The organism is Ancylobacter novellus DSM 506, from assembly GCF_000092925.1.
GTDB lineage: Bacteria > Pseudomonadota > Alphaproteobacteria > Rhizobiales > Xanthobacteraceae > Ancylobacter > Ancylobacter novellus.
In genome coordinates this window covers 2,861,890-2,915,233 of the sequence record NC_014217.1, presented here as the reverse complement: position 1 = coordinate 2,915,233, position 53,344 = coordinate 2,861,890, and the positions used below count along the sequence as shown (strand labels likewise).

Genomic DNA, 53,344 nt, shown 5'->3' with positions numbered 1-53,344 from the left:
TCAGCGCATCCGCCAGCCGCGCCTTGGCCGAGCCGGGGCGCAGCGGCTTCTGCTGGCTCTCATGCGGCGCCCAGCCGGAAATCCAGGCGATCTCGAAGGTGGCGCGCAGGCGTCCGTCCGGGTCGGAGAAGCGCTCGGCATAGACCTCGAACAGCCGCGCCAGCGTCTTGCGCAGCAGCGGCGTCCGGCGGCGGTCGGCGAGCGGGTTGGCGGCGCCCATGCGGCGCAGGTCGGCGAGCAGCGACAGCGGGTCGCCATAGCGCACGACGACGCGGTCGACATCGGTGACCGGCAGGGCGAAGCCGGCGCGCTGGAGCAGCCCGCCGAGGTCGCGCAGATCGGCGAAGGGGGCGACGCGCGGGGAGATGCCCCCTAGCGTGTCGCTCTCGGCGATGGCGAAGGCCTCGCGCAGCTCGTTCAGCGTGCCGGCGCCGAGGAATCCGGCGATGAGCAGCCCGTCCGGGCGCAGCGCGCGGCGGATCTGCGAGAGGACGCCGGGCAGGTCGTTGACCGTCTGCAAGGCCAGCGCCGAGACCACGAGGTCGAGCGTTTCCGGCGCGAAGGGCAGGGCCTCGGGATCGGTGACGATCTCGACATCCGCCCGCTCGGCCGGGCCGAAGGCATGGAGCCGTCCGACCATGTCGGAGCCGGCGAGCGCGGTGCGCACGGCATCGGTCGGCGTGCCGAGGTCGGCGGCCACCTCGAAGCGCCGCTTCACCGCGCCGAGCCTGTCGGCGAGGTCTTCGGCGACGCGGTCGAGCAGGAAAGTCTCCGGTCCCAGCGCCAGCGCGCGGCGGCGGCGGGCGGCGAGCGCGCGCGGGTCGAAGACGTTCATCGGGCCGGACATGGGATGCTCCTCGGGTCTCACTCGTAACTCTACTCCCTCATCCCCGGGCTTGACCCGGGGACCCGGCCTTTGCGCCGCAAGGCCGCACGGCTGGACCCTGGGTGGCCGGGTCAAGCCCGGCCATGAGGGCAGAAGATGTTGGAACACATCCGGACCAAGAATGGGACCTGAGCCATAGGACGGCCGTGGCAGCGGGTCAAAGCAGGGAAATCGGGTCGGCGCCGGTTCCGCGCGCATGCTAGGCTCGCCGGTATGGACAAGCCTCTGGAAGCGGAAAGCGCCCTTCCATTCGCTGCCCGCCTTGGCGGCGCGGCGCGGATGGCCGCGCGGGGGCTGGGCCGTCGTGTCATCGACTTCGCGCTGCCGCCGATCTGCATGACCCGCCGGGCGGCGGTGGACCAGCCGGGCTGCCTGTGCGCCACCTGCTGGCGGGGGATGGAGTTCATCGAGCGGCCCTATTGCGACAGGCTCGGCACGCCGCTGCCCTATGACGCCGATCCGCTGGACGGGCCGGCCGTCTCCTCCGCCGCGCTCGCCGATCCGCCGGCCTATGCGAGGGCGCGGGCGGTCGCGGCCTTCGGCGAGGTGGCGCGCGACCTCGTCCATGCGCTGAAATATGCCGACCGGCTCGACGTCGCCCCGCCCATGGCGCGGATGATGGCGCGGGCGGGGGCGGACATCCTCGATGACGCCGACGCGCTCATCCCGGTGCCGCTGCACGGGCTCAGGCTGTGGCGGCGGCGCTTCAACCAGTCGGCGGCCCTCGCCAAGGCCGTGGGGCGCGAGGCGAAGGTTCCGGTGCGCACCTCCTGGCTCACGCGCGCACGAGCGACGATGCCGCAGGTCGGTCTGGACCGGGTGGCCCGCGCGCAGAACGTCGCCGGCGCCTTCGCCGTCCCGGCGGCGGCGCGCGCCGAGCTGCGCGGCCGGCGCGTGGTGCTGGTCGACGACGTGCTCACCACGGGGGCGACCATCGACGCCTGCGCCAAGGCGCTGACGCGGGCCGGGGCCGGCCGGGTCGACGTGCTGGTGTTTGCGCGGGTTGTTGACGGGCGGGGCGGCGCCATATCATAGGAAAGACCCAGCGCCGAGGCCCCGGTGGCGGGGCTCAACTGGTTGGAACGATGTCGCAGATCGAGATCTACACCACCTATAGCTGCCCCTATTGCCACGCCGCCAAGGACCTCCTGAAGCGCAAGGGCGTCGATTTCTCGGAGATCAACGTGGCCGGCGATCCGGTGATGCGCTCGACCATGTCGCAGCGCGCCAACGGGCGCACCAGCGTGCCGCAGATCTTCATCGGCGGCCGCCATGTCGGCGGCTGTGACGACCTCTATGCGCTGGAGGAGGCCGGCGAGCTCGACGCTCTGCTGGCGAGCTGAACGGATTTTATTTGCATGAAGAACGCCTCGACCGATTCGACCGCTCCCCGCCCGCTGCATCTCGGCGCGCCGTTCCGTGCCGCGTTGGTGCAGCTGCGCACCGCCAAGAGCGTCGGGGCGAATGTCGAGACCGCCTCCGCCTTGATCCGCGAGGCGGCGGCGGGCGGCGCCAGCTACATTCAGACGCCGGAGATGACCGGCACGATGGAGGAGAACCGGCAGGCGCTGTTCGCCGTGCTGCATGACGAGGAGAGCGATCCGGCGCTCAAGGCGTTCCGCGCGCTGGCGGCGGAGCTGAAGGTGCATCTGCATATCGGCTCGCTGGCGGTGAAGGCGAGCGAGCACCGCGCCGCCAACCGCTCCTTCCTCATCGGTCCCGACGGGGCGATCCTCGCCCGCTACGACAAGATCCACATGTTCGACGTCGACCTGCCGAATGGCGACGTCTACCGCGAATCCGAGGCTTACCGGCCCGGCGAACTGGCGGTCGCCGCCGACCTGCCGGGGATCCGGCTCGGTTTCACCATCTGCTACGATTTGCGCTTCCCGGCGCTGTTCCGCGCGCTGGCCGAGGCCGGGGCAGGGATGATCGCGGTGCCCGCCGCCTTCACCCAGTCCACCGGCGAGGCGCACTGGCACATATTGCTGCGCGCCCGCGCCATCGAGACCGGCTGCTTCGTGCTGGCGGCGGCGCAGGGCGGCACGCATGAGAACGGCCGCAAGACCTTCGGCCACAGCCTGATCATCGATCCCTGGGGCGAGGTCCTCGCCGAGGCCGGCACCGAGCCGGGCGTGATCAGCGCCGAGATCGATCCCGCGCGGGTGGCGGCGGTGCGCGGGCGAATCCCCTCGCTGGCCAATGGCCGGCGCTTCGAGGTGGTGGCGCCGGGCGATTTCGGCCGGCTGCACCTCGCTTCCCCGGGTGACGCGGCATGATCCTCTACAGCCTGCGTTGCGCAAAGGACCACGAGTTCGAGAGCTGGTTCCGCGATTCAGCCGCCTATGACGCGCAGAAGGCGCAGGGCCTCGTGACCTGCCCGGTCTGCGATTCGCCGGATGTCTCCAAGGCGATCATGGCGCCGGCGCTGGGCCGCGGCACGCGCAAGTTCGAGGCGGAAGGCCCGAGCGAGGCTTCGGCGCCGGCGGCTGCTCCTGCTCCCGCTCCCACCCAGCCGGTGGCGATGATGTCGGAGAAGGAGCAGCAGCTCCGCTCCATGCTGCGGGCGGTACGGGCGCATGTGGAGGCCAATACCGACGATGTCGGCGACGACTTCGCTCGCCTCGCCCGGCGCATGCATGAGGGCGAGGAGGAGAAGCGCGCCATCCGCGGCGAGGCGACCTCCGAGGAGGTGCGGGCGCTGATCGAGGACGAGATCGAGGTGCTGCCGCTGCCGGTGCTGCCGGACGAGCGGAACTAGCTTGCCGGCGGCGCCTTCGCCTTCTCGATCTCCGGCAGCAGGCGTTCCTTCAGGCCCTGCGCGTCGATCGGGCCGATGAACTTGTAGGCGATGCGCCCGTCCCTGCCGATGACGAAGGTCTCCGGCACGCCATAGACGCCCCAGTCGATGGCGGCGCGCCCGCCGGCATCGACGCCGACCGCCGCATAGGGATTGCCGAAGCGGCCGAGGAAGCGGCGGGCGTTCTCCGCCTCGTCCTTGTAGTTGAGGCCGACGAGGCGGAAGCCCTGCATCTTCGACAGCTCGACAAGGAAGGGGTGCTCGTCGCGGCAGGGCACGCACCAGGAGGCGAAGACGTTGAGCACCGTCACCTCGCCCTTGAGCCCGGCCGAGGTGAGGCCCGGCACCGGCTGGCCGTCGCGGGTCAGCCCTTGGAGCGGCGGCAGGTCGAGCGCCGGGGCGGGGCGGCCGATCAGCGCCGAGGGAATGCGCGAGGGATCGCCCGAGAACAGCCTTCCATAGAACAGCGCGGCCAGCGCGACGAAGGCGATCAGCGGCAGCAGGACGAGCAGGCGCCGGCGGCCGGTGCCTGAGGGTGTGGACGTGTCGCTCATGGCGCGTCGCTCATTCGCGCCCCGCCGAGCGGCGCTTGACCCCGCGCGAGTCGAGCTCCTCCAGACGGCGGCGCACGCTGCGCCCGTCCAGCACGGTCCACAGCGCGAGGCCGCCGAGCGCGAGCGCGCTCACGCCGTAGGAGGCGAGGATGAACAGGGAGTGCTCGCCGAACATTGCGGGCTTCCTCAGGCGAAGGCGGCTTCGGCCGCGGCGCGCGCTTCCATGACGCGCAGGCGGCGGCGATAGATCTCGGTGCGCATCGCCGCCATGTGCAGCGCCAGCATCACCAGGGTGAAGCCGATGGCGCAGATCAGCAGCGGCCAGAGCATGCTGGCATCGATGGTCGGCCCGCCCATGCGGAAGACCGAGGCCGGCTGGTGCAGCGTGTTCCACCAGTCGACCGAGAACTTGACGATCGGCACGTTGACGAAGCCGACGAGCGAGAGCACCGCGGCGGCGCGCCCCGCCTGGTTGGGGTCCTCGATGGCCGAGCGCAGGGCCAGCAGCCCGAGATAGAGCAGCAGCAGCACCAGCATGGAGGTGAGACGCGCGTCCCACACCCAGTAGGTGCCCCACATCGGCCGGCCCCAGAGCGAGCCGGTGACGAGGCAGAGGAAGGCGAACACCGCCCCGATGGGGGCCATGGCCTTGTGCGCGACGTCGGCCAGCGGGTGGCGCCAGACCAGGATGCCGAGCGCGGAGAGCGCCAGCAGCGAATAGCCGAACATGGCCAGCCAGGCGAAGGGCACGTGGATGTACATGATCTTCACCGTCTCGCCCTGCTGGTAGTCGGCCGGGGCGCGGAAGGCGAGGAAGAAGCCGAGGGCGAGGGTTGCCAGCGCGAGGCCGGTCAGCCATGGCAGGACGCGCCCGGAAAGGGCGAGGAAGCGGGTCGGGTTGGCAAGGTCCATCAGCGCCATGGGGCGGTTCTAATCCGCCCCGCGTGCCCCGGCAACACGAGCGGCCTGCGTCACAACGCGGATGTGAAGCCACAGGATGGACATAAGTCGAATATTGAACTGAATTGCGATGAGAGGGGATTCGCCTGTCCATGCCGCGCTCGACCATTCTCAGCCTCGCCGTCCTTGCCTGCGGCGGCGTCCTGCTGCTCGCCGATCTCACCCCGGCGCAGGCTCGCTCGCCCGACGAGCAGATGCTGCTGCTCGACCCCTCCGAGCGCATCGAGCAGCGCTGCAACGCCCGCGCCATGGGCGAGGTGCAGCGCAATGTGAAGGGCATGAAGCCGGACGAGCTGGTCGCCTATGCCTATCGCGACCCGGTGATAAAGGGCGCGCGCATCAGGGCGCCGGGCGCGGCGATCCGTTCCGGCGGCACCTGGTACCACATCGCCTATGACTGCGAGACGCAGAACGAGGGGCTGGAGGTGAAGAGCTTCGAGTACAAGCTCGGCGCGGCGATCCCGAACTCGGAATGGGGCGCGCATTATCTGGTGGCGCCGTAGGGACTGCTTGATCCCCTAATGGGCGTCATCCCGGATGGCCGAAGGCCGATCCGGGATCGTTGTCAGAACGGAGAGCGATCCCGGCTCACCGCTGCTTGGGGTGATGCGGGCGACCGGCCTCCGGCGCTCTTGCTCAGGCTTGAGCGTTCGCGATGTGTTGGGTCATCGTGGTGATGAAGGCCCGCAGGCGCTGAAGTCGCCTGATGTCGCGGTGATAGCCCATCCAGATGTCCCGTCCGGGTGGCTCCGCCGGCAGGTTGAGCCGGCGTAGTGCCGGCATCTGATTGCCGACGACCTGCGGCAGCACGCAGATGCCGACGCCCTGGCTGCACATGCGACCCTGCACATTGCGGTTGTTCGAACGCAGGATCGGCCTCGCATTCGGGAAGCTCTCCGTGAGCCAGGCGATATCGGGGAACTGGCCAGTCGACGTGTCGTGGGTGATGAGCCGAAAGCCGGCTCCGTCGCCATAGACCGGCTCGGGAGAGCCTGCCGCGACATAGGCCCCGTAGGCCAGCCGGATCAGCCGTCGCTGCACGACATCGGGACTGTCGAACGGGACGATCCGGAAGGCGATGTCGGCCTCACGCTGGGCGAGGCTGAACAGGCGGGTGCCCGTCAGAACCTCGATGTCGACGTGGGGATAGGTCTTCGCATAGTCGGCGATGATCGGCGGCAGGACGTAGGCGCCGAACCAGTCGGCGGAAGATATGCGCAACGTGCCCTGAAGATTCTGCTCCTGCCCGGCGAGCCGCCGTTCCATGGCCAGGGCGCCTTCTTCCATCTGTTCCGCCAGAGGGAGGACGGCGTTGCCCTCTTCCGTCAGGACGAAACCGTCGGCCGTTCTCTGAAACAGCGTATGGCCGGTCGCTTGTTCGAGCGCCCGCAGCCGGCGTCCGACCGTCGGATGGCTCAGATGAAGCGTGCGGGCGGCCGCGCCCAGCGTGCCGGAACGGGCTATGGCCAAGAAGATCCTGACGTCGCTCCACTCCATCGGCGTCCCGCACAAAAATGAACAGCGGGCGTACGATACTGTCAGTTACGGAACAAATCCAAGCACCTACCTTCTCTTCATCCGATTGGGGACGGCGAGCCGGTCCGGGCCAATGGCGCCGGATGGGCGGCGCTTGCCCCGACCGATTTCGACACCCATCGCGGAGCAGGTCTCCCATGACCACCATGTACGTAACCTATGCCGGCAATGCCGATACCCCGTTCGACCGCGAGCACTGGATCGACGTCCATTTTCCTCTCGTGCGCGAATGCTGGGGTCCCTACGGGCTCGAACGCCTCGCCGGCTTTTTCCCACAGGGAGACGGTGGCGGCCTGATCGCCATCGCGACCTGTGTCTTCCGGGATAAGGCGGCCATGGAAGCGGCGCTGGCCTCGCCGGAAACGGCGCGGGTGATGGCCGACGTCGATCTCGTCACCGCCGTCAAGCCGCAGCGCAGCCTGGCGGCCCCGCTCTGAGCGGATCGCAGCGCGACAGGCCTGAATTCCGGCTTCATCCGTCCGGGCCCGATGGGCTCGGCCACGGCAAGTTCACCATCGAGAACCGAAAGCAGCACCCGTGAGCACGACATTATCGCAAGCAGAAACCTCACCGGCTGTCCGGTTCCGGGATGGTGTCGCCCCGCGCGAACCGCGCCGCTGGCTCATGTTCGCGATCCTGCTGGTCGGCGCGTTCCTGCCACCGCTCGATTTCTTCATCGTCAATGTCGCGCTTCCCTCGATCCGGGCGGAATTGGCCGCGTCGTCCTCCGCCGAGCAGCTCGTCATTTCCGCTTACGCCGCGCTCTACGCCGTGACGCTGATCACCGGCGGGCGCCTCGGCGACCTGTATGGCCGCGGCCGCATGTTCTTCCTCGGCCTGGTCGGCTTTGCCGCCGCCTCGACGCTGTGCGGCTTCGCCTGGTCGCCCTGGGCGCTGATCGCCGGGCGCGCATTGCAGGGCGTGACGGCGGCGGTGATGGCCCCGCAGGCGCTCGCCTCGGTGCAGGCGATTTTCCCTGAATCGGAGAAACCGCTCGCCCTCAGCCTTTATGGCGCGGTGTTCGGCCTGGCCGCGGTGGTCGGGCAGGCGCTGGGCGGCATCCTGATTTCGCTCGATCTCCTGGGGCTGGGGTGGAGGGCGATCTTCATCGTCAACCTGCCGGTGGCGGTCCTGGTCGTGCTGTTCGGACTTCCCCTGCTGAAGGAGACGCGGGCACCGGAGCCGCGCAAGCTGGATCTTGGCGGCACGGTCCTGTCGATCATGACGTTGGCGGCGCTGATCGTGCCGCTGATCGAGGGGCGTGAGGCGGGCTGGCCCCTCTGGTCCTGGCTGTCGCTCATTGCGGCGCCGGCGCTTGGGTGGCTCTTCTGGCGTTATGAGACCCGACTGGCTCACAAGGGCGGCACACCCCTGATCGATCCGGCTTCGATCCAGGCGCCGGGGCTGGGCCGCGCGCTGCTGATCGCACTGCTGTTCTACGGGATCACGCCCTTCTTCCTGCTGTTCTCGGTCTATCTGCAGAACGCGCTGCATGTGACCGCCCTGAGTGCCGGCCTGGTCTTCCTGCCCTTCGGTGCGGGATTCCTGCTGGGGCCGCTGGCGACCCCCATCTGCCGGCGGATCCTCGGCGCCTATGTCAATGCGATCGGCATGGGGCTGGAGAGCGTCGGGTTCGCCGGCCTGATCTGGGCCATCCTGGCGACGCCGACCGGCGCGGTGCCTGCGCCCGTGCCGCTGGCCGTCATCCTGTTCGTCATCGGTCTCGGACAAGGGCTCGCCCTGCCGACATTGATGCGGATGGTGACGGGCCGCGTCGCGCCGGCGTTTTCCGGCATGATCGCCGGCATCGCCAGTTCGACCCTGCAGATCAGCGCCGCGCTCAGCGTCGCCGTGAACGGTGGGATTTTCTACGCCGTCCTCGGCACGCGCTCCGATCCGGCGGCCATCACCCAGGCCTTCGTCGTCGCCATCCTCTGCATCGCCGCCTGCCTCGCCGCCGGCGCGGCTCTGAGCGTCAGTCTCGCCTGGCGGTTTGCCGCGCCTGCAGAAGAAGGGCGTCTGGAACGGCCACATGGTCGACGTCGTGCCGATGGCGGGCAGGCCGATTGTCTCGGCTCGTCTTGACCGCGACCGGCGCGAGCGGATTGTCGTCGTCTGAAGATCCGCCGTCCTGTCCTTCACGCCCGTGCCGAGGCCGGGCGCGCCGGTGATGTCGAGGGTGCCGTCGAGGGGGCGCTCAGTCGGATTCAGTCCTGAAGGGTCTTCGACCGACGCGGTCAATCATCCGCGTCGGTCGGAGCCTGGCTCGGTTTTTCGACCCGCTCATAGGCCTCGATCAGGTGCCGGCGCATGAGTTCGGCCGCGCCTTCGGCATCGCCGCGGATCATGGCTTCCAGTATCCGCCCGTGCTCCTGCCAGACGCTGATCGACATTCCCGGATAGCGCAGCACCTGCCCCATGGCCCGGCGCAGGTGGCGCCAGTGCAGGCGCATCGTCTCGCCGACGATGGGATTGCCGGACAGGTCGTAGATGAAGGAATGGAAGTCCATGTCGGCCTGCAGGCCGGCGCGGGCATCGCCGGCCACGACCATGTTGCGGCCATGCTCGATCAATGAGCGGCCGCGCAGGATCGCCTGCTTGGTCAGACGCGGCGTCGCCAGCCGCACGGCGAGCGGCTCCACGGCCGAGCGGAACTGATAGATCGCCTCGAAGAAGGCGGCGTCGACCGGCGTCACGATCAGGCCGCGCCGGCCCGACTGGGCGAGGAAGCCCTGCGCCTTCAGCACGACCAGCGCATGCGTGACCGGCTGCCGGGAGACCTTGAGGCGCGCCGCGATGTCCTCCTGCGTCAGCCGCTCGCCGGGCTTGAAGGTCCCGTCGCAGAGGGCGTCGAGGATCACCTCATAGGCTTGGTCGACAAGGCTTTTCGGCGCTTCCAGGGACTCCAAGCCCGCATCCTCCGCAAGAATCGTGGTGCCACGCAGGAATATGGCTGCCGCTTGACAGAGCTACAAGGTGCTTGCACTCTGCGTTCGGAGTTCTGAATTCAGAGTTCAATAAGAAACTCGACGAGGGAGGCCTGAAGTGACGCAGCCCATCCGTGTGCTTCTCGCGAAGGTTGGCCTCGACGGCCATGATCGCGGCGTGAAGGTGGTGGCCCGAACCCTGCGCGACGCCGGCATGGACGTCATCTATTCCGGCCTGCACCGCACGCCCGAGGAGGTCGTGACCGCCGCGATCCAGGAGGACGTGGACGTGCTCGGCGTCAGCCTGCTCTCCGGCGTGCAGCTCACCGTCTTCCCGAAGATCTTCCAGCTTCTGGCCAGCAAGGGCGCCGAGGACATGATCGTCGTCGCCGGCGGGGTGATGCCGGACGAGGATGTCGTCGAGATCAAGAGGATGGGGGTGCGGGAGGTCCTGCTTCAGGACACGCCGCCGGACGAGATCGTCGAGACGCTGACGCGCCTCGTCACTGAACGCGGCGAGCGGTGAGGGGGAGGGCGCGCCATGGAATCCTGGTCCTTCCCGCCCTCCTACGACGCCTCATATCTTCCCCCGGCCGACAGCCGCTACTGGTTCCGGCAGCGCGAGACCATGCCGGCCGGCGATCGCGAGAAGGCGATACTGGAGCGGCTGCGCGTCGTCTGCCGTTATGCCTATGACCACTCGCCCTTCTACCGCCGCCGCTGGAACGAGGCCGGCTTCCATCCCGACCAGCTGCGCTCGCTGGAGGATTTCGAGGACCGGGTCCCGGTCGTCACCAAGAAGGAGCTGAGGGAATCGCAGGCGCTGTCGCCGCCCTTCGGCGACTATCTGTGCATCCCCGACGCCGAGGTGTTCCATATCCACGGGACCAGCGGCACGACGGGGCGCCCCACCGCCTTCGCCATCGGCCGCAACGACTGGATCGCCATCGCCAACGCCCATGCCCGCATCATGTGGGCGATGGGCATGCGCCCCGGCGACATGATTTGCATCGCCGCGATCCTCAGCCTCTACATGGGAAGCTGGGGCGCTCTGTCGGGCGCCGAACGCCTCGGCGCCAAGGCGTTCCCGTTCGGGGCCGGCGCTCCGGGGATGACGATACGCTGCGCGCAATGGCTCGACACCATGAAGCCGGCGGGCTTCTACGGCACGCCCACCTACGCGCTGCATCTCGCCCAGGCCGCGAGCGACGAGGGCCTCAACCCGCGGGAGTTCGGCCTCAAATACATGTTCTTCTCGGGCGAGCCGGGGGCGTCGATCCCCGGCGTGCGGGACCGCATCGCCGATCTGTTCGGCGCGAAGGTTTTCGACTGCGGCTCGATGGCCGAGATGACGCCGTGGATGAACGTCGCCGGCTCGGCCGAGACCGAGGGCATGCTCTGCTGGCAGGACATCGTCTACACCGAGGTCTGCGATCCCGCGACGATGCGGCGCGTCCCCTACGGCCAGCGCGGCACGCCGGTCTACACCCATCTGGAGCGAACCTCGCAGCCGATGATCCGCCTCGCCTCCGGCGACCTGACGCTCTGGCAGGACGGGCCGAACCCGTGCGGGCGCACCTATCCGCGGCTCCCGCACGGAATCTTCGGCCGGATCGACGACATGTTCACCATCCGCGGCGAGAACGTCTATCCGAGCGAGATCGACGCGGCGCTCAACCAGACGCCCGGCTATGGCGGCGAGCACCAGATCGTCATCACCCGCGAAGCCGCGATGGACGAGCTGCTGCTGCGGGTCGAGGCGGATGAGGGCACCTTCGCCGGCGGCGAGCTGGAGCGCTTCCGCGCCGATGTCAGCCATCGCATCCAGAAGCTGCTCGGGCTTCGCACAAGGGCCGAGATCGTCGCCAAGGGCACCCTGCCGCGCACCGACTTCAAGGCGCGCCGCGTCACCGACGACCGCTCCGTCTTTCGCGAGATGTACGCCCAGATCGAGGCGGAGAGCGGCGCATGAGCCGCTATGTCCCGTCGAGCGAGCTGGTGGAGCGCGCCGCGCGCGGCGAGGTGCCGGCCATCGGCCGCCTGATCTCGCGCGCCGAGGCCGGCATGCCGGAGGCGCGGGCGGCGCTGGCGACGATCTACCGGCGCGCCGGCCGCGCCCATGTCATCGGCCTGACCGGCGTTCCCGGCAGCGGCAAGTCCACCCTCGTCGCCGCGCTCACCGCGCGCCTGCGCACGCAGGGCCTGAAGGTCGGGATCGTCGCGGTCGACCCGTCCAGCCCCTATTCGGGCGGCGCCATCCTCGGCGACCGCATCCGCATGTCGGACCTCGTCAACGATCCCGGCGTCTACATTCGCAGCATGGCGACGCGTGGGGCGATGGGCGGGCTGGCGCGGGCGACGCTCGATGCCGTCGACATTCTCGACCTCGGCGGCTTCGACACCATCATCATCGAGACCGTCGGCGTCGGCCAGGACGAGGTGGAGATCGCCAAGGCCTCCCACACCACCGTCGTCGTCTCCGCTCCGGGGCTGGGCGACGAGATCCAGGCCATCAAGGCCGGCATGCTGGAGATCGCCGACATCCACGTCGTGTCGAAATGCGACCGCAGCGACGCCAACCGCACGCTGGTTGACATCAAGCAGATGCTGACGCTGGGCGCGGCGACGGCGCAGAAGCCGGAATGGCAGACGCCGGTCGTCGGCGTCAGCTCCTATACGGGCGACGGCTTCGACGCGCTCACCCGCGCCATCGACAGGCACCGGGAGGTGGCGTTCGGCACCGCGAGCGGCAGCCGGCGTCAGCTGGCGATCGCGCGTTTCCGTCTGGAGAAGACGGCGGAAAACCTGCTCGTCGAGCGCTTCGCCAAGGCCGCCGCGACCCGCGCGCCGGCGCTGGCGGAACGCCTACGGCGCCGCGACGCCGACCCCTACACCCTGGCCAATGAACTGCTTGCCGCGTCGTTCGAACGAGGATCGGCCCATGAACGAGACCATCACCGCCCGCCCCATTTCGCAGAAGACCATTGGTGAGCTTCGCGCCGAGGAACGGGACTGGGAGGCGAACGAGGTCGCGCAGTTCCTGCGCAAGCAGGCGGAGCGCCGGAGCGACTTCTTCACGCTCGGCGACGTCCCGGTAAAGCGCACCTACACCGCCGCCGACCTCGCCGACACGCCGGTCGAGGATATCGGCCTGCCCGGCCGCTACCCGTTCACCCGCGGCCCCTATCCGACCATGTACCGCTCGCGGACCTGGACCATGCGCCAGATCGCCGGCTTCGGCACCGGCGAGGACACCAACAAGCGCTTCAAATACCTGATCGCGCAGGGCCAGACCGGCATCTCGACCGATTTCGATATGCCGACCCTGATGGGCTACGATTCCGACCATCCGATGAGCGAGGGCGAGGTCGGCCGCGAGGGTGTCGCCATCGACACGCTGGCCGACATGGAGGCCCTGTTCGATGGCATCGATCTGGAGAAGATCTCCGTCTCCATGACGATCAATCCGTCGGCCTGGATCCTGCTCGCCATGTACATCGTGCTCGCCGAGAAGCGCGGCTACGACCTCAACAAGCTCTCGGGGACGATCCAGGCGGACATCCTCAAGGAGTACATGGCGCAGAAGGAATACGTCTTCCCCATCGAGCCGTCGGTGCGCATCGTCCGCGACTGCATCACCTACTGCGCCCGGAACATGAAGCGGTACAACCCGATCAACATTTCCGGCTACCACATCTCGGAAGCGGGTTCCTCGCCGCTGCACGAGGCCGCCTTCACCCTCGCCAACCTGATCGTCTATGTCGAGGAAGTGCTCAAGACCGGCATGCAGGTGGACGAATTCGCCCCGCGGCTCGCCTTCTTCTTCGTCTGCCAGGCGGACTTCTTCGAGGAGATCGCGAAGTTTCGCGCCCTGCGGCGCTGCTACGCCAAGATCATGAAGGAGCGCTTCGGGGCGCAGAACCCGGAATCCATGCGCCTGCGCTTCCATTGCCAGACCGCGGCGGCCTCGCTGACCAAGCCGCAATACATGGTCAATGTCGTGCGCACCGCCATGCAGGCGCTCGCCGCCGCGCTGGGCGGCACCCAGTCGCTACACACCAACGGCTATGACGAGGCCTTCGCCATCCCCACCGAGGATGCGATGCGCATGGCGCTGCGCACGCAGCAGGTGATCGCCGAGGAGACCAACGTCACGCAGGTCGTCGACCCGCTGGGCGGCTCCTATTACGTGGAGTCCCTGACCACCGAATATGAGAAGCGGATCTTCGACATCCTTGAGGAGGTCGAGGAGCGCGGCGGCACGCTCAAGCTCATCCAGGAAGGCTGGTTCCAGCGCCACATCGCCGACTTCGCCTATGAGACCGCCCTGCGCAAGCAGTCCGGCGAGAAGCCGGTCATCGGCGTCAACTGCTTCGTCGACGACACGCCGGACCCCGTCATCCACACCCATCCCTACGACCAGACGACGGCGGCCCGCCAGATCGCCCGCACCCAGCGCGTGCGCCGTGAACGGGATGCGGTGAAGTTCGACCTGCTGCTGCAACAGCTCGTAGAGACGGCCCGCGACCCCTCCCAGAATATCATGCCGATCACCATCGAACTGGTCCGCGCCGGGGCGACGATGGGCGACATCATCGAGACGCTGAAGGGCGTGTGGGGCACCTACCGCGAAACGCCGGTGTTCTGAGTCTTCCCATGGCGAGCGCACTCACTCACGTCACCCCCTTCATCCTTCCCTTCGAGGGAACCTGGCCGCACTTCGCGGGCGAGCCGCTCTTGTGCGGCACTGACGCGAGCGTTCTCGGCCGGGTGACGCTCGGCGCGCGGGCCTCGCTCGGCGCCGGAACCGTCATTCGTGCCGACGGGCATTTCGTGCGGATCGGCGACGATTTCCATCTCGGGGATATGTCGACCGTCCATATCGCCCATGAGGTCTATCCCGCGATCATCGGCGACAGGGTGGCCGTGGGACGCGACGCCGTCGTCCACGCCTGCACGGTCGGCAATGACTGCGTGATCGAGGACAGGGTGGTGGTGCTCGACGGCTCCGTGGTGGAGGACGGCGTTCTCATCGAGGCCGGCTCCATCGTCTTCCCGCGCTCGACGCTGAACAGCGGCTTCGCCTATGCCGGAAGCCCGGCCAAGCCGATCCGCGAACTGGTGCCGGGCGAGCTGGAAGAGCGGGCGCGGCTCCTCCAGGAAACGGTGGCGCCCTCCCTGTTCACGGCCGCGGCCGGAGAGGCGGCCGGCCAAGTCCATCCTGACGTCTTCGTCGGAAGGACCGCGCGCCTCGCCGGCCGGGTCGAGCTGGCGGCCGGGGTGAGCATCCTGTTCGGCTGCCGGCTGGATGCGGCGCATGCCTCCATCGCCATCGGCGCAAACACCAACGTCCAGGACAATACCCGCATCGATGCCTCCGAAGGCGGGGTCGTCATCGGTCCGGGCACCACCATCGGCCACAACGTGCAGATACGCGCGGGCCGGATCGGCGCGCATGCGCTGATCGGCATCGGCGCCGATCTCGCAGCCGGCACCGTCGTCGACGACGACGTGCTGCTCGCCGCCGGGTCCACGACCACGCCGCAGCAGCAGCTCGAAGGCGGCTGGCTCTGGGGCGGGCGTCCGGCGCGTCCGATCGCCCGGCTCAACGACGTCAGGCGCGCCGCCATGCAGGACATCGTCGATCAATATCGCGGCTATGGAACGGCCTATCGCGCCGCGCAGGATCGCCCGGCAGCACAGGGAGGATCGAATGGGACATCGCCTATCGCGGATCGTCACCCGGACCGGTGACCAGGGCCAGACCGGCCTCGGTTCCGGCCTGAGGGTCGACAAGGACAGCCCGCCGATCGAGACGCTGGGCGCCATCGACGAGCTGAACAGCTGGATCGGCGTTCTCGTCGCGCTGTCGAGTTCGCAGGCCACGCGCGAGGTCTTCACGCTGGTGCAGCACGATCTGTTCGATCTCGGCGCGCAGATCAGCGTGCCCGGCACCCCCCTCCTGTCGCGCGCGCATCTCTCGCGCATCGAGGCGGCCTTTGAACAGGTGAATGCCGGGCTGGGCATGCTGGAGGAGTTCATACTGCCGGGCGGCGCACCGGCCTCCGCCTTCGCCCATGTCGCCCGGACCGTGTGCCGGCGGGCCGAACGGCGCCTGTTCAGCCTCACCCAGATCGAGCGGAGCGCACCGGAACTCCACGAGGCCGGCGGCGCCGCATCGCCGCCGGAGAATTTCGGCCTGTCTTATCTCAATCGCCTTTCCGACCTGCTGTTCGTGGTCTCGCGCCTCGAGAACCGCGCGGACGGTCGGGCCGACGTCCTTTGGGAGCGCGGAAAGAGCCTCGGCAGTGGGGTCGCCGCCTGAGCGATCGGCTACCACGACCGCAGAGCGCGGAGCACCGGGGTCTTCTTGTCGAGATGGCCGGCCATGCGGCCGAGCAGGCGGTCGAGCAGCTCGATCGCCTCGCACACCGCCGGGCCCTTGTTGAGCATGACGCATTCGGCGCGGGAGGCCATGGCGGCGTCGGTCATCTCGCCGCGCGAGGGGATGCCGTCGCGCACCAGATCCTCCAGCACCTGCGTCGCCCAGATCGCCGGCACCGCCGCAGCCTCGCAGATCCACAGCAGCTCCTCCTGCATCTCGGCGAGGCGCTCGAAGCCGATCTCGGCGGCGAGGTCGCCGCGGGCGATCATCACGCTGAACGGGCCGCGCCGCGCCGCGCGGGCGATAAGGTCGGGCAGGTTCTTCACCGCCTCGGGCAATTCGATCTTGGCCATCAGGCCGAGCGGGCGTTCACCCCGTCCGTGCCGCTCGATGGCCGCGTCGAGCAGATCGAGGTCCCCCGGCCGGCTGACGAAGGAATAGCCGATGAGGTCGGCGCATTCGATGACGGTCGAGAGGTCGGCGTCGTCCTTGGCGGTGAGCGGGGAGAGGCCGAGGGCGGTGTCCGGCAGGTTGACGCCCTTCTCGGGCTTCAGCTTGGTGCCCTCGGCGCGGGCATGGGTGACGCGGATCACCGCTTCGCCCTCGGCAAGGCTCTCCACCACCCCCTCGACCTTGCCGTCATCGTAGCGGATGCGGTCGCCGAGGCTCAGCCGCGTGACGATCTCCGGCAGCGAGACGGCGGCGGAGAAGGGCACCTCCTCGTCGACGCGCGGCGCGCCGGTGGCGACGAGGCGCAGGCGGTCGCCGGTCTTCAGGCGGCCGTCCGGCTTGCCCTTCTTCATCGGCAGCACCGCCTCGGTGCGGATCTTCGGCCCGGCGATGTCCATGAGAACGGCGATGGGCCGGCCGATCTCCTCGCCCGCCACGCGCACATGCGCGGCCATGGCGCGCCAGGCCGCGGCGTCGTCATGGGCGCAGTTGATGCGGGCGACATCCATGCCGCATTTGGCCAGCGCCAGCACGTAATCCAGATCGCCGGCGGCCTCGCTCGGCAGGGTGACCATGATGCGGGTGGTGCGGTTCGCCGGCTCGGGGCCGAGATTGACGACGCTGGCGGCATCGAGCCGCGCCTCGCCGGCGAAGAATTCCGCCTCGTCCGGGGCGGGGAAGGGCGCCGGCCGGCCGACCAACGCCGCGAGCGCCGCCAGCGTGGCGTCGAGGGTCGGCAGCACGCGGCTCTCCAGCCGGCCGAGCGAGGAGAGGCCGCGGCGCATGAGCTGGCGCTGCAGCGGGCGCAGCTCGTGCCGGCGCAGGCTGAGATAATGGGCGAGGTTGACGAGGGCTGGGTCCTCGCGGCCGGCCTCGCGGGAGAAGCGCTCGATCAGCGGCGCGGCTTCCTCGACGACGGCGCCGCGGAAGGCGAGCAGCGTCTCGAACAGCGCGGCGTCGTCGCTGGTCTCGGGGGCGGGCGGGATGGGGGTCGGCATGTTCATCGGCCGGGTTCCTCGCTGGGCAAGAGGAGGCTAGAACGGAGCGATTACGCCGCTGTGACCTCGATCAAGCCGGCGCCAAAAGCCTGCTTTCCTTGACTTCGCCACATCCGGCGGCTACATCGCCGGCAATTCTCGCTCATCTTCGCGAGCCGTCCCACCGCCCGGACCCGAGAGTCCGGAGGTCCACGCCCGACAGCGCGTTGCGCCCTCGGGCGCGTTCGGCATTGCGCAGCAGGCGGGAAGCGCAAGGAAAGCGGACGCATGTTCGATTCATTGACCGACCGCCTTGGCGGCATACTCGACCGGCTGAAGAAGCGCGGCGCCCTCTCCGAGGCCGACGTGGGCGAGGCCATGCGCGAGGTGCGCCGGGCGCTGATCGAGGCCGACGTCGCGCTCGACGTGGTGCGCTCCTTCACCGACCGGGTGCGCACGCGCGCGGTCGGCGCCGAGGTGATCAAGTCGGTCACCCCCGGCCAGATGGTGGTGAAGATCGTCAATGACGAGCTCGTCGCCATGCTCGGCTCGGACGCCAAGCCGATCGACCTCGACGCCGCTCCCCCGGTTCCGGTGCTGATGGTCGGCCTGCAGGGTTCGGGCAAGACCACCTCCACCGCCAAGATCGCCAAACGCCTCACCGACCGGTCCAACCGCAAGGTGCTGATGGCCTCGCTCGACACCCGCCGTCCGGCGGCGATGGAGCAGCTGGCCACGCTCGGTAGCCAAGTGGGCGTGGAGACGCTGCCCATCGTCGCCGGGCAGTCCGCCGTGCAGATCGCCCGCCGCGCCATGGAAGCCGCCCGGCTCGGCGGCTACGACGTGGTGATGCTCGACACCGCCGGCCGCGTCACGCTCGACGAGGCGTTGATGGCCGAGGTCGCCGAGGTGAAGGCGGCGACGCGCCCGCACGAGGTGCTGCTCGTCGCCGACAGCCTCACCGGCCAGGACGCGGTGAACACCGCCAAGGCCTTCGACGAGCGCGTCGGGCTGACCGGCATCGTGCTGACCCGCGCCGATGGCGACGGGCGCGGCGGCGCCGCGCTTTCCATGCGCGCCGTCACCGGCAAGCCGATCAAGCTGCTCGGCACCGGCGAGAAGATGGACGCGCTGGAGGATTTCGATCCCCGCCGCGTCGCCGGGCGCATCCTCGGCATGGGCGACGTGGTCTCGCTGGTCGAGAAGGCGGTCGAGAACATTGACGCCGAGAAGGCGATGGCCGCCGCCGAGCGCATGCGCAAGGGGCAGTTCGACCTCGACGATCTGCGCATGCAGCTCGACCAGATGGAGAAGCTCGGCGGCCTCGGCGGGCTGATGGGCATGCTGCCGGGCGTCGGCAAGATGAAGAACCAGATGGCGGCCTCGGGGATGAACGACAGCGTCCTCAAGCGCCAGAAGGCGATCATCGACTCCATGACCAAGAAGGAGCGGCGCAACCCGAAGCTGCTCGATGGCTCACGTCGCAAGCGCATCGCGGCGGGCTCCGGCACCAAGGTCGAGGACGTCAACAAGCTGATGAAGATGCACCGCCAGATGGCCGACATGATGAAGGCCATGGGCGGGGCGGCCGGCAAGCGCGGCCCGATGGCCGGGCTGGCCTCGATGTTCGGCATGGGCGGCGGGATGGGCGGCGGCATGCCGAGCCCCGACCAGCTCAAGCAGATGGCGGAGAAGATGCCCGGCGGCCTCGGTGGGCCCGGTGGCGGCCTTCCCCCGAAATTCCCCGGTAATTTGCCCGGCCTTCCGGGCGGGATTCCGGGGCTGGGAACCAAGCCGGGCGGCCTGCCGGGCCTGCCGGGCTTCCCGACGAAGAAGAAGTGAAGACCCGATGAAACCTCACGCCGTCATGGCCGGGCTTGGCCCGGCCATCCACGACTGCCTCGGCGCATTGCTGCCGCGCGCAAGGCGTGGATCCCCGGACCAAGCCCGGGGATGACGGAAGGAACCAGACGAACCAACGCATAGACCTGAAAGGAAAGACCAATGTCCCTCAAGATCCGTCTCGCCCGCGGCGGCGCCAAGAAGCGTCCCTATTACCGCATCGTCGTCGCCGACTCGCGCTCGCCGCGCGATGGCCGCTTCATCGAGAAGATCGGCACCTTCGACCCGCTGAAGCCGAAGGACGCCGCCGACCGCTTCGTCCTCGACGTCGAGAAGGCCAAGGCCTGGCTCGCCAAGGGTGCCCAGCCGACCGACCGCGTCGCTCGCTTCCTCGACAGCCTCGATCTGGTGAAGCGCGCTGCGCGCAACAACCCGGAGAAGGCCGTGCCCGGCAAGAAGGCGCAGGAGCGCGCCGCCGCTGCCGCCAAGGCCGCCGAAGCCGCGGAAGCTCCGGCCGAGTGAGGCTGGATGGTCGGGGGCTGAGCCCCCGACCCCTCCCGTGTGAAGGGAGTGCTCTCCCGACCGGGGGAGGAGGCCGAACTCTCGACCTCTCCCTTACCAAGGGAGCGGTCTACCTTGGGTGCCGGCAACGGCATCCTTCGAGGCTCGCTTCGCTCGCACCTCAGGATGACGTGGCTTTTGGTACGACGTCATCCTGAGGTGCCCGGCACAGTCGGGCCTCGAAGGATGGTCATCCCGGCGCCGCGACCGAGAGCGTCCCATGTCGAACGACCGCATCCTCCTCGCCCGCATCGGCGCGCCGCATGGCGTGCGGGGGGAAGTGCGGCTGTTCGTCTTCGCCGACGACCCGGATTCGCTCAAACGCTACAAGCCGCTGACCGACGAGGCGGGAAAGCGCGTGTTCAAGGTCAAGGCGCTCCGGCCGGCCAAGGACCATTTCGTCGCCCGGATCGAGGGCGTCGACACGCGCGAGGCGGCGGAGGCGCTGACCAATCAGGGCCTGCACGTCTCCCGCGACCTCCTGCCGGAGCCGGAGGACGAGGACGATTTCTACCATGCCGACCTGATCGGCCTTGCCGCCGTGACCACCGAGGGCGCGCCCTTCGGGAAGATCGTGGCGGTGCATGATTTCGGCGCCGGCGACATCATCGAGGTGGCGCCGGAGGGCGGGGGCAAGACGCTGATGCTGCCCTTCACCAAGGCCGTGGTGCCGACCGTCGACATCAAGGGCGGGCGCGTCGTGGTCGACCCGGCGGAATGGGCGCGCGAGGAAGCCCCGCCGCCCGACGCCGACCAGGGCTAGGAGCGCGGCACATGTGGCGCGCCTCCGTCCTCACCATCTTCCCGGAGATGTTCCCCGGCCCGCTCGGCCTGTCGCTGGCCGGCCGGGCGCTGGGGCAGGCGTGGAACGTCGAGACGGTCGATCCCCGCGATCACGCCACCGATCGCCACCGTTCGGTCGACGACACGCCGGCCGGCGGCGGGCCGGGCATGGTGATGCGGGTCGACGTGCTCGCCCGCGCCATCGACGCGGCGGCGCCGGAAGGCGACACCCGCCCGCGCCTCCTGATGACGCCGCGCGGCAGGCCGCTGACCCAGGCCCGCGTGCGCGAGCTGGCGGCAGGCGAGGGCGTCGTCATCGTCTGCGGTCGCTTCGAGGGGGTGGACGACCGGCTCGTCGCCGCGCGCGGGCTTGAAGAAGTGTCGGTCGCCGATGTCGTGCTGTCGGGTGGCGAGATCGGCGCGCTGGTGCTGCTCGACGCCTGCGTGCGCCTCCTGCCGGGGGTGATGGGCCACCCGGACTCCGGCACCGAGGAGAGCTTCTCCGCCGGGCTGCTGGAATATCCGCAATATACCCGGCCGCAGAGCTTCGAGGGGATGGACATCCCCGCCATATTGTCGAGCGGCGACCATGCCAAGGTGGCACGCTGGCGCCGCGAGCAGGCGGAGGCCGCCACAAGGGCGCGCCGGCCCGACCTGTGGGCCGCCCATGCGGCCGTGCATGACGGTTCTGCGACGAAGAGGGAATGACAAGCGGCCCGACTTCGCGTATAGGGCGCGCCGTCACTATGAACTGACAACAGCAAGATGCGAACGGCCAAGTCTGACTAACAACCGCCGATTTCGCCTGAGGTGATGAAAATGGTCGATATCATTAAAGAGCTCGATGACGAGCAGGCTGCCAAGCTGGCTGCCATCCGCGCCATCCCGGACTTCCAGCCCGGCGACACGGTCATCGTCAACGTCAAGGTGAAGGAAGGCGAGCGCACCCGCGTTCAGGCCTATGAAGGCGTCGTGATCGCCCGCAATGGCGGCGGCATCAACGAGAGCTTCACCGTCCGCAAGATTTCCTATGGCGAGGGCGTCGAGCGCGTCTTCCCGCTCTACTCGCCGAACATCGACAGCCTGAAGGTCGTGCGCCGCGGCAAGGTGCGCCGCGCCAAGCTCTATTACCTGCGCGACCGTCGCGGCAAGTCGGCCCGTATCGCCGAGCGCCAGGACAAGAACGCCGGCAAGGGCAAGAAGGACGCCCCCGTCGCCGCCGAGTGACCGGCGCCCGCGAGGCTGCCTGAAGATACGAAGGCCGGGGCAAGCCCCGGCCTTTTTGTTTGTCTCGTCGGTGGCGTCCTGTCCGCAGAGCCACCTCATCCTGAGGTGCGAGCGAAGCGAGCCTCGAAGGATGGTCGTTGCAGCACGGCGGGGATGAGCATCCTTCGAGGCCCGGCTATGCCGGGCACCTCAGGATGAGGGCGGTGCTGGGGGCAGGACGTTCCCTCAAATCCCCTGGCCGCCCGACACCTCGATGCGCTGGGCGTTGATCCAGCGATTGTCCTCGCTGAGCAGGCTGGCGATCATCGGGCCGATGTCGTCGGGCACGCCGACGCGGCCGAGCGCGGTCATGTCGGCGAAGACCTTGTTGAATTCCGGCGTGTCGCGCACGGCGCCGCCGAAGAAGTCGGTCTCGATGGCGCCCGGCGCGACCGTGTTGACGGCGATGCCGCGCGCGCCCAGCTCCTTCGCCATGTAGAGCGAGAGCACCTCGACCGCGCCCTTCGCCGCGGCATAGGCGGACCAGCCGGGTGCGGAGACGCGGGTGAGGCCCGAGGACAGGTTCACGATGCGCCCGCCGTCGGCTAGGAGCGGCAGCAGCGCCTGGGTGAGGAAGAACACGCCCTTGAAATGCACGTTCACCAGCGCGTCGAACTGCGCCTCGGTGGTCTCGCCGATCAAGGCGAAGTCGCCATGGCCGGCATTGTTGACGAGATGGTGGAAGCTCTCGCGGCCGAAGGTCTCGCGCAGCGCAGTCTTGAGGCGCTCGGCGAAGGCGGGGAAGGTGGCCGCCTCGGCGGTGTCGAGGGGCAGCGCGACGGCCTTGCGGCCCAGCGCCTCGATCTCGGCGACGACGGCGTGCGCCTCCTCTGCCTTGCTGCGATAGGTGAGGACGACGTCGCCGCCGCGGCGGGCGATGCTCAGCGCGGTGTTGCGGCCGAGGCCGCGGCTGGCGCCGGTGACGAGGGTGATCTTGGTCATGGCATTGTCTCCTGTGGGACATGCCGTTATCGCCGCGCCGGCGGCTCTGCTGTTGCCGGATGCTCGAAGCTTCTTGCCTGATCCTCCAAATGGGGTGCCGAGGCCGCCGCGATAGGCTAATCTCGCCTCATGGACAGCTTGCTCGATGCTGTGCGCCGCCACGCGCTGGCGCATGCCGATGCCAACGGCATCGCCCCGACCCCGATCCCCGGCCTGACGACGGTGCGCGCCATCGCGCCGAGCGGCCTCGTCTATGCGATCTCGCGCCCGCTCGCCTGCCTCGTGGTGCAGGGCGCCAAGCAGGTGACGTTGGGCACGCAGGCCTTCCCCTTCTCCGCCGGCGACTCGCTGCTGATCACCGCGGATGTGCCGACCGTGAGCCAGATCACCAGGGCGAGCTCGGGCGCGCCCTATCTGTCGCTGGTGCTGGAGCTCGACCCCGCCGTCGTCGCCGAGCTGGTGGCGGAGATGAAGGCGGCGCCGGTCGGCGATGTCGCGCCGGTGCGGGTCGAGCCGACCGATGCCGAAGTGGCGGACGCCGCGCTGCGGCTGATGCGGCTGCTCGACCGGCCGGCCTCGGTGCCGGTGCTGCAGGCGCAGCTCGTGCGCGAAATGCATTACTGGCTGCTCACCGGCCGGCACGGCCCGGCGATCAGGCGGCTGGGCTGGCCGGACAGCCATGCCCAGCGCGTGGGTAAGGCGGTGGCGGTGCTGCGGACCGAATTCGCCCGACCGCTGCGGGTCGAGCATCTGGCGGGCGTGGCGGGGATGAGCCCGTCCTCCTTCCATCAGCATTTCCGCAGCGTGACCTCGCTCTCGCCGCTGCAGTTCCAGAAGCAGCTCCGCCTCATCGAGGCGCGGCGGCTGATGCAGGCGGAAGGGCTGGCGGCGAGCCGCGCGGCCTTCGAGGTCGGCTATGAGAGCGTGCCGCAGTTCACCCGCGAATATGGGAGGCTGTTCGGCCTGCCGCCGGTGCGCGACGCACGGGCGGCGCGGGGTGAGGTGGCGGCCTAGGGGGCTCAGCAGTCCTTGATGTGGCGCACGCGGGTGTTGGTCTGCTGCTCGACCAGCAGCGTGCCGTCGCCGACGAAGGCGGCCTGCATGACGGTGGCGAAGTCGGGCTTGCGCAGCGGGCAGGTAATCATCTTCGGCGCCTCGCGCACCGCGGCCACCTCATGCGGCGCGACCTCGACGCGGTTGCGCGCCTCGACCGCGGCGACGAAGGCGCCGAGGGTGGCAACGATCAGGACGACGTCGGTTACGCGCATCGCAGACTCCATGCGCATTCAACTTAAACCAGGGCTTTCCGTTGCGCCATCACCTAATGACGCTGCGGAAAATATCAGTTGATCGCAAGTCGTCGACTGGGAAATACTCTGGAATACATTATTTCAATAACGAGGGCGGCGCCTTGCCTTCACGCGCTCGTGCGCTCGCGCCTTCGCCCCGCGGCACCGCGGGCGATTGTTTACGGCGGCAAGTCTTGCTAGAAGGGCGTTGCTAGAAGGGTTCCATGATGCAGGCGCAGTTCGGCATGACGGGTCAGGCAGGCGCGGAGATTTCCGCGCCCGATGGCGCGCGCCCGGAGGCCCGCCGCCGCCTGCCGACGACGATCGGCTTCGCCGCCGTGCCGGACCATGTCCGGCTGCCCTCGCGCTTCTTCGGCCGTTTCACCGCCTGCGCGGTCGCCGGGCTTAGCTGAGCGCCGCCCGGAGTGCTTTCGCGCTCCCGGCTGCGCATCCGGGCCCTGCCTTCGATTTTCATGACAAGTGAGATGCCGAGATGAGCACGTCTGCTCCCCGCACCCTGTACGACAAGATTTTCGACGACCACGTCATCGACCGCCAGGAGGACGGCACCTGCCTCCTCTATATCGACCGCCATCTGGTGCATGAGGTGACCAGCCCGCAGGCCTTCGAGGGCCTGCGCGCCGCCGGCCGCAAGGTGCATGCGCCGTCGAAGACGCTGGCCGTCGTCGACCACAACGTGCCGACCACCGACCGCAGCCAAGGCATCGAGGAGCCGGAGAGCCGGCTGCAGGTCGAGACGCTGGCGGAGAACGCCCGCGAGTTCGGCGTCGAGTATTTCAACGAGCTCGACAAGCGCCAGGGCATCGTCCACGTCATCGGGCCGGAGCAGGGCTTCACCCTGCCGGGCACCACCATCGTCTGCGGCGACAGCCACACCTCGACGCATGGCGCCTTCGGCGCGCTCGCCCATGGCATCGGCACCTCGGAGGTCGAGCATGTGCTCGCCACCCAGACGCTGATCCAGAAGAAGAGCAAGAACATGCGCGTCGTCGTCGACGGCAAGCTGCCCGAAGGCGTGACCGCCAAGGACGTGACGCTCGCCATCATCGGCACCACCGGCACCGCCGGCGGCACCGGCCATGTCATCGAGTATGCGGGTGAGGTCTTCCGCAACCTGACGATGGAAGGCCGGATGACGGTCTGCAACATGTCCATCGAGGGCGGCGCCCGCGCCGGCATGGTGGCCCCCGACGAGACCACCTTCGCCTATGTGAAGGATCGCCCGCGCGCGCCCAAGGGCGCGGCCTGGGACGCGGCGCGGCGCTACTGGGACACGCTGCGTTCGGACGAGGACGCCTTCTTCGACAAGATCGTGCGGCTCGACGGCGCCTCGCTGCCGCCGATCGTCTCCTGGGGCACCAGCCCGGAGGACGTGATCTCGGTGGAAGGCATCGTGCCGGATCCGGAGGCGATCGAGGACGAAGGCCGCCGCGAGGCCAAGAAGCGGGCGCTGGCCTATATGGGCCTCGCCGCAGGCACCAGGATCACCGATATCGGCATCGACAAGGTGTTCATCGGCTCCTGCACCAATGCCCGCATCGAGGACCTGCGCGCCGCGGCGAAGATCGCTGCCGGCCATAAGGTGCGCGAGGGCGTGCAGGCGCTGATCGTGCCGGGCTCGGGGCTGGTCAAGCTGCAGGCCGAGGCCGAGGGGCTGGACAAGGTGTTCCTCGCCGCCGGCTTCGAGTGGCGCGAGCCGGGCTGCTCCATGTGCCTGGCCATGAACGCCGACAAGCTCGGCCCGGAGGAGCGCTGCGCCTCCACCTCGAACCGCAATTTCGAGGGAAGGCAGGGCCATAAGGGCCGCACCCACCTCGTCTCGCCGGCCATGGCGGCGGCGGCGGCGATCGCCGGCCGCTTCGTCGACGTGCGCCAGTGGCGCACCGCCGCGTGAGACGCTGAACGGCCCGCCTCCTCGCGGAGAGCGGGCCGTCGCCTCCCACGGCGTCAGGTGCAGGTATATTCATGCACGTAACGGTAGTGGTGCGGGGTGCCTATGCGCACGAGGTGGTCGCAGGAATAGCCGTTGTCCGAATAGTACGGGTAGCCGTCATAGCCGTAGTCGAAGAACGGCAAGAAGCCATAGGCGTAGTTGTTGTAGCCATGGTGGTAGACGTTGTGGAAGGGCACGCCGTGGAACGGAACGCCGTCATGCGGGATGAAGGGCGTGCCGCCGTGGAAGCCGCCGGCCGGCAGGCCGCCGAAGCCGCCGCCATGGAAGCCGCCGACGGGCATGCCGCCGAAGCCGCCGCCGAAGCCGCCACCATGAAAGCCACCGCCGAAACCACCGCCGCCGAAGCCTCCGCCGTGGAATCCGCCGCCGCCGAAGCCGCCACCACCGCCGAAGCCGTGTGCGGATGCAGCGCCGACGCCAGCCGTGAGGAGGGTGAGCGCGATGAGGCCGGTCTTCAGCGCGCCGGCCGCGCGCGATGCGAGAGTTGTCATAACCGTCGTCCTCAAGTGTCGGGACGTCGCCCACACTGGAGATGGGAAGGCGAACTCGTCCTGTCGCGGGCCCTGACGTAGCGTAAGCCTTTGATGAAGATGCGAAATGAAAACCGCAGCGAGGCGCGAAGGTGAGCCGGGGACCGCACGAGACGCCGCCCGAGGGCGACTGGACCGAACTCTGGGGCCGGCGCATCGGCCGCTCGCTGGCGGTGCTGGCCGCGCTGGTGCTCGCCTATTATCTCTTCGCCACCTATCTGCGGTGAGGACGATGGGAAGCGAGACGGTGAACGGTTCGAACGCCTGGCTGAAGACGAGCGCCCCGAGCCTCGCCGAGATGGAGGCGATGGCCGAGGACGCCTATGCCCGCCTGCCGGAGGAGTTCCGCACCCTGTGCGGCAACCTCGTCATCCGTGTCGAGGACTTCGCCACCGACGAGGTGCTCGAGGAGATGGAGATAGAGGACGAGTTCGAGCTGCTCGGCCTGTTCCAGGGCATCGGCCTCGCGCAGGGCTACGAGACGACGACGGGCGTGCTGCCCAACATGATCTTCCTCTATCGCCGGCCCATCCTCGATTACTGGGCCGAGCACGAGGAGACGCTGGGCGACGTCGTCACCCATGTGCTGGTGCACGAGATCGGCCACCATTTCGGCCTCTCGGACGACGACATGGAACGGATCGAGGAGGAGGCCGATACGTAGCCGACCGGATTTGACGTGGGTAGTCCCTGTTTAGAGATTATCTAAACTATAGGAGCGCGACCATGAGCCGAACCCCGTCCAATCCGCCCGTCGGCGATCATTACAGCCTGCCGCTGCGGGCGCTCCACTGGCTGACGGTGCTCGCCGTCAGCCTCGTCTACGGGGTGCCCTATATCGAGGGTTTCTTCGAGCGCGGCACCGCAGGGCGCGCCTTCATCTGGTGGGCGCACATCTCGGTTGGGCTGCTGATCCTCGGCCTGGTGGCGCTGCGCCTTGCGGCGCGCGCGCTCGGGCCGGTGCCGCCGCCTTCGGCGGCCCTGTCTCGGCCGGTGCACCTGGCCGCGACCGCAGCCCATGTGCTGCTCTACGTCCTGCTGGTGGTCACGCCCGTCGTCGGCATCTATCTCGCTTTCCTGCGCGGCGACGCTGTGACCTTCTTCGGCCTGTTCACGATCCCCTCGCCGGTGGCGGTGGATCGCGAGGCCGCCCGGCAGGTGATCGAGCTGCACGAGACGCTGGCGAACGTGCTGGTGGTGCTGGCCCTGCTGCATGGGCTGGCGGCGCTGGTGCACCACTTCGTCTTCCGGGACGACGTGTTGCGCCGCATGCTGCCGAGGCACTGAGGCGGGGCCATCGGGTTCCCGCCGGCGCACTGGGCATTCGTCCGGCGCGTTGCTATGGAAGGCGGGATTTCCCGAAGGCCGGCGGGCAACCCGCGGCTGCCGGAACTGGAGAGAGTGCCGTGGACAAGTTCACCACGCTGACGGGCGTCGCCGCGCCTATGCCGACGGTCAATATCGACACCGATATGATCATCCCGAAGCAGTACCTGAAGACCATCAAGCGCACGGGCCTCGGCAAGGGCCTGTTCTCGGAGATGCGCTACAGGGAAGACGGCTCGGACAACCCGGACTTCGTGCTCAACAAGCCGGCCTATCGCAACGCCAAGGTCATCATCGCCGGCGACAATTTCGGCTGCGGCTCCTCGCGCGAGCACGCCCCCTGGGCGCTGCTGGACTTCGGCATACGCTGCGTGATTTCCACCTCCTTCGCCGACATCTTCTACAATAACTGCTTCAAGAACGGCGTGCTGCCGATCACGGTGACGCCGGAGCAGCTCGCCGCCCTGTTCGACGACGCCGAGCGTGGCGCGAACGCCACGCTGACCATCGATCTGGAGAAGCAGACCATCACCGGCCCGGACGGCGGCTCGATCGGCTTCGAGATCGACCCGTTCCGCAAGCACTGCATGCTCAACGGGCTGGACGATATCGGCCTGACCAAGGTGAAGGCGGAGAAGATCGACGCCTATGAGGGCAAGCTCGCCGAAGAGCGCCCCTGGGTGTGAGGCGGGAGCCGGCCGGCTCGTTTGAAGGAAGGCGCGGATGCCCGGGCCAAGCCCGGGCATGACGGCCGGAATATCGGGAACGCCGCTCGTCAACCGGTGGAACGTCATGGCCGGGCTTGGCCCGGCCATCCACGACTTGACCGGTTGCGCGGGGCGGGTTTCCGTCTGGTAATTCGAGGCAGGACGAGTGTGAACCCATGACCCGCCGGCTCATCTCCTCCAACTCGACCTTCGAGAAGGTCGCCGGCTATTCGCGCGCGGTGGTGGACGGGGACGACATCTTCGTCTCCGGCACCACCGGCTACGACTATGCGGCGATGCGCCTGCCGGACGACCTGATCGAGCAGACCCATGGCTGCTTCCGCAACATCGCCGCCGCGCTGGCGCAGGCCGGCGCCAGCCTCGATGACGTGGTGCGCGTGCGCTACATCGTCACCCGGCCCGAATATGCCGAGGCGGTGTTCCCGATCTTCGGCGAGTACTTCGCCACGGCGCGCCCCGCCGCGACGCTGATCGTCGCCGGGCTGCTGCAGCCGGAGATGATGATCGAGATCGAGGTCACCGCGCGCCGGCGCGGGTGAGGGCGACCCGACCATTTTACGGCTTTACAGCGCGGGCTTCCCGGAGTGGAATCGTTCAAAATAAACAGAACGTTCCGGGAGACGCCCCATGTGCCACATCTTCGCGGGCCAAGCGCCCGAGACCTATGAGAGCCAGACGCGCTCGGTGCGCATCGGCGGCCATTCCACCTCCATCCGGCTGGAGGCGGCCTTCTGGACCGTGCTCGAGGAGGTAGCCGCCCATCAGGGCATGAGTCTGGGCAAGTTCGTCACCAAGCTGCATGACGAGGTGCTGGACCTGCATGGCGAGGTGCGCAACTTCGCTTCGCTGCTGCGCTGCTCCTGCCTGATCTTCCTCGCCGAGGTCCGCCCGGCGGCGGCGAGCCAGATCCCGGTGAGCCCCGCGGCGGCGCATGAGCGCTATCTGTGCGAGAGCCGGCGCATCCAGCTGGAAGCGGCGGAGTAGGGCGCCTTCACTCGCTCCTTTTCGACGTCATGGCCGGGCTTGGCCCGGCCATCCACGACTTCGGTTTGGCTCAGCGTATCAGGCAAGTCGTGGATCCCCGGGCCAAGCCCGGGGATGACGGCATAATGGATTGGGCCGACAGTCGGCGTGTGCCCCTTGCCACGAACAACCCTCATCCTGAGGTGCCCGGCCTTTGGCCGGGCCTCGAAGGATGCTCGTCCGGGCGCGCTTGAGCGAGCATCCTTCGAGGCTCGCTGCGCTCGCGCCTCAGGATGAGGTTGATCCCCAACAAAGGGTTCCGAAGCGAGGCTTCCCGGCCCCTAAAGCACATCATGTTGATGTGCTAGCTGCCTACCACCTCCCCGCCGCGCCGCGGCCTAGCATCCTCTTCATCGGCGGAATTCCCGCCGCGTGAGGATTCAAGGCGGAGGACCAGGTGGCGAAGGCCATTCATTCGATGATCCGCGTGCTCGATGAGGCGCGCTCGATTGATTTCTATAAGCGCGCCTTCGGGCTGGACGTTGCGCAGCGGCTGCCGTTCGACGGCTTCACGCTGGTCTATCTGCGCAACCCCGAGGCCGATTTCGAGGTCGAGCTGACCGTCAATCACGGACGCACCGAGCCCTATGCGCTCGGCGACGGCTACGGGCACATCGCCTTCGTGGTGGACGATCTCGACGCCGAGCACGCGCGCTTCATCGATGCCGGCCTCGCTCCCAATCCGGTCAAGGAATTCTTCCACGACGGCGCCTTGCTGGCGAAGTTCTTCTTCGTCACCGATCCCGACGGCTACAAGATCGAAGTGCTTCAGAAGCATGGGCGTTACCGATGACGCACCGGAATCGCGCGTCTACCTGAAAAATACATAAGAATTGCTGGGAGGTTACAATGCCAACACTGATCGACAGGCGAGGTCCGTCCCGCCGCGCCGTGCTCGCCGGCCTGAGTGCCGCCGGCGCGCTGGTGGTGAGCGGTGCCGCCGTGCTCAACCCGCGCGAGGCGTGGGGGCTGGAGGTCACGGCGCTGAAGCCGGAGACCATGCGCACCCTCATCGTCATGGCGCGCGACGTCTATCCGCACGACCGCGTCCCGGACCGCTTCTACGCCATCGCCATGAAGCCCTACGAGACCGACGCCGCCAAGGACCCGGCGGTGAAGGCGCTGGTGGAGGAGGGCGTCGCCGCACTCGACGTGCTCGCCAAGGCCAAGCACGGCGTCCCCTATGCCGATGTCGGCTGGGAGGACCAGCGGGTCGCCATACTGCGCCAGATCGAGGGCGGGCCGTTCTTCGAGAAGGTGAGGGGCGGCCTGGTGGTGAGCCTCTACAACCAGGAGGAGGTCTGGCCGATCTTCGGCTACGAGGGCGCCTCCGCCGACAAGGGCGGCTACATCGACCGCGGCTTCAACGACATCGCCTGGCTGTGAGGGGAGGACATAAACATGGCTGCACCCTTCGATCTCAATGACGATTCCGTCGTCGTCATCGTCGGCTCCGGTGCCGGCGGCGGCACGCTCGGCACCGACCTCGCGCTCAAGGGCGTGAAGGTGGTGATCCTGGAAGCCGGCGCCCGCCACAACATGGAAGACTTCATCAACAACGAGTGGGACAGCTTCGCCCAGCTCGCCTGGACCGACATGCGCACCACCTCCGGCTCGTGGCGGGTGCACAAGAACTTCCCAAACCTGCCGGCCTGGATCGTCAAGTCGGTCGGCGGTTCCTCGGTGCACTGGGCGGGCGCCTCGCTGCGCTTCCAGGAGCACGAGTTCAAGACCCGCACCACCTATGGCGACCTCGACGGCGCCAATCTGCTGGACTGGCCGATCACGCTGGCCGAGCTGGAGCCGTACTACGCCAAGGCCGAGGACCGTATGGGCGTGACCCGCACCAACGGCATTCCCGGCCTGCCCGGCAACAACAACTTCAAGGTGTTCGAGGCCGGGGCGAAGAAGGTCGGCTACAAGGAGGTGTCGACCGGGCGCATGGCGATCAACAGCGAGGCGCGCAACGACCGCGGCTCCTGCCAGCAGATCGGCTTCTGCTTCCAGGGCTGCAAGTCGGGCGCCAAATGGTCGACGCTGATCGCCGAGATCCCGCGCGGCGAGGCCACCGGCAATCTCGAGGTGCGCCCGCAATCCATGGTGCTGAAGATCGAGCACGACGCCTCGGGCAAGGCGACCGGCGTGGTCTATGTCGACAAGGACGGCAAGACCCAGCGCCAGAAGGCCCGCATCGTGGCGGTCGCCGGCAACTCCATCGAGAGCCCGCGCCTGCTGCTCAACTCCGCCAGCAGCATGTTCCCGGACGGCCTCGCCAATTCCTCGGGGCAGGTGGGGCGCAACTACATGCGTCACATGACCGGGTCGGTCTACGCCGTGTTCGAGAAGCCGGTGCACATGTATCGCGGCACCACCATGGCCGGGATCGTGCGCGACGAGGCGCCGCTCGACACCAAGCGCGGCTTCGTCGGCGGCTACGAGATGGAGACGCTCTCGCTCGGCCTGCCCTTCATGGCCGCCTTCCTCGATCCGGGCGGCTGGGGCCGCTCTTTCACCTCGGCGATGGACGGCTATGTCAACATGGCCGGGCTGTGGATCGTCGGCGAGGACATGCCGCAGGAGACCAATCGCGTCACGCTGAACGCCGACGTTAAGGACAAGAACGGCATGCCGGTGGCGAACGTGCATTTCGACGACCACCCGAACGACATCGCCATGCGCGACCATGCCTATAAGCAGGGCTCGGCGATCTATACGGCGGTGGGGGCGACCCGCACCATGCCGACGCCGCCTTACCCTTCCACGCACAATCTCGGCACCAACCGGATGAGCGAGAAGGCGCGCGACGGCGTGGTGAACAAGCACGGGCAGACGCACGACATCCCGAACCTGTTCGTCTCCGACGGCAGCCAGTTCACCACCGGCGGCGCCGAGAACCCGACGCTGACCATCGTGGCGCTGGCCATCCGCCAGGCGGAGTTCATCGCCAACGAGATGTCGCGCGGAACGATCTGACGAAACCGTCATCCCGGAACGGCCGCGAGGCCGTATCCGGGATCGCGTGAAATCGGAGAGCGATCCCGGCTCTCGCTTCGCTCGGCCGGGATGACGGCTAGAGCATTTCCCGATCAGATGGAATCATCTGATCGAAGAGGAATTGCTCCAGCTTATTAAATCCAGAGCACTTCCTGATCGTTCGGATGTTCCATCCGAACGGGAAGGGCTCTAGGGGCCGGTCGCCGCCGGCCCTTCTCCTCCCCACCTGCCGCCGGTCCCCCGCCGGCGGTTTCCTTTTGCCGCCGGGCATGCGCGGCGCCGCTTGCCAGCGCCCGCGTCTGCCATTAGCACTCCCCTCGCCAACGACGCTCACGACGAGGCGAACGCGAGGAAACCATGGCTACCCACAAGCTCCTGCTCCTTCCCGGCGACGGCATCGGCACCGAGGTGATGGCCGAGGTGAAGCGCGTCATCGGCTGGCTGGACAGCCACGGCCTCGCCTCCTTCGCTATCGAGGAGGACCTCGTCGGCGGTGCCGCCTATGACAGCTGCGGCCTGCCGATCTCGGAAGAAGCCATGGCCAAGGCGTTTGCCGCCGATGCCATCCTGCTCGGCGCGGTGGGTGGGCCGAAATGGGCGAACGTGCCCTATGAGGCGCGTCCCGAGGCGGGCCTGCTGCGCCTGCGCAAGGACCTGCAGCTCTTCGCCAATCTGCGCCCGGCCGTGTGCTATCCCGCGCTCGCCGACGCCTCCAGCCTCAAGCGCGAGCTGGTCGAGGGCCTCGACGTGCTGATCGTGCGCGAATTGACCGGCGGCGTCTATTTCGGCGAGCCGAAGACCATCACCAATCTCAGCGACGGCCAGAAGCGCGCCGTCGACACCCAGGTCTACGAATCCTACGAGATCGAGCGCATCGCCCGCGTCGCGTTCGAGCTCGCCCGTACCCGCCGCAACAAGGTGGTCTCGACCGAGAAGCACAACGTCATGAAGACCGGCGTGCTGTGGAAGGAGGTCGTGAGCACCGTCCACGGCGCCAACTATGCGGACGTGGCGCTGGAGCACCAGCTCGCCGACAGCTGCGGCATGCAGCTGGTGCGCGCGCCCAAGCAGTTCGACGTCATCGTCACCGACAACCTGTTCGGCGATATCCTCTCCGACGTCGCGGCGATGCTGACCGGCTCGCTCGGCATGCTGCCCTCGGCCTCGCTCGGCGCGACGGAGGAAATCTCCGGCCGCCGCCGCGCGCTCTACGAGCCGGTGCACGGCGCTGCGCCCGACATCGCCGGCAAGGGCCTCGCCAATCCCATCGCCATGATCGGCTCGCTCGCCATGGCGCTGCGCTATTCCTTCGGCGAGCAGGAGGCGGCCGACCGCATCGAGGCGGCGGTCGCCGGCGTGCTGGCGGACGGCTACCGCACCGCCGACATTTGGTCCGAGGGCATGACCCGCGTCGGCACCGCCGGGATGGGCGACGCCGTCCTCGCCGAACTGGAGAGGGCGGCCTGAGGGCCGTCGCGCGATCCGAAAAAGCAAAAGCCCGGCGAGAGCCGGGCTTTTTTCATGCGGCGCGGCGCTGAGCCGGCGAATCAGTAGCCCGGCAGCTCGAACCGGCTCGGCAGCGGCCAACGCCTGCCGGTGATGCCGCCATCGTCGCCATAATGCGGATAATAGCCCTGGGCGGCGTAGATGTAGTTGAGGTCGCGCGCCGTGCCCGGCTTCACCACCGGGCCGGGATCGAGGTAGGAACGCGGCGGCTGCTTGCGGATGATGATGCGCGTCTCCTGGGCCTGCGAGGGAGCCGTGGCGAACAGGGCGGCACCGGCGATCAGCGCGGCGAAGGCGAACGGGGCGGCACGCATTTGAACCTCCAGGCGGCGCAGGCATCGCGACGTGCGACGCTTACGTCACGATAAGAATGCGCGCAACTTATCGTTCCGTCGAGATCAGCAAAGTACTAATTGCGCCGTGCGGCTATGAAACGCGCCGCTTCCTTGAGGAGTGTTGCCGCGCTGCCAAAGCCGGCCAGCGCCGCCTCTGCCTCGTCCACAAGGCGGGCGAGCTCGGCCCGTGCGCCGGCGACGCCGAGCTTGCCGACGAGGGTCGCCTTGCCCGCCGCGGCGTCCTTGCCTACCGCCTTGCCCACGGTATCTGCCTCGCCCTCGACGTCGAGCAGGTCGTCGGCGATCTGGAAGGCGCGGCCGACGGCACGGGCATAGCGGTCGAGGCTTGCGCGCTCCTCCGGCGTCGCCCGGCCGACGAGGGCGCCGGCCTCACAGGCCTGGCGCAGTAGCGCGCCGGTCTTCATCGCCTGCAGGCGGATGATCTCCTCAGCCGGCAAATCGAGCGGACGACCGCTCGCGAATCGTCCCTCGGCGGCGAGATCGAGCATCTGCCCGCCGATCATGCCGGCGACGCCGGCGGCGTGGGCGAGGCTGGCCACCAACGCGATGCGCACCTCGGCATCCGGGCCGGCCTCCTCGCGGGCGAGGATCTCGAAGGCGAGGGTGAGCAGCCCGTCGCCGGCGAGGATGGCGGTCGCCTCGTCATAGGCGCGGTGGACGGTCGGCTGGCCGCGGCGCAGGTCGTCATTGTCCATCGCCGGCAGGTCGTCATGTACCAGCGAATAGCAGTGGATGCATTCGAGCGCGGCGGCGGCGGGCATGGCGGCGGCGGCGGGAACCCCGAACAGCGCCGCGCTCTCGATCACGAGGAAGGGCCGCAGCCGCTTCCCGCCGGCGAGCGCACCGTGGCGCATCGCGGATGCCAGCCGCTCGCCCGGCGCGCCGCTCTGCGCGATCGCCGCGTCGATATAGGCGGCGACCGCCTCGGCGGTGGCGGCGAGCGCTTCGGGCAGGGCAGGGGAGGCGGACATCGGTGGACCCGGGCTGGAAGGCACGTTTCGCTTCCGTGCCCGAGGCCGTGGGGCGGGTCAAGCGCCGCGGCGGCGCGGTCGACCCGGACGCCCCCGCTGGGTAAGGTAGCCGGGCCGAGGGAGTGCGGGAGCGTTTTGCCGGGATGGGCGTCTTGCGGGGATGGTTGTGGAGAGCGGCACTGGTCATCGTGGCCACGCCGCTCGTGCTCGGGCTCGTCTACAACATCGTGCCGCCGGTCTCGACGCTGATGCTGGCACGCTGGGCGACCGGGCAGACGGTCAGCCGTACATGGGTGCCGCTGGAGGGCATCTCGCAGAATCTCGTTCGCGCCGTGCTGGCCTCCGAGGATGCGCGCTTCTGCTCGCATTTCGGCGTCGACATGGTCGAGCTGCAGGGCGTGATCGACGATTCCGACGGGCTCGACGCGCCGCGCGGCGCCTCCACCATCACCATGCAACTCGCCAAGAACCTGTTCCTGTGGAACGGGCGCAGCTACATCCGCAAGGGGCTGGAATTCCCGCTGGCGCTCTATCTCAACGCGGTGATGTCGAAGCATCGGCAGCTGGAAATCTATCTCAACATCGCCGAATGGGGGCCGAACGGCGAGTTCGGGGCCGAGGCGGCGGCGCAGCGGGCCTTCGGCCGCGGCGCCGGCCAGCTCAGCCCGCGCCAGGCGGCGCTGCTGGCGGTGACGCTGCCCAACCCGTACCGCCGCAACGCGGCGAAGCCCGGGCCGGGGCTCAACCGGCTCGCCGGCAACCTGCTGGCACGGCTGCCGCGCGAGGGGCCGGAGCTTACGGCCTGCCTGTGAGCGCCTCCCGCTTGGCCTTGGCGGACAAAGCGTCTATGACGCCGCGTAACAGAGTTGCGCCAGCCTCTTTCGCTCGCGCGCATGAGTCTGTATAAGCCGCCACTCGAATTACACGACGATCCGGCGCCGGCCCTCCTTCAGGGCGTGAGCCATGCCGGCACAGGAGAAGACCATGGCCGTTCCGAAGAAGAAAACCAGCCCGTCGCGTCGCGGCATGCGCCGTTCCGCCGACGCCCTCGCCAAGCCGACCTATGTCGAGGACAAGGATTCCGGCGAGCTGCGCCGTCCGCACCATCTCGACCTGAAGACCGGCATGTACAAGGGCCGCCAGGTGCTGAAGGTGAAGACCGAGGCCTGATCGCGGACGGGCGCTCTGGCGCCCGCGCATCCGTCGCCTTTCATGAAGCCGGCCCCTGCGGCCGGCTTTCGTGCGTCTGGGGCGGTGTGGTAGCTCGGTAACCATGCCGACGATATCGGCCGCGCCTTGTGGCGCGGGACATGCGCGCGCCTTACCAGTGGTCGGCAGAAATGGTACAAAGTCGCGCGGGGCGGCTGGGGAGCGTGAGTGTTGCGTAGCGCGAGCGGACGAGTGCGCCAGATCGGCGCGTGGCTGCTTCTTACGGCGCTGGCCGGGCCGTTGCTGGCGGGCTGCGCATCGCGCCCCGGACCCGAAGCCCTGACCGCGGTCGAGACCACGGCCCCCGGTGCCAAGGACCATGTGGTCCTCGTCGCCTCGTCGCGGGCGCGCGATCCGCGTCCCGGCGTGTTCTACAGCGGCGAGCGCACCCCCGCGCTCAGCTTCGCCCGCGTCGACATCTCCGTGCCGCCGACCCACAAGCCGGGCATGATCGAGTGGCCCAAGCAGGCCACCCCCAATCCCGCCACCGACATGGTGGTGCGCGAGGCAGTCTATCGCGACACCGAGCAGCAATTCTCCGCCGACCTGAAGGCGGAACTCGAGCGCCGCCCGCCCGGGCAGCGCGACGTCTTCATCTTCGTCCACGGCTACAACACCCTGTTCTCCGAGGCGTTGTACCGGCTGACGCAGATGAAGGAGGATTCGAGGTCGCCGGCGGTGCCGGTGCTGTTCACCTGGGCCTCGCGCGGCGAGACTGCCGACTATGTCTACGACAACAACAGCGCCACCGCCGCCCGCGACCGGCTGGAGGAGACCATCCGCCTCGTCTTCGCCAGCGGCGCCGAGGAGGTGAGCATCCTCGCCCATTCCATGGGGAACTGGGTGACGGTCGAGGCGCTCAGGCAAATCAAGATCTCCGGCCAGAACGTGCCGCTTAAGAAGCTCGGCAACATCATCCTCGCCGCGCCTGACATCGACGTCGACGTGTTCAAGACCCAGCTCAAGCGCTTCGGCAAGCCGCCCAAGCCGTTCATCGTCATCGTCTCGCATGACGACAAGGCGCTGGCCTTCTCCAACTTCATCGCCGGTGACAAGCCGCGGCTCGGCGCCTACACCAACGACAACGACCTGGTGGAACTCGGCGCCGTCGTGGTCGACATGACCAGCGTCAAGGCGCTCGACGGCTTCAATCACGGCAAGTTCGCCCAGCTCGCCGAAATGGCGCCCGAGCTGCGCGGCATGATCATGCGGGCGCAGGCCGGACGGGAAGCCCCCACGGTCCAGGTCGCCGGCATCCAGTTCTTCGGCCTCGACCAGATGCGCCCCGCCAACAGCGGCTCCGCGCGCCAGACCGCCGCAGCTCCGGCCACCGCGGCCTCGACGTCGACCACGGTTGCGGCCGAGCCGGCGGCCGAGGCGGACGGGGCCACGGTAATCGATACCTCGGCGCAGGTCGTGCGCGCCGGTACGGTGCCCCAGTAGCGACGCCCGCCGGGCGGAGGCGAGCATCTGTGGATGCGCGCGCCGCTTGACGAATTATTGGCTCTTTTCGCCGACAAGCCTGACACCATGTTGCGTTCTCGTATTCCGACCAAGGCCGCTCATGCCCAAGCATGAGACGCTCGCCGAATCCGGTCCCGATGCCGTGCTTCCGCCGGCTTCGGTGGCCGAGGCCGTCCGCGCTCTCGGCGCGGCTTCCTATCGCTGGACCCTCTCCGACGATCTCGTGCGCTGGAGCGCCGCGGCCGAGGAGGTGCTGGGCCGCGAGCGAATGCCGCTGGCGCTGCGCGGCCGCAACTATGCCGAGCTGATCGAGCCCGGCTCCGGCAATTCGCGCCACGACGCCGCGCTCGCCTCGATGCAGCTCGGCATCGTGCCGGGCGGCGACGGCAGCACCCGCTTCTTCGAGACCGTCTACTGCCTCGCTTTGCCGCCCGGCAGCGGCCAGCGCCGCCTGTGGGTCGAGGACCGCGGCGTGTGCCATTTCGACGCCGAGGGTGGGCTGGTGCGGGTCGACGGCTTCCTGCGCCGCCTGGCGGTCGGGCGCCCGGTGCGCATCGGCCTCAGCCGCGGTGCCGAACCCAAGACCGACCGCCAGCGGCTCGCCGGCCTGATCGAGGAGCGGCTGTCGCTGGCCTATCGCGAGGACAGCGAGTTCGGCTTCGTGCTGGTCGGCGTCGACCATCTCGGCGACCTCAACGATGCCTATGGCTTCCTCGTCGCCGACGAGGTGATCGACGTCATCTGGCTGCGCCTGCGCGCCCAGCTCGCCGAGGGCGAGGAACTCGCCCGCTTCTCGGGGAGCAAGTTCGGGCTGCTGCTGCGCGCGCAGCCGGGCGAGGGCTTCGCCCCTGCCGCCCGCCGCTTCCTCGCCACGGTCAACGCGACGCCGCCGCGCACCAGCGCCGGTGCGGTGGCGGCCACGGTCTCGGCCGGCGGCCTGATCGCCCCGCGCCAGGGGCGCACGGTCTCCGAGATCTTCGCCCATGCGCAGGATACGCTGCACCGCGCGCGGCGGTCGGCGCGCGGCACGCTGGAGATGTATTCGCCGGCGCTCGACCGCGCGGCCGAGCGGCACGCCAATGTGCGCTTCGCCGACGAGATCGTCGACGCGCTGGACGAGGACCGGGTGTCGCTCGCCTTCCAGCCCATCGCCTGCGGGCAGACGCGCGCCATCGCCTTCCATGAATGCCTCGCCCGCATCACCGGACGGGACGGGCGGATGCATGACGGCGCGACGATCATCCCCACCGCCGACCGCTTCGGCCTGACGCGGCTGGTCGACGGCCGCGCCATGGAGCTGGCGCTGGCTGCGCTGCGCGCCGACCCCGCCGCCCGGCTCTCGGTCAACGTCTCGCCTGGCTCGATCAACGACGCCGCCTGGCTCGGGCTGGTGGAGGAGGGCGCGCGCGCCGGGCTCAGCAGCCGGCTGATCGTCGAGATCACCGAGAGCACGACCATCCCCGACATGGAGGCGATGCGCGCGCGCATCGCCTGGCTGCGCGGCCATGGCTGCAAGGTGGCGATGGACGATTTCGGCGTCGGCTACACTTCGTTCCGCAACCTGCGCAGCCTGCATGTCGACATGCTGAAGATCGACGGCAGCTTCATTGCCACCATGATGCAGTCGGAGGACGACCGCAGCTTCGTGCGCGTGCTGCTCGACCTCGCCGGCCAGCTCGGCATCGAGACGGTGGCGGAATGGGTGCTGGACGAGGAGACCGGCAGCCAGCTGGTCGAGTGGGGCTGCACCTATCTGCAGGGCGAACTCATCGGCCTGCCGGCGGACAGCCCGTCGGGCGGGGCTGGCTGAACCTTCAGATTTCCCTCATCCCCGGGCTCGACCCGGGGATCCAGCCTTCCCGCTGGTGCGCGATGTGGTCCTAGTTGGCCGGGTCAATCCCGGCCATGAGGGCATTCATATTGTGGATGTGCTTGAAGGAGATGGGCGGATTGCCCCTCACTCCTTCTTGCCGCCTTCGCCGAGCCGGTCGAGGCGCTTCTGCATTTCCGCCACCTGGCGGCGCAATTCGTCGAAATCGTCCGGATTGCCCGCGGGCGCGGTGGGCGGCGCCTCATCGGCGCGGCCGTTCGGCAGGAACATCTTGAAGGCGCGGTCGAAGATTTCCATGTTGCGCCGGACCTGATCCTCCATCATGCCGAAGCCGCCGACGCCGAAGGTCTTGGAGAACTGCTCGCGCAGATTGTTCTGTTCCTTGGTGAAGTTCTCGATCGACATGTCGAGATAGCGCGGCACGAGCATCTGCATGCTGTCGCCGTAGAAACGGATGATCTGGCGCAGGAAGTTGATCGGCAGCAGGTTCTGGCCCTTGCCCTCCTGCTCGAAGATGATCTGCGTGAGCACGGAATGCGTGATGTCCTCGGAGGACTTCGCGTCGTAAACGACGAAGTCCTCGCCGTTCTTTACCATCTGCGCGAGGTCTTCGAGCGTCACATAGGTGCTCGTGCCGGTATTGTAGAGACGGCGGTTGGCGTACTTCTTGATGGTGACGGGTTCGTTGGATTTTGCCATTGTGATCCGGTCGCCTTGATCGTTCCCCATCGAAAACACTAAGCCGTTTCCCGCCGCCCGGCTATAGGAATTATTGCGTCTTCACGGCAGTGCAGCATGGCGGGCAGAATGCTTCCGCGCCTGCGCGCCGCCGAGGAAATCGGCGGCCAAGAAAAGCCGCCCGCCATTGACATGGATCACTTGAGCCAACCACGATGGCTGCACACTTAAGCAACAATGGCGCGGGCATCGGCTCGGGGGCCGCGCCACACCCTCAAGGTAGCGGAGGACGTCATTCATGAAAGACGACATCGTCATCGTCGGCGCCGCACGCACGGCTGTCGGCGCGTTCAACGGCGCGCTCTCCTCGCTGCCGGCGCATGAGCTCGGCAAGGTCGCGATCGGCGCGGCGCTGGAACGCGCGGGGGTTGAACCCGGCGCGGTCAGCGAGACGATCATGGGCCAGATCCTCACCGCCGGCGCGGGGCAGAACCCGGCGCGGCAGGCCTCCGTCGCCGCCGGCATCCCGGTGGAAAGCCCGGCCTGGGGCGTCAACCAGCTCTGCGGCTCGGGCCTGCGGGCGGTCGCCCTCGGCTACCAGGCGCTGCTCAACGGCGACAGCGATATCGTCGTCGCGGGCGGCCAGGAATCGATGAGCCAGGCGCCGCACTGCGCGCATCTGCGCAACGGCACCAAGATGGGCGACCTGCAGATGGTCGACACCATGATCAAGGACGGCCTGTGGGACGCCTTCAACGGCTACCACATGGGCACGACCGCCGAGAACGTCGCGCGCCAGTGGCAGATCACCCGCGAGCAGCAGGACGAGTTCGCGGTCCGCTCGCAGAACAAGGCCGAGGCGGCGCAGAAGGCCGGCCGCTTCAAGGACGAGATCGTCCCTGTCACCATCTCCACCCGCAAGGGCGACATTATCGTCGCCGACGACGAGTATCCCCGCCACGGCGCCACGCTCGACGGCATGACCAAGCTGCGCCCGGCCTTCTCCAAGGACGGCACGGTGACCGCCGGCAACGCCTCCGGCATCAATGACGGCGCCGCCGCCGTGGTGCTGATGACCGCCGCCAAGGCTGCGGGCCGCAAGCCGCTGGCGCGCATCGTCTCCTGGGCGCAGGCGGGCGTCGACCCGTCCATCATGGGCTCCGGCCCGATCCCGGCCTCGCGCCGCGCGCTGGAGAAGGCGGGCTGGACCGTCGCCGACCTCGACCTGATCGAGGCCAACGAGGCCTTCGCCGCGCAGGCCTGCGCGGTGAACAAGGACCTCGGCTGGGATCCGGCCAAGGTGAACGTCAACGGCGGCGCCATTGCGCTGGGCCACCCGATCGGCGCCTCCGGCGCGCGCATCCTCACCACGCTGCTCTACGAGATGGAGAAGCGCGACGCCAAGAAGGCGCTCGCCACGCTGTGCATCGGCGGCGGCATGGGCATCGCCATGTGCCTGGAACGCGACTGAGGCGCGGGAGACTGCCGCGCGCGAGACTCCATCCTGCGCGATTGATGCGTGTCAGACACAGCCCCTGAGGTCTGTGACACCTTAAGCCGGCAAGGCGGCCAAGCTGCCTTGCCGTCACGGAAAAAAGCGAACTACAAGCCGTGTAGGTTCCCGGGAAGGAACGCCAGAGGGGGTGAGTGACATGAGTCGTGTTGCGTTGGTCACCGGTGGCACGCGCGGGATCGGCGCGGCTGTCAGCAAGGCGCTGAAAGCCGCTGGATATCAGGTCGCGGCAAACTATGCCGGCAACGCCGAAGCAGCGGCGGCCTTCACCGCGGAAACCGGCATTCCCGCCTTCAAATGGGACGTCTCCGACTTCGAGGCCTGCAAGGCGGGCATCGGCGAGGTGACCTCCACGCTCGGCCCGGTCGAGGTGCTGGTGAACAATGCCGGCATCACCCGCGACGGCATGCTGCACAAGATGGCGCCCGAGCAGTGGCACGCGGTGATCAACACCAACCTCACCTCGGTGTTCAACATGTGCCGCAACGTGATCGAGGGCATGCGCGAGCGCAATTTCGGGCGCATCGTCACCATCTCGTCGATCAACGGCCAGAAGGGCCAGATGGGCCAGACCAACTATTCCGCCGCCAAGGCCGGCGAGATCGGCTTCACCAAGGCGCTGGCGCAGGAGAACGCGGCCAAGGGCATCACGGTGAACGCGATCTGCCCGGGCTATATCGGCACGGAGATGGTGCGCGCCATGCCGCAGGACGTGCTGGAGAAGCGCGTGCTGCCGCACATCCCCGCCGGCCGCCTCGGCGAGCCGGAGGAGATCGCGCGCTGCGTGGTGTTCCTTGCCGCCGACGAGGCCGGCTTCATCACCGGCTCGACGCTCACCGCCAATGGCGGGCAGTACATGGCGTGAGGCCGGATGAGGCTAGGCGCGAGGCCTTCCGGCCTCACGCCGCTTCCCGCCTCACTTCACGTCCTTCTTGAGGATCTTGCCGCTCACGGCGTCGATCTCGATCTCCATCTTCTTGCCGTCCGCACCGAGGCCCTCGGCCTCCCATTTCGACACGCCCTTCTCGTGCTCGTGCTCGAGCTTGGCCACGACGGTCATGCCCTGCGCGCGTGCGATCGTCAGCGCCTCGTCGATGCCGATGGTGGCCTGCGCGGATAGGGGGGTGGACAGGAAGGCGAGGGCGAGAAGCGAGGCGAGGAACGAGGCGGGGATCGAGGTCGTGCGCGTCATCGGAGTTCTCCCTGCATGAGCCGGAACCGGCGTGCCGGAGCGTAAGGCCGGACGGTATTCACGTCCATCGCCGTGCTGGGTAGCCGGACGCTTGGCGGAAGGGCGCGCAGCGGCCATAAGGGGCGCCCGACCCGCAGGTTCCCCGCCCCCATGTCCCGCTCCTCCGCCACCCTCATCGGCTTCACCGCCATATTGCTCTGGTCGACGCTGGCGCTTGCCACCTCCTCGACCGGCGCGGTGCCGCCCTTCCTGCTCACCGCGCTTACCTTCACCATCGGCGGAGCGGTCGGAATCGCCGCCGGACTGGCGCGCGGGGTGGGGCTGTCGGTGCTGCGCCAGCCCTGGCCGGTGTGGGTGCACGGCATAGGCGGGCTGTTCGGCTACCACTTCTTCTATTTTTCGGCGCTCAAGCTCGCCCCACCCGCCGAGGCGGGGCTGGTCGCCTATCTCTGGCCGCTGCTCATCGTGCTGTTCTCCGCCTTCCTGCCGGGCGAGCGGCTGCGGCCGGCGCATGTGGCGGGCGCGCTGATGGGGCTGGCCGGCACGGTGGTGCTGCTGGGCGCGCGGGCCGGCGGCTTCGGCTTCGCGCCGGAATATGTGCCCGGCTATCTGGCGGCGGCGGCCTGCGCGGTGATCTGGTCGGTCTACTCGGTGGCGTCGCGCCGCTTTGCCCGGGTGCCGACCGAGGTGGTCGCGGGCTTCTGCCTCGCCACGGCGGCGCTTTCGGCGCTGTGCCATATCCTGTTCGAGCCGTCGGTATGGCCGGTTGGGAGCGAGTGGCTGGCGGTCGTCGCGCTCGGCATCGGCCCGGTGGGCATCGCCTTCTACACCTGGGACATCGGCATGAAGCGCGGCGACGTGCGCCTGCTCGGCGTGCTGTCCTACGCCGCGCCGGTGCTCTCCACGCTTCTGCTGGTCGTCGCCGGCTTCGCGGCGCCGAGCGGTGCGCTCGCCATCGCCTGCGCGCTCATCGTCGGCGGTGCGGCGGTGGCGACACTGCTCGCCCGGCGGTGAGAACCCGTCCCTGATCTTCTTCGCGGAGCTACTGTTCTTCCCTCATGGCCGGGCTTGACCCGAAGTCGGCATTTGCCGACTTCGGTCTCCAGAGTGAGGAACTCGGGCAAGCCCGAGTTCCTGCCACCCAGTGACTTGGTGCGCCCGGTCTCCTGGGTCCCCGGGTCAAGCCCGGGGATGAGGGAAGAAAAGAAGATCGGGCTCAGCCCGGCGACCAGCCGGGGGCGGCAAGCTCGAAGCCGGCAAACTCGAAGCCCGGCGCCACGGTGCAGCCGACCAGCGTCCAGTCGCCGAGGCTGCGCGCCGCCTGCCAGGCGCCGTGCGGGACGACGCATTGCGGTTCCTCGCCACGGACGATGTCTGGGCTGAGGATGCGGGTCTCGATCGGCCCGGCATCGTTGAGCGCGATGCGCAGTTCCAGCGGCGCGCCGGCGTGCCAGTGCCAGATCTCCGTCGCGTCGACGCGGTGCCAGTGCGAGGCTTCGCCCGCGGCCAGCAGGAAATAGATGGCGGTCGAGACCGAGCGGCCATCGGGCGTGCGCCGCTCGTCGCGGAAGGTCTCGCGGAAGTGCCCGCCTTCCGGGTGCGGCTGCAATCCGAGCTGGGCGATGACGTCCTGCGCGGTGAGAGCGGTCATGGGCGCCCTCAGCCGCGAAAACTGTTCTTGAGGCTGCGCAGCTCGGTGAAGACGGCGCCCGGCTCGGCGCCGGCCAGGCCGATGCGGGCGGCGAGCTCGGGGTCGTCGGCGCGCAGGAACGGGTTGGTCACCTTCTCCGCGCCGATGGTGGTCGGCAGCGTCGGCTCGCCGGCAGCGCGCTGCGCCTCGGCTTCCTTCAGGCGCGCGGCCAGCGCCGCATTGTCCGGGTCGACGCTGACGGCGAAGCGCCCGTTCGAGACGGTGTATTCGTGGCCGCAATAGACCGAGATGTCGTCGGGCAGGCCGCGCAGGCGCACCAGCGATTCCCACAGCACCGGCGGATCGCATTCGAAGGGCCGGCCGCAGCCGAGCACGAACAGCGTGTCGCCCGAGAACAGCAGGCGCTCGTCCTCGAACAGGAAGACGATGTGCCCCTTGGTGTGGCCGGGCGTCTCCATCACCCGGCCGACGAGGCCGCCGACCGCCACGGGATCGCCGTCCACCACCGCGAAATCGAGGCCGGGAATGGTGTCGCGCTCGGCCTTGGGGCCGATCACCGTTGCGCCGAAACGCTCCTTCAGCGCCAGCACGCCGGCGATGTGGTCGGTGTGGTGATGGGTGACGAGGATGTGGGTGAGCGTCCAGTCCTCGCGCTCCAGCGCGGCGAGGATCGGCGCCACCTCCGGCGCGTCGATGACGGCGGTCGCCTCGGTGACGGGATCGCGCAGCAATACCGCGTAATTGTCGGCGAGGCAGGGGATGAGCCGCAGTTCGACCGGCATGGCGTTCCTCGGGTGGTGACCTCGGGCGGACGACGGGCGCGGCGGCCGGGGGCTGCCGGCCGCCAGTCTAGTGGATGGACGGACGAGGCGTCAGTGCCTTCTCAACGGCATTCCTGCGCGGCGCGGTCGATGGCCGCGGAGATGCCGCTCAGCGAATAGGTGTCGGTGGTGACGTTGCCGCGCCCGGAGGTGCCCTTCACCGTGAGGTCGCGGCCCTTGCGCATGGCGTCGACGAGGCGGGTCTCCTCGGCGACGTTGCGCACCCAGGCGCCGGTGCCGCGGGTGTAGAGGTCGAAGCTGGTCGGGCCGATGGTGAGCGTGGCGTCGGTGCCTTCCTTGAGCGGGAAGCCCATGACGACGCTGACCTCGCCCTTCACGTTCTCGGCGGTGCGGGTCGAGATGAAGAAATAGGCGGGATCGCGGTTGAGACCGGCGGGCGCGCGGGACTTGGGCTGGGACAGGGCGTAGCAGATCTTGCCGCTGCCGCTGGTATCGACATAGACGCCCCAGTCGCCGAACTGGCCGACCAGCTTCGGCGCGCCCTGGGCGCCGGCGCCGCTCGCGCCGATGAAAGCCAGTGCCAAGCCGGCGAGTGCCGCGTGCACGATCCGTCGTGCCATGGTCTCTGTCCTCCGTGTCATCTGCCGCGATGCCGCCCGCGTGATTCTGCGTGCGGGCCGCCAAAGGGATATCCGGCCGATTCGCCGCTGTGAACCCTCAGCGGTACAAAGCGGCAGGGTTGGCGATCAAATGGCCGCAGGCCGGCGGCGAATTGAAGGCGCAAAAAGCGCTTTCCGCCGTCATTTGGCAAAAACATACCTGTGATTTCAAGCCCTGCGCAGCCGCTCGAGTGCCGCCCTCGCGGCAGCACGGTGCGAGGGGCCGATATGACTGGCGAGAAGGTTGAGCGCGGTGGCGATCACCGCCGCGTCGTCGGTGAAGCCGAGCGCCGGCAGGATGTCCGGCACCGTGTCGGTCGGCAGCAGGAAATAGGCGAGCGCGCCGAACAGCAGCGCCCGCACGCGGGTCGGCGTGCGGGCGTCGAGCGCGCAGTAATAGGCGGCCGCGGCGTCCTCGGCGAAGGGAATGCGCGAGGCGCCGCCGGCAAGCTTGCTCCAGAATCCGGCGCGCACGCGCGGCTCGTCCTCGCTGCCAGCGAGGTTCTCGATATCCTCGGGATCGAAGGTGCGGTCGAAACGGCGGGCCATCCAGCTCTCCTTGTCCCGCTTCAGATGGTCCCGGCCGTGGCTTTTCGCAATATTTCCCGCCGCTTTCACATCAGCGGGTAGGCGGCCTCGACCCGGTAGGGGCCGCCGCCGACGGAATCGCGCGAGGAATAGAGCACGAAGCGCGACACCTCGAAGGTCGGGCTGCGGAAATAGCCGCGTAGCGCGAGATATTCCGCCACCTGCCGCGGCGAAGCATCGCGCAGCCGGGCGAGGGTGACGTGCGGGCGGAAGTTGCGCCCCTCAGGCGGCAGGCCGATGCGCTTCATCGCCCGTTCATGCTCGGCCTGCAGGTCGTTCAGTGCCTCGTTCGCCTTCACCCCGACGAAGATCGAGTGCGGCTTGTGGTTGCCGAACTGGTCGACGCCCGAGAGCGTGAGGTCGAAGCCGAAGCGGTCGATCTCGTCGAGCGCGGCGGCGGCGTCGCGCGCCACCACATGGTCGACGTCGCCGATGAAGCGCAGCGTGACGTGGTAGAATTCCGGGCTGATCCAGCGGGCACCGGGAAGGCCGCCCCGCAGCATGGAAAGCTGGTCGGCGACGTCGGCAGGAATTTCGAGGGCGGTGAAGAGCCGCGGCATGACCCCCTCCTTAGAGTTTCCAGCGAGGAAATCCGCTGATGATTGAGACGGATTCGCACGCTGAGGAAAAGCGGAAAATACGACAGGCAAAACACAGGCCGCACGACGCATGCCTCTCCGGCGCATCCCTGCCGGTTGCCAAGGCCTCGCCCGCGGCTGACGGGGCGGGCACAAGCCTATATGGTGATCCTCCATGAGCGAATCGACCGACGACACCGATCTTTTCACCGCCACCGAGGCGTCGCCGGAAGCCGCGCCCTCGCCGGTGGACTTCGCCAGCATCGCCTCGCTCTACCGCTATCCGGTGAAGGGGCTGACGCCGGAGCGCCTCGAGGTCGTCGAGCTGGAAGCGGGGCGCTACTTCCCCGGCGACCGGCTCTACGCCATCGAGAACGGCCCCTCGGGCTTCATTCCAGAGGTTCCGGCGTTCCAGCCGAAGATCAAGTTCCTCATGCTGATGCGCAATGAGCGCCTCGCCGCGCTGAAGGCGCGCTATGAGGACGCGACCAGCGAGCTCGTCATCGACCTCGACGGCAAGGAGGCGGTGCGCGGCCGGCTCGACTCGCCGGAAGGACGGGCGGCGATCGAGGAGTTCTTCCAGCGCTATTCGCGCTACGAATTGCGCGGCGCGCCGCGCGTGCTGGCGGCGCCCGACGGCTTCCGCTTCGTCGACACGACGGAAGGCTTCGTCTCGCTGATCAACCTGGCGAGCTGCCGGGCCTTGGGCGAGATCATCGGCCAGCCGGTCGACCCGCTGCGCTTCCGCGGCAATCTCTACCTCGACGGCATGGAGCCGTGGGAGGAGTTCGACCTTGTCGGCCACACCATCGAGATCGGCAACCAGGTGCGGCTCAAGGTGACGCAGCGCATCTTCCGCTGCGCCGCCACCAATGTGGATCCGATGACCGCCAAGCGCGACCTCGACGTGCCCGGCACGCTGATGCGCAGCTTCGGCCACACCGATTGCGGCATCTTCGCCGAGATCGAGCGCGGCGGCCTGATCGCCGAGGGCGACGCGGTGCGCATCACGCTGTGAGGGCGTCGCTTCCTGTTACTTGACGAACGTCATCCTGAGGTGCCCGGCCATCGGCCGGGCCTCGAAGGATGCTCACCCAGGCGCCCGAGACCATCCTTCGAGGCTCGCTCCGCTCGCACCTCAGGATGACGATGCACTGGATGAGAAATTTCCTCGACGGCTTCCCCCAAACAAAAAGGCCCGGCTGAGCCGGGCCTTTTGCATTTCAGTTCAGAGACGGCTCACTCGCCGGCTTCGGCCGGCGCGGGCTCGGCGCCCTCGGCCTCGCCCTCGGCGCGGCGGTAGCGGCGGCGACGGGTGCGCGGGGCGGGGGCCTCGCCGTCTTCGGTGGCTGCCGCGACCGGCGCCGGAGCCGCGGCGGCGGCTGCGGACTTGCGCCCACGGCCGGTGCCTTCCGGCTTGGCCGGAGCCTCGCTGGCGGCCGCTTCGGCCTTCGGTGCTTCGGCCTTGGGGGCCTCGGCCTTCGGCTCAGGCTTGGCCTCGACCTTGGGCTCAGGGGCGGTGCTCACCGGCGCGGCGGCGCTGCTCTGGGTGATGAAGGCGGGAAGGCCGATCTCGGCCTCCACATCCGGCCCGAGGCGCGGCTGCGGCTGCTGGCCGGGATCGCGGTAGGGCTGCTCGCCACCCTCGCGCGGCTCACGCGGCTCGCGGTTCTCGCGATAGGGGCGGTTGTCGCGCTGCCAGCGACCGCCTTCGCGATGCTCGCCGCGCTCGCGGTTGTCACGGTCCTGCCGGTTGTCACGGTCGCGATTGTCGCGATCCTGGCCGCGCTCGCGGTTGTCGCGGCGCCCATCCCGGTCGCGGTAGAACTCGCGCTGGCTGCCGTCGCGGTCGCCGCGCTGGTTGCCGTCACGGTCGCGCTGGCTGTTGTCGCGGTAATTGCCGTCACGGCCGCCGTCGCGATCGCGATAGCCCTGCTGCTGCGGCTCGCGGGCCTGGAAGGCCGGCTGGCCCTCAGCGCCGGCCTCCTCGCCCTCCTCCTCGAAATCGTCCTCGTCGGAACGCTGGAAGGGCTGGCCCTGCACGCCGAACTGCGCCTGGGCGGCGGCGATGATGCGGTAATAGTGCTCGGCGTGCTGGAGATAGTTCTCCGCCGCCACCGGATCGCCCGACGCCTGCGCGTCGCGGGCGAGCTGCTGGTACTTCTCCACGATGTGCTGCGCGGTGCCGCGCACCTTCACATCGGGGCCGTTCGACTCATAGACACGCGTAAGCGGATTCTGGCTGCGCCGGTTGTTGTTGTTGCGGCCGCGCATACGCTTCTGCTGGTTACTATTTCGCATCGAGCTGGTCTCTGAGGCCTGTGCCGCCGGTCGGGCGAACCCCTTTCGGGCGGGCATGGCGGGTCAATCACCTTGATCTTCCCCGTCCCGCGCCGCTGGCCTCGACCAGCGGCAACGGCGTGCCGGGAAATCTCGCCTCAAGCCGGAGAAAACCTGCCATAGCCGGAAGCCGTGAGGCTCCGGACATGCCGCAGGTCGACACCGACCGTCGGACTTCTTCCATGGGAGCGCATCTCTCGAAGATGCTCCGCCGCCGGACCTGCCGGCCGCGATCCACCCAGGCCGCATCTTCCGGCCCGGATCCGGCGAGCGCCACGCTGCGCTACAGCCGACCCCATGCTTCATCGTGCAACCGAAGCTACACCGATAAACTCGTGGAGCGTTCGCCCCTACGAGACATCGCGCTCATTCAGGCCTTCCGCAAGGACCCGAATGTCACCGCCGCGATGAGCCCGATCACTCGACGAAGAGCGACCGGCTTCCAAACCCATTGCAGGATAAGTGATGTCTCAGGACGATTCCTGCAAGGGACACTAATCGCTTCGTTACGTCGTTCCAAGCCCTTTTTTGCCGCATCACCGGTATTGTCAGGCGGGTCGGGTCACGATGGCGCGTGCGATCCCGGAAAGGTCGCGCCGCGCCGGTCCGTCGGCGGAAAGGCCAGCGGCGGCGAGAAGAGCGGCAACGTCCTCCTCCTGGCCGATGCCCAGTTCCAGCACCGCTCGGCCGCCCGGCACGAGCAGGCCGGGAAGCGCGGCGGCGAGGACGCGGTAGGCGTCGAGCCCGTCCGCCCCACCGTCGAGCGCAAGACGCGGGTCGTGCTCACGCACCTCCTTGTCGAGCGCGGCGATATCCCTCGCGGGAATATAAGGCGGATTGGAGGCCACGAGGTCGAAACGGCTGTGGATCGCCTCCGCCCAACGCCCGACGATCACCGCCGAACGTCCGGCGAGGCCCAGCCGGGCGAGATTGTCGCGCGCCTGCCGCGCCGCGCCTTCCGACAGGTCGATGCCGAGGCCGACGGCGTTCGGGTATTCGCTGAGCAGGGCGGCGAGGATGGCGCCGGTGCCGGTGCCGAGATCGAGGATGCGCAGCTTTGCCGCACGGTCGGGGAACAGAGCGAGCGCGGCCTCGACCAGCGTCTCGGTCTCCGGGCGTGGCACCAGCGTCTCCGGGGCGAGGGAGAAATCGAGGCTCCAGAACTCGCGCCGGCCGACGAGGCGGGCCAGCGGCTCGCCATCGGCCCGGCGGGCGGCCAAGGCCCGCAGGCGGGCGGCATCTTCTTCCGCAACCGGCAGATCGGCGCGGGCGACGAGATCGATGTCGGCGAGGCCGAGGCCGCCCTTGAGCAGCGCGCGCGCCTCGCGTTCCGGCGTCTCCAGCCCGGCGGCGGCGAAGGCCGCGGCGATCTCGCGCAGCAGCCCGGCGCGCGTGGTCACCGCTCGCCCCAGCCGGCGTTCTCCGCCTCGGCCAGCAGCGCCGCCTGATATTCGGTGGTGAGCGCGTCGACGAGCTCGCCGAGGCCCTCGCCGGAGAGGATCTCCGGCAGCTTGTGCAGGGTCAGGCCGATGCGGTGGTCGGTGACGCGGCCTTGCGGGAAGTTGTAGGTGCGGATGCGCTCGGAACGATCGCCGGAGCCGACTTGCACCTTGCGCTCGCTGGCGCGGGCGCTGTCGCGCTTCTCGCGCTCGGCCTCGTAGATGCGCGCGCGCAGCATGCCCATGGCGCGGGCCTTGTTCTTGTGCTGCGAGCGCTCGTCCTGCACCGCGACGACGGTGCCGGTGGGCAGATGCGTGATGCGCACCGCGCTCTCGGTCTTGTTGACGTGCTGTCCGCCGGCGCCCGACGCCCGGAACACGTCGATGCGCAGGTCGGATTCGTTGATGGCGATGTCGACGTCCTCGACCTCCGGCAGCACCGCCACCGTGGCGGCGGAGGTGTGGATGCGCCCGGACCCCTCCGTCTCCGGCACCCGCTGCACGCGGTGCACGCCGGATTCGAACTTCAGCTTCGCATAGGCCCCCGAGCCGTGGAGGGCGGCGACGATCTCCTTGAAGCCGCCGGCGGTGCCCTCGGTGAGCGAGAGGACCTCGACCGACCAGCCGTTCAGCCCGGCGAAGCGCTCATACATGCGGAACAGGTCGCCGGCGAACAGCGCCGCCTCGTCGCCGCCGGTGCCGGCACGCACTTCGAGGATGACGCCGCGCTCGTCCATGGCGTCCTTGGGCAGCAAGGCGAGGCGCACGGCGTGGGTGAGCGTCTCCACCTGCTCCTCGAGCGAGGCGACCTCCTCCTCGGCCAGCGCCGCCATCTCCTTGTCGCCCGCCGCTTCCGCCGCGAGGGTGCGGGCGTCGGTGAGCTGGCGCTCGGCGCTGCGCAGCGCCTTCACGCTGTCGGTCAGCGGCGACAGCTCGGCGAATTCGCGCGACAGGCGGACATAGGTCTCCGCGTCGGGATTGGCCGACAAGGCGTGCTCGATCTCCGCGTGGCGCGCGAGCAGCTGGTCGAGGCGGGCGTCGGGAAGGGCCGTCACGGGAGGGCGCTCACAGCGGCAGGTTTCACAGCGGAAGACCTGCCTTCTCGGCGAAGGCCTTGAGCTGCGGACGCAGCGAGGAGGCGTCGGCGCCGGGGCCGAGCAGCGGGGCGACCATGGCGGCGGCGGCAGCGAGGTCGAGTTCCAGCAGCATCGCCTTCACCGGGCCGTAGGAGGCCGGGGAGAGCGAGAGCTTGCGATAGCCGATGGCGGCAAGCGCCAGCGCCTCCAGCGGCTTCGAGGCGAGTTCGCCGCAGAGCGTGACCGGCTTGCCGTATTCGGCCGCCTTGTCGGCGATCAGCTTCAGTGCCCTGAGCGCCGAGGGGCCGAGCGCGTCGAAGCGGTCGGCGACGCGCGGATTGCCGCGATCGGCGGCGTAGAGGAACTGCACCAGGTCATTCGAGCCGACCGAGGCGAAGTCGATGCGGGGGAAGAGCTGGTCGAGCTGGAACAGCAGCGCCGGCACTTCCAGCATGACGCCGATCAGCACCCGCTCGGGCAGGCCGTGGCCGTGGCGGCGCAGATGGGTGAGCTCGCGCTCGACGATGTGGCGGGCGCGGTCGAACTCCTCCACCGCAGAGACCATTGGGAAGATGAGGCGCAATTCGCGACCCGTGGCGGCGCGCAGCAGCGCGCGCACCTGGCTGCGCAGGAGGCCCGGCCGGTCGAGGCCGAGGCGGATGGCGCGCCAGCCGAGGGCCGGGTTCTCCTCCTCGATGGCGCGCATATAGGGCAGCACCTTGTCGCCGCCGATGTCGAGGGTGCGGAACACCACCGGCCGCTCGCCCGCCGCGTCGA

General features: G+C 68.7%; 62 protein-coding genes (2 of these 62 running past the window's edge). 39 read left to right on the top strand and 23 right to left on the bottom strand.

From position 1 onward, the window contains the following. Positions 1 to 847 carry the 5' portion of a methyltransferase domain-containing protein gene (locus tag SNOV_RS13865; RefSeq protein ID WP_013167578.1) on the bottom strand. 35 nt of this gene lie to the left of the window's left edge, so only the first 847 of its 882 coding nucleotides appear in the window; it begins with the start codon at positions 845 to 847; its stop codon lies beyond the left edge, outside the window. 252 nt (positions 848 to 1,099) lie between these two features. On the opposite strand from SNOV_RS13865, the gene SNOV_RS13860 reads away from it, so the two are divergent. Genes SNOV_RS13860 through SNOV_RS13845 form a run of 4 tightly spaced genes read left to right on the top strand, consistent with a single transcriptional unit; the run spans position 1,100 to position 3,647 of the window. Beyond that, positions 1,100 to 1,921 carry a ComF family protein gene (locus SNOV_RS13860; protein ID WP_013167577.1) on the top strand — a complete coding sequence of 274 codons (822 nt, stop codon included), beginning with the start codon at positions 1,100 to 1,102 and terminating at the stop codon, positions 1,919 to 1,921. Positions 1,922 to 1,971: 50 nt separating this feature from the next. Continuing rightward, positions 1,972 to 2,229 carry a glutaredoxin 3 gene (gene grxC, locus SNOV_RS13855; protein WP_013167576.1) on the top strand — a complete coding sequence of 86 codons (258 nt, stop codon included), beginning with the start codon at positions 1,972 to 1,974 and terminating at the stop codon, positions 2,227 to 2,229. A gap of 15 nt (positions 2,230 to 2,244) precedes the next feature. Further along, positions 2,245 to 3,165: a carbon-nitrogen hydrolase family protein gene (locus SNOV_RS13850; RefSeq protein ID WP_013167575.1), complete on the top strand. Its 921-nt coding sequence runs from the start codon at positions 2,245 to 2,247 to the stop codon at positions 3,163 to 3,165. Further along, the gene (locus tag SNOV_RS13845; protein ID WP_013167574.1) at positions 3,162 to 3,647 is read left to right on the top strand and encodes a DUF1178 family protein; all 486 of its coding nucleotides are present in this window, start codon (positions 3,162 to 3,164) and stop codon (positions 3,645 to 3,647) included. The genes SNOV_RS13850 and SNOV_RS13845 overlap by 4 nt, the downstream gene beginning before the upstream one ends. Here SNOV_RS13845 and SNOV_RS13840 read toward each other — a convergent pair. The 3 genes from SNOV_RS13840 to SNOV_RS13830 are packed head-to-tail and all read right to left on the bottom strand — an operon-like array spanning position 3,644 to position 5,161. Beyond that, on the bottom strand, positions 3,644 to 4,240 hold the full coding sequence (locus tag SNOV_RS13840; RefSeq protein WP_013167573.1) for a DsbE family thiol:disulfide interchange protein: 597 nt from the start codon (positions 4,238 to 4,240) through the stop codon (positions 3,644 to 3,646). The genes SNOV_RS13845 and SNOV_RS13840 overlap by 4 nt on opposite strands. Positions 4,241 to 4,250: 10 nt before the next feature. Further along, a complete protein-coding gene (gene ccmD / locus SNOV_RS13835; protein WP_013167572.1) occupies positions 4,251 to 4,415 on the bottom strand; it encodes a heme exporter protein CcmD in 165 nt (54 codons plus the stop codon). Positions 4,416 to 4,426: 11 nt separating this feature from the next. Beyond that, on the bottom strand, positions 4,427 to 5,161 hold the full coding sequence (locus SNOV_RS13830; protein ID WP_013167571.1) for a heme ABC transporter permease: 735 nt from the start codon (positions 5,159 to 5,161) through the stop codon (positions 4,427 to 4,429). A 131-nt stretch (positions 5,162 to 5,292) separates the two neighbouring features. Here SNOV_RS13830 and SNOV_RS13825 point away from each other — a divergent pair, with 131 nt between their 5' ends. Beyond that, the gene (locus tag SNOV_RS13825; RefSeq protein WP_013167570.1) at positions 5,293 to 5,703 is read left to right on the top strand and encodes a DUF930 domain-containing protein; all 411 of its coding nucleotides are present in this window, start codon (positions 5,293 to 5,295) and stop codon (positions 5,701 to 5,703) included. A gap of 133 nt (positions 5,704 to 5,836) precedes the next feature. Here the strand turns inward: SNOV_RS13825 and SNOV_RS13820 are convergent, their stop codons facing one another. Further along, positions 5,837 to 6,697 (bottom strand): LysR family transcriptional regulator, encoded by an 861-nt coding sequence (locus SNOV_RS13820; protein WP_013167569.1) that lies wholly within the window; start codon positions 6,695 to 6,697, stop codon positions 5,837 to 5,839. Between the two features lie 176 nt (positions 6,698 to 6,873). Between SNOV_RS13820 and SNOV_RS13815 the strand changes: the two genes are divergently transcribed. Further along, positions 6,874 to 7,173: an EthD family reductase gene (locus SNOV_RS13815; RefSeq protein ID WP_013167568.1), complete on the top strand. Its 300-nt coding sequence runs from the start codon at positions 6,874 to 6,876 to the stop codon at positions 7,171 to 7,173. Between the two features lie 100 nt (positions 7,174 to 7,273). Beyond that, positions 7,274 to 8,821, top strand: a complete 1,548-nt coding sequence (locus SNOV_RS13810; protein ID WP_013167567.1) for an MFS transporter — start codon at positions 7,274 to 7,276, stop codon at positions 8,819 to 8,821. A gap of 152 nt (positions 8,822 to 8,973) precedes the next feature. Here SNOV_RS13810 and SNOV_RS13805 read toward each other — a convergent pair whose 3' ends face one another. Next, entirely contained in the window at positions 8,974 to 9,645 is a 672-nt protein-coding gene (locus SNOV_RS13805) for a GntR family transcriptional regulator (protein ID WP_013167566.1), read from the bottom strand. 136 nt (positions 9,646 to 9,781) lie between these two features. Here SNOV_RS13805 and SNOV_RS13800 point away from each other — a divergent pair, with 136 nt between their 5' ends. The 6 genes from SNOV_RS13800 to SNOV_RS13775 are packed head-to-tail and all read left to right on the top strand — an operon-like array spanning position 9,782 to position 15,988. After that, a complete protein-coding gene (locus SNOV_RS13800) occupies positions 9,782 to 10,189 on the top strand; it encodes a cobalamin B12-binding domain-containing protein (protein WP_013167565.1) in 408 nt (135 codons plus the stop codon). 15 nt (positions 10,190 to 10,204) lie between these two features. After that, positions 10,205 to 11,635 carry a phenylacetate--CoA ligase family protein gene (locus SNOV_RS13795; RefSeq protein WP_013167564.1) on the top strand — a complete coding sequence of 477 codons (1,431 nt, stop codon included), beginning with the start codon at positions 10,205 to 10,207 and terminating at the stop codon, positions 11,633 to 11,635. Beyond that, positions 11,632 to 12,654, top strand: coding sequence for a methylmalonyl Co-A mutase-associated GTPase MeaB (gene meaB / locus SNOV_RS13790; protein ID WP_013167563.1), 1,023 nt, complete (start codon positions 11,632 to 11,634; stop codon positions 12,652 to 12,654). The genes SNOV_RS13795 and meaB overlap by 4 nt, the downstream gene beginning before the upstream one ends. Then, on the top strand, positions 12,605 to 14,311 hold the full coding sequence (locus SNOV_RS13785; RefSeq protein WP_013167562.1) for a methylmalonyl-CoA mutase family protein: 1,707 nt from the start codon (positions 12,605 to 12,607) through the stop codon (positions 14,309 to 14,311). Before meaB ends, SNOV_RS13785 begins: the two co-directional genes overlap by 50 nt. Positions 14,312 to 14,319: 8 nt before the next feature. Continuing rightward, on the top strand, positions 14,320 to 15,417 hold the full coding sequence (locus SNOV_RS13780; protein ID WP_013167561.1) for a gamma carbonic anhydrase family protein: 1,098 nt from the start codon (positions 14,320 to 14,322) through the stop codon (positions 15,415 to 15,417). Beyond that, complete coding sequence (locus SNOV_RS13775) at positions 15,377 to 15,988, top strand: cob(I)yrinic acid a,c-diamide adenosyltransferase (protein ID WP_013167560.1); 612 nt, start codon at positions 15,377 to 15,379, stop codon at positions 15,986 to 15,988. The genes SNOV_RS13780 and SNOV_RS13775 overlap by 41 nt, the downstream gene beginning before the upstream one ends. An 8-nt stretch (positions 15,989 to 15,996) precedes the next feature. On the opposite strand, the gene SNOV_RS13770 is transcribed toward SNOV_RS13775, so the two are convergent. After that, a complete protein-coding gene (locus SNOV_RS13770) occupies positions 15,997 to 17,502 on the bottom strand; it encodes a pyruvate kinase (protein WP_013167559.1) in 1,506 nt (501 codons plus the stop codon). Between the two features lie 261 nt (positions 17,503 to 17,763). Between SNOV_RS13770 and ffh the strand changes: the two genes are divergently transcribed. From ffh to rplS, 5 genes are all read left to right on the top strand, one after another. Next, complete coding sequence (ffh, locus tag SNOV_RS13765; protein ID WP_013167558.1) at positions 17,764 to 19,317, top strand: signal recognition particle protein; 1,554 nt, start codon at positions 17,764 to 17,766, stop codon at positions 19,315 to 19,317. A 162-nt stretch (positions 19,318 to 19,479) separates the two neighbouring features. Continuing rightward, a complete protein-coding gene (gene rpsP / locus SNOV_RS13760) occupies positions 19,480 to 19,839 on the top strand; it encodes a 30S ribosomal protein S16 (protein ID WP_013167557.1) in 360 nt (119 codons plus the stop codon). Between the two features lie 259 nt (positions 19,840 to 20,098). Then, positions 20,099 to 20,641, top strand: coding sequence for a ribosome maturation factor RimM (rimM, locus tag SNOV_RS13755; protein WP_013167556.1), 543 nt, complete (start codon positions 20,099 to 20,101; stop codon positions 20,639 to 20,641). An 11-nt stretch (positions 20,642 to 20,652) separates the two neighbouring features. Continuing rightward, positions 20,653 to 21,369, top strand: coding sequence for a tRNA (guanosine(37)-N1)-methyltransferase TrmD (gene trmD, locus SNOV_RS13750; RefSeq protein ID WP_013167555.1), 717 nt, complete (start codon positions 20,653 to 20,655; stop codon positions 21,367 to 21,369). A gap of 111 nt (positions 21,370 to 21,480) precedes the next feature. After that, the gene (gene rplS / locus SNOV_RS13745; RefSeq protein WP_013167554.1) at positions 21,481 to 21,888 is read left to right on the top strand and encodes a 50S ribosomal protein L19; all 408 of its coding nucleotides are present in this window, start codon (positions 21,481 to 21,483) and stop codon (positions 21,886 to 21,888) included. Between the two features lie 225 nt (positions 21,889 to 22,113). On the opposite strand, the gene SNOV_RS13740 is transcribed toward rplS, so the two are convergent. Continuing rightward, on the bottom strand, positions 22,114 to 22,869 hold the full coding sequence (locus SNOV_RS13740; RefSeq protein ID WP_013167553.1) for an SDR family NAD(P)-dependent oxidoreductase: 756 nt from the start codon (positions 22,867 to 22,869) through the stop codon (positions 22,114 to 22,116). Between the two features lie 129 nt (positions 22,870 to 22,998). Here SNOV_RS13740 and SNOV_RS13735 point away from each other — a divergent pair, with 129 nt between their 5' ends. Then, the gene (locus SNOV_RS13735; RefSeq protein WP_013167552.1) at positions 22,999 to 23,883 is read left to right on the top strand and encodes an AraC family transcriptional regulator; all 885 of its coding nucleotides are present in this window, start codon (positions 22,999 to 23,001) and stop codon (positions 23,881 to 23,883) included. 5 nt (positions 23,884 to 23,888) lie between these two features. Here the strand turns inward: SNOV_RS13735 and SNOV_RS13730 are convergent, their stop codons facing one another. Then, the gene (locus SNOV_RS13730) at positions 23,889 to 24,137 is read right to left on the bottom strand and encodes a hypothetical protein (protein WP_013167551.1); all 249 of its coding nucleotides are present in this window, start codon (positions 24,135 to 24,137) and stop codon (positions 23,889 to 23,891) included. Between the two features lie 245 nt (positions 24,138 to 24,382). Between SNOV_RS13730 and SNOV_RS13725 the strand changes: the two genes are divergently transcribed. Together SNOV_RS13725 and leuC are read left to right on the top strand one after the other, a co-directional pair. Beyond that, complete coding sequence (locus tag SNOV_RS13725; protein ID WP_013167550.1) at positions 24,383 to 24,571, top strand: hypothetical protein; 189 nt, start codon at positions 24,383 to 24,385, stop codon at positions 24,569 to 24,571. Positions 24,572 to 24,651: 80 nt separating this feature from the next. Beyond that, positions 24,652 to 26,073, top strand: a complete 1,422-nt coding sequence (gene leuC / locus SNOV_RS13720; protein WP_013167549.1) for a 3-isopropylmalate dehydratase large subunit — start codon at positions 24,652 to 24,654, stop codon at positions 26,071 to 26,073. A gap of 53 nt (positions 26,074 to 26,126) precedes the next feature. Here leuC and SNOV_RS23515 read toward each other — a convergent pair whose 3' ends face one another. After that, positions 26,127 to 26,624: a hypothetical protein gene (locus tag SNOV_RS23515; protein WP_013167548.1), complete on the bottom strand. Its 498-nt coding sequence runs from the start codon at positions 26,622 to 26,624 to the stop codon at positions 26,127 to 26,129. 131 nt (positions 26,625 to 26,755) lie between these two features. On the opposite strand from SNOV_RS23515, the gene SNOV_RS24255 reads away from it, so the two are divergent. The 10 genes from SNOV_RS24255 (at position 26,756) to leuB (ending at position 34,201) form a co-directional block, all read left to right on the top strand. After that, positions 26,756 to 26,890, top strand: a complete 135-nt coding sequence (locus SNOV_RS24255) for a hypothetical protein (protein ID WP_013167547.1) — start codon at positions 26,756 to 26,758, stop codon at positions 26,888 to 26,890. Positions 26,891 to 26,895: 5 nt separating this feature from the next. After that, the gene (locus SNOV_RS13710) at positions 26,896 to 27,327 is read left to right on the top strand and encodes a metallopeptidase family protein (RefSeq protein WP_013167546.1); all 432 of its coding nucleotides are present in this window, start codon (positions 26,896 to 26,898) and stop codon (positions 27,325 to 27,327) included. A gap of 62 nt (positions 27,328 to 27,389) precedes the next feature. Further along, on the top strand, positions 27,390 to 27,950 hold the full coding sequence (locus tag SNOV_RS13705; protein WP_013167545.1) for a cytochrome b: 561 nt from the start codon (positions 27,390 to 27,392) through the stop codon (positions 27,948 to 27,950). 119 nt (positions 27,951 to 28,069) lie between these two features. Beyond that, positions 28,070 to 28,675, top strand: coding sequence for a 3-isopropylmalate dehydratase small subunit (leuD, locus tag SNOV_RS13700; protein ID WP_013167544.1), 606 nt, complete (start codon positions 28,070 to 28,072; stop codon positions 28,673 to 28,675). Between the two features lie 197 nt (positions 28,676 to 28,872). Next, complete coding sequence (locus SNOV_RS13695) at positions 28,873 to 29,256, top strand: RidA family protein (protein WP_013167543.1); 384 nt, start codon at positions 28,873 to 28,875, stop codon at positions 29,254 to 29,256. 88 nt (positions 29,257 to 29,344) lie between these two features. After that, a complete protein-coding gene (locus tag SNOV_RS13690) occupies positions 29,345 to 29,701 on the top strand; it encodes a ribbon-helix-helix domain-containing protein (protein WP_013167542.1) in 357 nt (118 codons plus the stop codon). A 436-nt stretch (positions 29,702 to 30,137) separates the two neighbouring features. After that, complete coding sequence (locus SNOV_RS13685; protein WP_013167540.1) at positions 30,138 to 30,533, top strand: VOC family protein; 396 nt, start codon at positions 30,138 to 30,140, stop codon at positions 30,531 to 30,533. 56 nt (positions 30,534 to 30,589) lie between these two features. Beyond that, entirely contained in the window at positions 30,590 to 31,126 is a 537-nt protein-coding gene (locus tag SNOV_RS13680) for a gluconate 2-dehydrogenase subunit 3 family protein (protein WP_013167539.1), read from the top strand. 15 nt (positions 31,127 to 31,141) lie between these two features. Then, positions 31,142 to 32,713 (top strand): GMC family oxidoreductase, encoded by a 1,572-nt coding sequence (locus SNOV_RS13675; protein WP_013167538.1) that lies wholly within the window; start codon positions 31,142 to 31,144, stop codon positions 32,711 to 32,713. Between the two features lie 378 nt (positions 32,714 to 33,091). After that, entirely contained in the window at positions 33,092 to 34,201 is a 1,110-nt protein-coding gene (gene leuB / locus SNOV_RS13670) for a 3-isopropylmalate dehydrogenase (RefSeq protein WP_013167537.1), read from the top strand. An 80-nt stretch (positions 34,202 to 34,281) separates the two neighbouring features. On the opposite strand, the gene SNOV_RS13665 is transcribed toward leuB, so the two are convergent. Next, the gene (locus SNOV_RS13665) at positions 34,282 to 34,554 is read right to left on the bottom strand and encodes a hypothetical protein (RefSeq protein WP_041782278.1); all 273 of its coding nucleotides are present in this window, start codon (positions 34,552 to 34,554) and stop codon (positions 34,282 to 34,284) included. A gap of 95 nt (positions 34,555 to 34,649) precedes the next feature. Further along, positions 34,650 to 35,567: a polyprenyl synthetase family protein gene (locus SNOV_RS13660; RefSeq protein ID WP_013167536.1), complete on the bottom strand. Its 918-nt coding sequence runs from the start codon at positions 35,565 to 35,567 to the stop codon at positions 34,650 to 34,652. A gap of 143 nt (positions 35,568 to 35,710) precedes the next feature. Between SNOV_RS13660 and mtgA the strand changes: the two genes are divergently transcribed. From mtgA to SNOV_RS13640, 4 genes are all read left to right on the top strand, one after another. Next, positions 35,711 to 36,379 (top strand): monofunctional biosynthetic peptidoglycan transglycosylase, encoded by a 669-nt coding sequence (gene mtgA / locus SNOV_RS13655; protein WP_013167535.1) that lies wholly within the window; start codon positions 35,711 to 35,713, stop codon positions 36,377 to 36,379. A gap of 172 nt (positions 36,380 to 36,551) precedes the next feature. Beyond that, complete coding sequence (gene rpmF / locus SNOV_RS13650; RefSeq protein ID WP_013167534.1) at positions 36,552 to 36,737, top strand: 50S ribosomal protein L32; 186 nt, start codon at positions 36,552 to 36,554, stop codon at positions 36,735 to 36,737. A 231-nt stretch (positions 36,738 to 36,968) separates the two neighbouring features. After that, entirely contained in the window at positions 36,969 to 38,219 is a 1,251-nt protein-coding gene (locus SNOV_RS13645) for an alpha/beta hydrolase (RefSeq protein WP_013167533.1), read from the top strand. Between the two features lie 121 nt (positions 38,220 to 38,340). Continuing rightward, positions 38,341 to 40,050: an EAL domain-containing protein gene (locus SNOV_RS13640; protein ID WP_013167532.1), complete on the top strand. Its 1,710-nt coding sequence runs from the start codon at positions 38,341 to 38,343 to the stop codon at positions 40,048 to 40,050. A gap of 147 nt (positions 40,051 to 40,197) precedes the next feature. Here the strand turns inward: SNOV_RS13640 and phaR are convergent, their stop codons facing one another. After that, on the bottom strand, positions 40,198 to 40,770 hold the full coding sequence (gene phaR, locus SNOV_RS13635) for a polyhydroxyalkanoate synthesis repressor PhaR (protein WP_013167531.1): 573 nt from the start codon (positions 40,768 to 40,770) through the stop codon (positions 40,198 to 40,200). 277 nt (positions 40,771 to 41,047) lie between these two features. Here phaR and SNOV_RS13630 point away from each other — a divergent pair, with 277 nt between their 5' ends. Next, positions 41,048 to 42,220, top strand: coding sequence for an acetyl-CoA C-acetyltransferase (locus SNOV_RS13630; RefSeq protein ID WP_013167530.1), 1,173 nt, complete (start codon positions 41,048 to 41,050; stop codon positions 42,218 to 42,220). Positions 42,221 to 42,401: 181 nt separating this feature from the next. Next, positions 42,402 to 43,127 (top strand): acetoacetyl-CoA reductase, encoded by a 726-nt coding sequence (phbB, locus tag SNOV_RS13625; protein ID WP_013167529.1) that lies wholly within the window; start codon positions 42,402 to 42,404, stop codon positions 43,125 to 43,127. 51 nt (positions 43,128 to 43,178) lie between these two features. Here phbB and SNOV_RS13620 read toward each other — a convergent pair whose 3' ends face one another. Next, the gene (locus SNOV_RS13620; RefSeq protein WP_013167528.1) at positions 43,179 to 43,454 is read right to left on the bottom strand and encodes a PepSY domain-containing protein; all 276 of its coding nucleotides are present in this window, start codon (positions 43,452 to 43,454) and stop codon (positions 43,179 to 43,181) included. A gap of 150 nt (positions 43,455 to 43,604) precedes the next feature. On the opposite strand from SNOV_RS13620, the gene yddG reads away from it, so the two are divergent. Then, positions 43,605 to 44,468, top strand: coding sequence for an aromatic amino acid exporter YddG (yddG, locus tag SNOV_RS13615; RefSeq protein WP_013167527.1), 864 nt, complete (start codon positions 43,605 to 43,607; stop codon positions 44,466 to 44,468). A gap of 202 nt (positions 44,469 to 44,670) precedes the next feature. On the opposite strand, the gene SNOV_RS13610 is transcribed toward yddG, so the two are convergent. From SNOV_RS13610 to thpR, 5 genes are all read right to left on the bottom strand, one after another. Next, entirely contained in the window at positions 44,671 to 45,105 is a 435-nt protein-coding gene (locus tag SNOV_RS13610) for a cupin domain-containing protein (protein ID WP_013167526.1), read from the bottom strand. A gap of 8 nt (positions 45,106 to 45,113) precedes the next feature. Continuing rightward, positions 45,114 to 45,887 (bottom strand): hydroxyacylglutathione hydrolase, encoded by a 774-nt coding sequence (gene gloB, locus SNOV_RS13605; RefSeq protein WP_013167525.1) that lies wholly within the window; start codon positions 45,885 to 45,887, stop codon positions 45,114 to 45,116. A gap of 101 nt (positions 45,888 to 45,988) precedes the next feature. Further along, on the bottom strand, positions 45,989 to 46,507 hold the full coding sequence (locus SNOV_RS13600) for an invasion associated locus B family protein (RefSeq protein WP_013167524.1): 519 nt from the start codon (positions 46,505 to 46,507) through the stop codon (positions 45,989 to 45,991). Between the two features lie 207 nt (positions 46,508 to 46,714). Continuing rightward, entirely contained in the window at positions 46,715 to 47,095 is a 381-nt protein-coding gene (locus SNOV_RS13595) for a YkvA family protein (protein WP_013167523.1), read from the bottom strand. A 65-nt stretch (positions 47,096 to 47,160) separates the two neighbouring features. Beyond that, entirely contained in the window at positions 47,161 to 47,694 is a 534-nt protein-coding gene (thpR, locus tag SNOV_RS13590; RefSeq protein ID WP_013167522.1) for an RNA 2',3'-cyclic phosphodiesterase, read from the bottom strand. Between the two features lie 193 nt (positions 47,695 to 47,887). On the opposite strand from thpR, the gene SNOV_RS13585 reads away from it, so the two are divergent. Then, the gene (locus SNOV_RS13585) at positions 47,888 to 48,730 is read left to right on the top strand and encodes an MOSC domain-containing protein (protein ID WP_013167521.1); all 843 of its coding nucleotides are present in this window, start codon (positions 47,888 to 47,890) and stop codon (positions 48,728 to 48,730) included. 221 nt (positions 48,731 to 48,951) lie between these two features. On the opposite strand, the gene SNOV_RS13580 is transcribed toward SNOV_RS13585, so the two are convergent. The 4 genes from SNOV_RS13580 to ptsP form a co-directional block, all read right to left on the bottom strand. Continuing rightward, positions 48,952 to 50,013 (bottom strand): DUF4167 domain-containing protein, encoded by a 1,062-nt coding sequence (locus tag SNOV_RS13580; RefSeq protein WP_013167520.1) that lies wholly within the window; start codon positions 50,011 to 50,013, stop codon positions 48,952 to 48,954. A gap of 587 nt (positions 50,014 to 50,600) precedes the next feature. Further along, positions 50,601 to 51,452: a peptide chain release factor N(5)-glutamine methyltransferase gene (prmC, locus tag SNOV_RS13575; protein ID WP_013167519.1), complete on the bottom strand. Its 852-nt coding sequence runs from the start codon at positions 51,450 to 51,452 to the stop codon at positions 50,601 to 50,603. Beyond that, positions 51,449 to 52,546: a peptide chain release factor 1 gene (gene prfA, locus SNOV_RS13570; RefSeq protein ID WP_013167518.1), complete on the bottom strand. Its 1,098-nt coding sequence runs from the start codon at positions 52,544 to 52,546 to the stop codon at positions 51,449 to 51,451. The genes prmC and prfA overlap by 4 nt, the downstream gene beginning before the upstream one ends. Positions 52,547 to 52,571: 25 nt before the next feature. Then, on the bottom strand, positions 52,572 to 53,344 hold the 3' portion of the coding sequence (gene ptsP, locus SNOV_RS13565; RefSeq protein WP_013167517.1) for a phosphoenolpyruvate--protein phosphotransferase. The gene runs 1,495 nt beyond the window's last position; 773 of the gene's 2,268 nt are visible here — the last part of the coding sequence; the start codon falls outside the window, past its right edge; the stop codon is at positions 52,572 to 52,574.

What these genes read in the sequence shown, in the direction of transcription:
- SNOV_RS13785 (WP_013167562.1), top strand. Translation starts at nt 12,605, where the DNA reads ATGAACGAGACCATCACCGCCCGCCCCATTTCGCAGAAGACCATTGGT.
- SNOV_RS13595 (WP_013167523.1), bottom strand. Translation starts at nt 47,095, where the DNA reads ATGGCCCGCCGTTTCGACCGCACCTTCGATCCCGAGGATATCGAGAAC.
- SNOV_RS13660 (WP_013167536.1), bottom strand. Translation starts at nt 35,567, where the DNA reads ATGTCCGCCTCCCCTGCCCTGCCCGAAGCGCTCGCCGCCACCGCCGAG.
- rplS (WP_013167554.1), top strand. Translation starts at nt 21,481, where the DNA reads ATGGTCGATATCATTAAAGAGCTCGATGACGAGCAGGCTGCCAAGCTG.
- SNOV_RS13610 (WP_013167526.1), bottom strand. Translation starts at nt 45,105, where the DNA reads ATGACCGCTCTCACCGCGCAGGACGTCATCGCCCAGCTCGGATTGCAG.
- rimM (WP_013167556.1), top strand. Translation starts at nt 20,099, where the DNA reads ATGTCGAACGACCGCATCCTCCTCGCCCGCATCGGCGCGCCGCATGGC.
- SNOV_RS13620 (WP_013167528.1), bottom strand. Translation starts at nt 43,454, where the DNA reads ATGACGCGCACGACCTCGATCCCCGCCTCGTTCCTCGCCTCGCTTCTC.
- phaR (WP_013167531.1), bottom strand. Translation starts at nt 40,770, where the DNA reads ATGGCAAAATCCAACGAACCCGTCACCATCAAGAAGTACGCCAACCGC.
- SNOV_RS23515 (WP_013167548.1), bottom strand. Translation starts at nt 26,624, where the DNA reads ATGACAACTCTCGCATCGCGCGCGGCCGGCGCGCTGAAGACCGGCCTC.
- SNOV_RS13675 (WP_013167538.1), top strand. Translation starts at nt 31,142, where the DNA reads ATGGCTGCACCCTTCGATCTCAATGACGATTCCGTCGTCGTCATCGTC.
- SNOV_RS13580 (WP_013167520.1), bottom strand. Translation starts at nt 50,013, where the DNA reads ATGCGAAATAGTAACCAGCAGAAGCGTATGCGCGGCCGCAACAACAAC.
- SNOV_RS13770 (WP_013167559.1), bottom strand. Translation starts at nt 17,502, where the DNA reads ATGAACATGCCGACCCCCATCCCGCCCGCCCCCGAGACCAGCGACGAC.
- SNOV_RS13690 (WP_013167542.1), top strand. Translation starts at nt 29,345, where the DNA reads ATGTGCCACATCTTCGCGGGCCAAGCGCCCGAGACCTATGAGAGCCAG.
- SNOV_RS13730 (WP_013167551.1), bottom strand. Translation starts at nt 24,137, where the DNA reads ATGCGCGTAACCGACGTCGTCCTGATCGTTGCCACCCTCGGCGCCTTC.
- SNOV_RS13845 (WP_013167574.1), top strand. Translation starts at nt 3,162, where the DNA reads ATGATCCTCTACAGCCTGCGTTGCGCAAAGGACCACGAGTTCGAGAGC.
- SNOV_RS13780 (WP_013167561.1), top strand. Translation starts at nt 14,320, where the DNA reads ATGGCGAGCGCACTCACTCACGTCACCCCCTTCATCCTTCCCTTCGAG.
- leuC (WP_013167549.1), top strand. Translation starts at nt 24,652, where the DNA reads ATGAGCACGTCTGCTCCCCGCACCCTGTACGACAAGATTTTCGACGAC.
- gloB (WP_013167525.1), bottom strand. Translation starts at nt 45,887, where the DNA reads ATGCCGGTCGAACTGCGGCTCATCCCCTGCCTCGCCGACAATTACGCG.
- SNOV_RS13665 (WP_041782278.1), bottom strand. Translation starts at nt 34,554, where the DNA reads ATGCGTGCCGCCCCGTTCGCCTTCGCCGCGCTGATCGCCGGTGCCGCC.
- SNOV_RS13860 (WP_013167577.1), top strand. Translation starts at nt 1,100, where the DNA reads ATGGACAAGCCTCTGGAAGCGGAAAGCGCCCTTCCATTCGCTGCCCGC.
- SNOV_RS13840 (WP_013167573.1), bottom strand. Translation starts at nt 4,240, where the DNA reads ATGAGCGACACGTCCACACCCTCAGGCACCGGCCGCCGGCGCCTGCTC.
- thpR (WP_013167522.1), bottom strand. Translation starts at nt 47,694, where the DNA reads ATGCCGCGGCTCTTCACCGCCCTCGAAATTCCTGCCGACGTCGCCGAC.
- mtgA (WP_013167535.1), top strand. Translation starts at nt 35,711, where the DNA reads ATGGGCGTCTTGCGGGGATGGTTGTGGAGAGCGGCACTGGTCATCGTG.
- phbB (WP_013167529.1), top strand. Translation starts at nt 42,402, where the DNA reads ATGAGTCGTGTTGCGTTGGTCACCGGTGGCACGCGCGGGATCGGCGCG.
- SNOV_RS13585 (WP_013167521.1), top strand. Translation starts at nt 47,888, where the DNA reads ATGAGCGAATCGACCGACGACACCGATCTTTTCACCGCCACCGAGGCG.
- SNOV_RS13815 (WP_013167568.1), top strand. Translation starts at nt 6,874, where the DNA reads ATGACCACCATGTACGTAACCTATGCCGGCAATGCCGATACCCCGTTC.
- leuB (WP_013167537.1), top strand. Translation starts at nt 33,092, where the DNA reads ATGGCTACCCACAAGCTCCTGCTCCTTCCCGGCGACGGCATCGGCACC.
- SNOV_RS13850 (WP_013167575.1), top strand. Translation starts at nt 2,245, where the DNA reads ATGAAGAACGCCTCGACCGATTCGACCGCTCCCCGCCCGCTGCATCTC.
- SNOV_RS13640 (WP_013167532.1), top strand. Translation starts at nt 38,341, where the DNA reads ATGCCCAAGCATGAGACGCTCGCCGAATCCGGTCCCGATGCCGTGCTT.
- grxC (WP_013167576.1), top strand. Translation starts at nt 1,972, where the DNA reads ATGTCGCAGATCGAGATCTACACCACCTATAGCTGCCCCTATTGCCAC.
- SNOV_RS13740 (WP_013167553.1), bottom strand. Translation starts at nt 22,869, where the DNA reads ATGACCAAGATCACCCTCGTCACCGGCGCCAGCCGCGGCCTCGGCCGC.
- SNOV_RS13795 (WP_013167564.1), top strand. Translation starts at nt 10,205, where the DNA reads ATGGAATCCTGGTCCTTCCCGCCCTCCTACGACGCCTCATATCTTCCC.
- meaB (WP_013167563.1), top strand. Translation starts at nt 11,632, where the DNA reads ATGAGCCGCTATGTCCCGTCGAGCGAGCTGGTGGAGCGCGCCGCGCGC.
- SNOV_RS13830 (WP_013167571.1), bottom strand. Translation starts at nt 5,161, where the DNA reads ATGGCGCTGATGGACCTTGCCAACCCGACCCGCTTCCTCGCCCTTTCC.
- ccmD (WP_013167572.1), bottom strand. Translation starts at nt 4,415, where the DNA reads ATGTTCGGCGAGCACTCCCTGTTCATCCTCGCCTCCTACGGCGTGAGC.
- yddG (WP_013167527.1), top strand. Translation starts at nt 43,605, where the DNA reads ATGTCCCGCTCCTCCGCCACCCTCATCGGCTTCACCGCCATATTGCTC.
- trmD (WP_013167555.1), top strand. Translation starts at nt 20,653, where the DNA reads ATGTGGCGCGCCTCCGTCCTCACCATCTTCCCGGAGATGTTCCCCGGC.
- SNOV_RS13695 (WP_013167543.1), top strand. Translation starts at nt 28,873, where the DNA reads ATGACCCGCCGGCTCATCTCCTCCAACTCGACCTTCGAGAAGGTCGCC.
- SNOV_RS13710 (WP_013167546.1), top strand. Translation starts at nt 26,896, where the DNA reads ATGGGAAGCGAGACGGTGAACGGTTCGAACGCCTGGCTGAAGACGAGC.
- SNOV_RS13735 (WP_013167552.1), top strand. Translation starts at nt 22,999, where the DNA reads ATGGACAGCTTGCTCGATGCTGTGCGCCGCCACGCGCTGGCGCATGCC.
- SNOV_RS13680 (WP_013167539.1), top strand. Translation starts at nt 30,590, where the DNA reads ATGCCAACACTGATCGACAGGCGAGGTCCGTCCCGCCGCGCCGTGCTC.
- SNOV_RS13600 (WP_013167524.1), bottom strand. Translation starts at nt 46,507, where the DNA reads ATGGCACGACGGATCGTGCACGCGGCACTCGCCGGCTTGGCACTGGCT.
- SNOV_RS13775 (WP_013167560.1), top strand. Translation starts at nt 15,377, where the DNA reads ATGGGACATCGCCTATCGCGGATCGTCACCCGGACCGGTGACCAGGGC.
- SNOV_RS13725 (WP_013167550.1), top strand. Translation starts at nt 24,383, where the DNA reads ATGATGCAGGCGCAGTTCGGCATGACGGGTCAGGCAGGCGCGGAGATT.
- SNOV_RS13825 (WP_013167570.1), top strand. Translation starts at nt 5,293, where the DNA reads ATGCCGCGCTCGACCATTCTCAGCCTCGCCGTCCTTGCCTGCGGCGGC.
- rpmF (WP_013167534.1), top strand. Translation starts at nt 36,552, where the DNA reads ATGGCCGTTCCGAAGAAGAAAACCAGCCCGTCGCGTCGCGGCATGCGC.
- SNOV_RS13630 (WP_013167530.1), top strand. Translation starts at nt 41,048, where the DNA reads ATGAAAGACGACATCGTCATCGTCGGCGCCGCACGCACGGCTGTCGGC.
- SNOV_RS13705 (WP_013167545.1), top strand. Translation starts at nt 27,390, where the DNA reads ATGAGCCGAACCCCGTCCAATCCGCCCGTCGGCGATCATTACAGCCTG.
- rpsP (WP_013167557.1), top strand. Translation starts at nt 19,480, where the DNA reads ATGTCCCTCAAGATCCGTCTCGCCCGCGGCGGCGCCAAGAAGCGTCCC.
- SNOV_RS13820 (WP_013167569.1), bottom strand. Translation starts at nt 6,697, where the DNA reads ATGGAGTGGAGCGACGTCAGGATCTTCTTGGCCATAGCCCGTTCCGGC.
- ffh (WP_013167558.1), top strand. Translation starts at nt 17,764, where the DNA reads ATGTTCGATTCATTGACCGACCGCCTTGGCGGCATACTCGACCGGCTG.